The 51,136-nt window shown below is 69.1% G+C and carries 51 protein-coding genes; 27 read left to right on the top strand and 24 right to left on the bottom strand.

Features of this window, described 5'->3' with window-relative positions; all coding sequences use genetic code 11:
- The 4 genes from eno to VLK61_RS29305 form a co-directional block, all read left to right on the top strand.
- Positions 1-1,020 (top strand): phosphopyruvate hydratase (gene eno, locus VLK61_RS29320; protein WP_325426766.1); only part of this gene is annotated, 1,020 nt, incomplete at its 5' end.
- 26 nt (positions 1,021-1,046) lie between these two features.
- The gene (ftsB, locus tag VLK61_RS29315) at positions 1,047-1,319 is read left to right on the top strand and encodes a cell division protein FtsB (protein ID WP_325426764.1); all 273 of its coding nucleotides are present in this window, start codon (positions 1,047-1,049) and stop codon (positions 1,317-1,319) included.
- Position 1,320: 1 nt separating this feature from the next.
- Entirely contained in the window at positions 1,321-1,965 is a 645-nt protein-coding gene (pnuC, locus tag VLK61_RS29310) for a nicotinamide riboside transporter PnuC (RefSeq protein WP_325426762.1), read from the top strand.
- Positions 1,966-2,038: 73 nt separating this feature from the next.
- Positions 2,039-2,731: an ATP-binding protein gene (locus tag VLK61_RS29305; protein WP_325426760.1), complete on the top strand. Its 693-nt coding sequence runs from the start codon at positions 2,039-2,041 to the stop codon at positions 2,729-2,731.
- Between the two features lie 7 nt (positions 2,732-2,738).
- Here the strand turns inward: VLK61_RS29305 and VLK61_RS29300 are convergent, their stop codons facing one another.
- Together VLK61_RS29300 and VLK61_RS29295 are read right to left on the bottom strand one after the other, a co-directional pair.
- Complete coding sequence (locus VLK61_RS29300; protein WP_325426758.1) at positions 2,739-3,719, bottom strand: Hsp33 family molecular chaperone HslO; 981 nt, start codon at positions 3,717-3,719, stop codon at positions 2,739-2,741.
- Positions 3,720-3,732: 13 nt separating this feature from the next.
- Entirely contained in the window at positions 3,733-4,257 is a 525-nt protein-coding gene (locus VLK61_RS29295; RefSeq protein ID WP_325426756.1) for a gamma carbonic anhydrase family protein, read from the bottom strand.
- Between the two features lie 34 nt (positions 4,258-4,291).
- Between VLK61_RS29295 and VLK61_RS29290 the strand changes: the two genes are divergently transcribed.
- Complete coding sequence (locus VLK61_RS29290; RefSeq protein ID WP_325426754.1) at positions 4,292-5,089, top strand: ferritin-like domain-containing protein; 798 nt, start codon at positions 4,292-4,294, stop codon at positions 5,087-5,089.
- Here the strand turns inward: VLK61_RS29290 and VLK61_RS29285 are convergent.
- The 5 genes from VLK61_RS29285 to xerD form a co-directional block, all read right to left on the bottom strand.
- On the bottom strand, positions 5,077-7,425 hold the full coding sequence (locus VLK61_RS29285; protein ID WP_325426752.1) for a TonB-dependent receptor: 2,349 nt from the start codon (positions 7,423-7,425) through the stop codon (positions 5,077-5,079). The two genes, VLK61_RS29290 and VLK61_RS29285, sit on opposite strands and share 13 nt — an antisense overlap.
- A gap of 90 nt (positions 7,426-7,515) precedes the next feature.
- Complete coding sequence (locus tag VLK61_RS29280) at positions 7,516-8,259, bottom strand: amino acid ABC transporter ATP-binding protein (protein ID WP_325426750.1); 744 nt, start codon at positions 8,257-8,259, stop codon at positions 7,516-7,518.
- Positions 8,256-9,041: an amino acid ABC transporter permease gene (locus tag VLK61_RS29275; protein ID WP_325426748.1), complete on the bottom strand. Its 786-nt coding sequence runs from the start codon at positions 9,039-9,041 to the stop codon at positions 8,256-8,258. The genes VLK61_RS29280 and VLK61_RS29275 overlap by 4 nt, the downstream gene beginning before the upstream one ends.
- Positions 9,042-9,069: 28 nt before the next feature.
- Positions 9,070-9,840 carry an ABC transporter substrate-binding protein gene (locus tag VLK61_RS29270; protein ID WP_325426746.1) on the bottom strand — a complete coding sequence of 257 codons (771 nt, stop codon included), beginning with the start codon at positions 9,838-9,840 and terminating at the stop codon, positions 9,070-9,072.
- Positions 9,841-9,921: 81 nt separating this feature from the next.
- Positions 9,922-10,815 carry a site-specific tyrosine recombinase XerD gene (gene xerD, locus VLK61_RS29265; protein WP_325426744.1) on the bottom strand — a complete coding sequence of 298 codons (894 nt, stop codon included), beginning with the start codon at positions 10,813-10,815 and terminating at the stop codon, positions 9,922-9,924.
- Between the two features lie 188 nt (positions 10,816-11,003).
- Between xerD and VLK61_RS29260 the strand changes: the two genes are divergently transcribed.
- The gene (locus VLK61_RS29260) at positions 11,004-12,131 is read left to right on the top strand and encodes a hypothetical protein (RefSeq protein WP_325426742.1); all 1,128 of its coding nucleotides are present in this window, start codon (positions 11,004-11,006) and stop codon (positions 12,129-12,131) included.
- Between the two features lie 19 nt (positions 12,132-12,150).
- Here VLK61_RS29260 and VLK61_RS29255 read toward each other — a convergent pair whose 3' ends face one another.
- Complete coding sequence (locus VLK61_RS29255; protein ID WP_325426740.1) at positions 12,151-13,119, bottom strand: tripartite tricarboxylate transporter substrate binding protein BugE; 969 nt, start codon at positions 13,117-13,119, stop codon at positions 12,151-12,153.
- Positions 13,120-13,218: 99 nt separating this feature from the next.
- On the opposite strand from VLK61_RS29255, the gene VLK61_RS29250 reads away from it, so the two are divergent.
- Positions 13,219-14,121 (top strand): AEC family transporter, encoded by a 903-nt coding sequence (locus VLK61_RS29250; protein WP_325426738.1) that lies wholly within the window; start codon positions 13,219-13,221, stop codon positions 14,119-14,121.
- A gap of 20 nt (positions 14,122-14,141) precedes the next feature.
- Here the strand turns inward: VLK61_RS29250 and pncA are convergent, their stop codons facing one another.
- Both pncA and VLK61_RS29240 read right to left on the bottom strand, forming a co-directional pair.
- Positions 14,142-14,849 carry a bifunctional nicotinamidase/pyrazinamidase gene (pncA, locus tag VLK61_RS29245; RefSeq protein ID WP_325426736.1) on the bottom strand — a complete coding sequence of 236 codons (708 nt, stop codon included), beginning with the start codon at positions 14,847-14,849 and terminating at the stop codon, positions 14,142-14,144.
- A gap of 29 nt (positions 14,850-14,878) precedes the next feature.
- A complete protein-coding gene (locus tag VLK61_RS29240; RefSeq protein ID WP_325426734.1) occupies positions 14,879-16,069 on the bottom strand; it encodes an ABC transporter substrate-binding protein in 1,191 nt (396 codons plus the stop codon).
- Between the two features lie 218 nt (positions 16,070-16,287).
- Between VLK61_RS29240 and VLK61_RS29235 the strand changes: the two genes are divergently transcribed.
- A complete protein-coding gene (locus tag VLK61_RS29235; RefSeq protein ID WP_325426732.1) occupies positions 16,288-17,061 on the top strand; it encodes a ferredoxin--NADP reductase in 774 nt (257 codons plus the stop codon).
- A 52-nt stretch (positions 17,062-17,113) separates the two neighbouring features.
- Here the strand turns inward: VLK61_RS29235 and queG are convergent, their stop codons facing one another.
- Positions 17,114-18,214 (bottom strand): tRNA epoxyqueuosine(34) reductase QueG, encoded by a 1,101-nt coding sequence (queG, locus tag VLK61_RS29230; protein WP_325426731.1) that lies wholly within the window; start codon positions 18,212-18,214, stop codon positions 17,114-17,116.
- A 24-nt stretch (positions 18,215-18,238) separates the two neighbouring features.
- Between queG and tsaE the strand changes: the two genes are divergently transcribed.
- Positions 18,239-18,682 carry a tRNA (adenosine(37)-N6)-threonylcarbamoyltransferase complex ATPase subunit type 1 TsaE gene (gene tsaE, locus VLK61_RS29225; protein WP_325426771.1) on the top strand — a complete coding sequence of 148 codons (444 nt, stop codon included), beginning with the start codon at positions 18,239-18,241 and terminating at the stop codon, positions 18,680-18,682.
- Positions 18,679-20,127: an N-acetylmuramoyl-L-alanine amidase gene (locus VLK61_RS29220; RefSeq protein ID WP_325426729.1), complete on the top strand. Its 1,449-nt coding sequence runs from the start codon at positions 18,679-18,681 to the stop codon at positions 20,125-20,127. Before tsaE ends, VLK61_RS29220 begins: the two co-directional genes overlap by 4 nt.
- Before the next feature lie 19 nt (positions 20,128-20,146).
- Here the strand turns inward: VLK61_RS29220 and VLK61_RS29215 are convergent, their stop codons facing one another.
- The 8 genes from VLK61_RS29215 to VLK61_RS29180 form a co-directional block, all read right to left on the bottom strand.
- Entirely contained in the window at positions 20,147-20,461 is a 315-nt protein-coding gene (locus VLK61_RS29215) for a copper-binding protein (protein WP_325426727.1), read from the bottom strand.
- 11 nt (positions 20,462-20,472) lie between these two features.
- Positions 20,473-20,973, bottom strand: a complete 501-nt coding sequence (locus VLK61_RS29210) for a cupredoxin domain-containing protein (RefSeq protein WP_325426725.1) — start codon at positions 20,971-20,973, stop codon at positions 20,473-20,475.
- 30 nt (positions 20,974-21,003) lie between these two features.
- On the bottom strand, positions 21,004-22,374 hold the full coding sequence (locus tag VLK61_RS29205) for a multicopper oxidase family protein (protein WP_325426723.1): 1,371 nt from the start codon (positions 22,372-22,374) through the stop codon (positions 21,004-21,006).
- An 11-nt stretch (positions 22,375-22,385) separates the two neighbouring features.
- Entirely contained in the window at positions 22,386-23,801 is a 1,416-nt protein-coding gene (locus VLK61_RS29200) for a TolC family protein (RefSeq protein WP_325426721.1), read from the bottom strand.
- 106 nt (positions 23,802-23,907) lie between these two features.
- On the bottom strand, positions 23,908-24,354 hold the full coding sequence (locus VLK61_RS29195; protein ID WP_325426719.1) for a hypothetical protein: 447 nt from the start codon (positions 24,352-24,354) through the stop codon (positions 23,908-23,910).
- On the bottom strand, positions 24,351-24,749 hold the full coding sequence (cueR, locus tag VLK61_RS29190; RefSeq protein ID WP_325426768.1) for a Cu(I)-responsive transcriptional regulator: 399 nt from the start codon (positions 24,747-24,749) through the stop codon (positions 24,351-24,353). The genes VLK61_RS29195 and cueR overlap by 4 nt, the downstream gene beginning before the upstream one ends.
- 5 nt (positions 24,750-24,754) lie before the next feature.
- Positions 24,755-27,004, bottom strand: a complete 2,250-nt coding sequence (locus tag VLK61_RS29185; RefSeq protein ID WP_325426717.1) for a heavy metal translocating P-type ATPase — start codon at positions 27,002-27,004, stop codon at positions 24,755-24,757.
- Between the two features lie 133 nt (positions 27,005-27,137).
- Positions 27,138-27,803, bottom strand: a complete 666-nt coding sequence (locus VLK61_RS29180) for a DedA family protein (RefSeq protein ID WP_325426715.1) — start codon at positions 27,801-27,803, stop codon at positions 27,138-27,140.
- A gap of 73 nt (positions 27,804-27,876) precedes the next feature.
- Between VLK61_RS29180 and VLK61_RS29175 the strand changes: the two genes are divergently transcribed.
- From VLK61_RS29175 to VLK61_RS29135, 9 genes are all read left to right on the top strand, one after another.
- Positions 27,877-29,010 carry an ABC transporter substrate-binding protein gene (locus VLK61_RS29175; protein WP_325426713.1) on the top strand — a complete coding sequence of 378 codons (1,134 nt, stop codon included), beginning with the start codon at positions 27,877-27,879 and terminating at the stop codon, positions 29,008-29,010.
- A gap of 37 nt (positions 29,011-29,047) precedes the next feature.
- Positions 29,048-30,928 (top strand): DNA mismatch repair endonuclease MutL, encoded by a 1,881-nt coding sequence (mutL, locus tag VLK61_RS29170; RefSeq protein WP_325426711.1) that lies wholly within the window; start codon positions 29,048-29,050, stop codon positions 30,926-30,928.
- Between the two features lies 1 nt (position 30,929).
- Positions 30,930-31,715: a pseudouridine synthase gene (locus VLK61_RS29165; protein WP_325426709.1), complete on the top strand. Its 786-nt coding sequence runs from the start codon at positions 30,930-30,932 to the stop codon at positions 31,713-31,715.
- Positions 31,715-32,950, top strand: coding sequence for a Bcr/CflA family efflux MFS transporter (locus VLK61_RS29160; protein ID WP_325426707.1), 1,236 nt, complete (start codon positions 31,715-31,717; stop codon positions 32,948-32,950). Before VLK61_RS29165 ends, VLK61_RS29160 begins: the two co-directional genes overlap by 1 nt.
- 10 nt (positions 32,951-32,960) lie before the next feature.
- Positions 32,961-33,893, top strand: a complete 933-nt coding sequence (gene miaA, locus VLK61_RS29155; protein WP_325426704.1) for a tRNA (adenosine(37)-N6)-dimethylallyltransferase MiaA — start codon at positions 32,961-32,963, stop codon at positions 33,891-33,893.
- 186 nt (positions 33,894-34,079) lie between these two features.
- The gene (locus VLK61_RS29150; RefSeq protein ID WP_325426702.1) at positions 34,080-34,673 is read left to right on the top strand and encodes a PEP-CTERM sorting domain-containing protein; all 594 of its coding nucleotides are present in this window, start codon (positions 34,080-34,082) and stop codon (positions 34,671-34,673) included.
- Positions 34,674-34,793: 120 nt separating this feature from the next.
- Entirely contained in the window at positions 34,794-35,438 is a 645-nt protein-coding gene (locus VLK61_RS29145; RefSeq protein WP_325426700.1) for an ABC transporter ATP-binding protein, read from the top strand.
- A gap of 9 nt (positions 35,439-35,447) precedes the next feature.
- Complete coding sequence (locus VLK61_RS29140; RefSeq protein ID WP_325426698.1) at positions 35,448-37,958, top strand: FtsX-like permease family protein; 2,511 nt, start codon at positions 35,448-35,450, stop codon at positions 37,956-37,958.
- Positions 37,955-39,133: a carotenoid 1,2-hydratase gene (locus VLK61_RS29135; protein WP_325426696.1), complete on the top strand. Its 1,179-nt coding sequence runs from the start codon at positions 37,955-37,957 to the stop codon at positions 39,131-39,133. Before VLK61_RS29140 ends, VLK61_RS29135 begins: the two co-directional genes overlap by 4 nt.
- A 42-nt stretch (positions 39,134-39,175) precedes the next feature.
- On the opposite strand, the gene VLK61_RS29130 is transcribed toward VLK61_RS29135, so the two are convergent.
- From VLK61_RS29130 to VLK61_RS29110, 5 genes are all read right to left on the bottom strand, one after another.
- Entirely contained in the window at positions 39,176-39,979 is an 804-nt protein-coding gene (locus VLK61_RS29130) for a GGDEF domain-containing protein (protein ID WP_325426694.1), read from the bottom strand.
- A gap of 190 nt (positions 39,980-40,169) precedes the next feature.
- Positions 40,170-41,741 (bottom strand): DHA2 family efflux MFS transporter permease subunit, encoded by a 1,572-nt coding sequence (locus VLK61_RS29125; protein ID WP_325426692.1) that lies wholly within the window; start codon positions 41,739-41,741, stop codon positions 40,170-40,172.
- The gene (locus tag VLK61_RS29120; protein ID WP_325426690.1) at positions 41,741-42,985 is read right to left on the bottom strand and encodes an HlyD family efflux transporter periplasmic adaptor subunit; all 1,245 of its coding nucleotides are present in this window, start codon (positions 42,983-42,985) and stop codon (positions 41,741-41,743) included. The genes VLK61_RS29125 and VLK61_RS29120 overlap by 1 nt, the downstream gene beginning before the upstream one ends.
- Complete coding sequence (locus VLK61_RS29115; RefSeq protein ID WP_325426688.1) at positions 42,982-44,451, bottom strand: efflux transporter outer membrane subunit; 1,470 nt, start codon at positions 44,449-44,451, stop codon at positions 42,982-42,984. The genes VLK61_RS29120 and VLK61_RS29115 overlap by 4 nt, the downstream gene beginning before the upstream one ends.
- A complete protein-coding gene (locus VLK61_RS29110) occupies positions 44,451-44,942 on the bottom strand; it encodes a MarR family winged helix-turn-helix transcriptional regulator (protein WP_325426686.1) in 492 nt (163 codons plus the stop codon). Before VLK61_RS29110 ends, VLK61_RS29115 begins: the two co-directional genes overlap by 1 nt.
- 100 nt (positions 44,943-45,042) lie before the next feature.
- On the opposite strand from VLK61_RS29110, the gene VLK61_RS29105 reads away from it, so the two are divergent.
- The 8 genes from VLK61_RS29105 to VLK61_RS29070 all read left to right on the top strand — a co-directional run bounded on the left by VLK61_RS29105 (position 45,043) and on the right by VLK61_RS29070 (position 51,123).
- Entirely contained in the window at positions 45,043-46,896 is a 1,854-nt protein-coding gene (locus VLK61_RS29105; protein ID WP_325426683.1) for an ABC transporter transmembrane domain-containing protein, read from the top strand.
- Between the two features lie 29 nt (positions 46,897-46,925).
- On the top strand, positions 46,926-47,177 hold the full coding sequence (locus VLK61_RS29100) for a type II toxin-antitoxin system CcdA family antitoxin (protein ID WP_325426681.1): 252 nt from the start codon (positions 46,926-46,928) through the stop codon (positions 47,175-47,177).
- A gap of 3 nt (positions 47,178-47,180) precedes the next feature.
- The gene (locus VLK61_RS29095; RefSeq protein ID WP_325426679.1) at positions 47,181-47,495 is read left to right on the top strand and encodes a CcdB family protein; all 315 of its coding nucleotides are present in this window, start codon (positions 47,181-47,183) and stop codon (positions 47,493-47,495) included.
- Positions 47,492-48,304, top strand: a complete 813-nt coding sequence (locus VLK61_RS29090) for a thymidylate synthase (RefSeq protein WP_325426677.1) — start codon at positions 47,492-47,494, stop codon at positions 48,302-48,304. Before VLK61_RS29095 ends, VLK61_RS29090 begins: the two co-directional genes overlap by 4 nt.
- Positions 48,301-48,798: a dihydrofolate reductase gene (locus tag VLK61_RS29085; protein WP_325426675.1), complete on the top strand. Its 498-nt coding sequence runs from the start codon at positions 48,301-48,303 to the stop codon at positions 48,796-48,798. Before VLK61_RS29090 ends, VLK61_RS29085 begins: the two co-directional genes overlap by 4 nt.
- Before the next feature lie 6 nt (positions 48,799-48,804).
- Positions 48,805-49,200, top strand: coding sequence for a VOC family protein (locus VLK61_RS29080; RefSeq protein WP_325426672.1), 396 nt, complete (start codon positions 48,805-48,807; stop codon positions 49,198-49,200).
- An 82-nt stretch (positions 49,201-49,282) separates the two neighbouring features.
- Positions 49,283-50,086: an MlaE family ABC transporter permease gene (locus VLK61_RS29075; RefSeq protein WP_325426670.1), complete on the top strand. Its 804-nt coding sequence runs from the start codon at positions 49,283-49,285 to the stop codon at positions 50,084-50,086.
- Between the two features lie 11 nt (positions 50,087-50,097).
- Entirely contained in the window at positions 50,098-51,123 is a 1,026-nt protein-coding gene (locus VLK61_RS29070) for an MlaD family protein (protein WP_325426668.1), read from the top strand.
- Positions 51,124-51,136 lie beyond the last annotated feature (13 nt).

Below are 51,136 nucleotides of genomic sequence, written 5' to 3'. Positions count from 1 at the left end.
CTCGACAAGACGCTGATCGACCTGGACGGCACCGACAACAAGGCCCGGCTGGGCGCCAACGCCACGCTGGCGGTGAGCATGGCCGTCGCGCGCGCCGCGGCTGAAGAGTCCGGCCTGCCGCTGTACCGCTACCTCGGCGGCGCGGGCGGCATGCAGATGCCGGTGCCGATGATGAACCTGATCAACGGCGGCGCACATGCCAACAACAACCTCGACCTGCAGGAGATGATGATCATCCCGGTCGGCGCGCCCAGCTTCCGTGAAGCGGTGCGTTACGGCGCCGAAGTCTTCCATGCGCTGAAGAAGATCATCGACGCCCGGGGCATGAGCACCGCCGTCGGCGATGAAGGCGGCTTCGCGCCCAGCGTCGCGAACCATGAAGCGGCGATCCAGATGCTGCTCGAGGCCATCGACAAAGCGGGTTATTCGGCCGGCTCGCAGATCGCCATCGGCCTGGATTGCGCGGCCAGCGAGTTCTACAAGAACGGCGAATACGTGCTCGAAGGCGAAGGCGGCCTGAAGCTCAGCGCCGCGGCCTGGACCGACATGCTGGCCACCTGGGTCGACAAGTACCCGATCATCAGCATCGAAGACGGGATGGCCGAAAACGACTGGGACGGCTGGAAGCACATCACCGAACGCCTGGGCTCCAAGGTGCAGCTGGTCGGCGACGACCTGTTCGTCACCAACACCAAGATCCTGAAGGAAGGCATCGACAAGCGCATCGCGAACTCGATCCTGATCAAGATCAACCAGATCGGCACCTTGACCGAGACCTTCGCCGCCATCGAGATGGCCAAGCGCGCCGGCTACACCGCGGTGATCAGCCACCGCTCCGGCGAGACCGAGGACTCGACCATCGCCGACATCGCCGTGGGCACCAATGCCGGCCAGATCAAGACCGGCAGCTTGAGCCGCTCGGACCGCATGGCCAAGTACAACCAGCTGCTGCGCATCGAAGAAGACCTGGGCGACATTGCGTTCTACCCGGGCCGCTCGGCTTTCTACAACCTGCGCTGACCGCGCGGGCCGCCTGATCCAACCCGATGCGCTTCATCACCCTTGCACTGCTGGTGCTGCTGGGGCTGGTGCATGGCTCGCTGTGGTTCGGTGATGGCGGCATGCCCTACACGCAGCGGCTGCAAAGCCAGCTCGATGCGCAGCTGAAGCAGAACGAGGCCCAGCGCCAGCGCAATGTGCGCCTGGTGGCCGAGGTCGAAGATCTGCGGCAAGGGCTGGAGATGGTCGAGGACCGCGCACGCAGCGAACTGGGCATGATCAAGCCGGACGAGATCTTCGTCCAGATAACGCGGCATTGACGTGGGCCAAGCCTGGCTCGATGCCGCGCAGCGGCTGCTCGGCGTCGCGCTGACCGAGGCCTTCGTGCTGTGGGGCAGCGCGATCACCTGGCTGGAGATCGTCGCCTGCGTGCTGTCGGTGTGGATGGTGGTCTGCAACATGCGCGTGAACCCGCTGGCCTGGCCACTGGCGATGCTGGCTTCGCTGCTGTATGGGCTGCTGTTCGCCAACAGCCGGCTGTATGGCGAAGCTTCGCTGCAGCTGCTGTTCATCGTGGTTGCCGGCTGGGGCTGGTGGCAGTGGCTGCGTGGCACCGGCGCCGCGGGTGAGCCGCTGCGCGTGCACACGCTCCGTGCCGCGCAGCGCTGGCAGGCGCTGGCCTTGACGCTGGCGGCCTGGCCGCTGCTGGGCCTGCTGCTGGCACGCGTCACCGACACCGATGTGCCCTACCTCGACGCGCTGCCCACCGTCGGCAGCATCACCGGGCAGTTCCTGCTGGGCCGCAAGCTGGTCGAGAACTGGCCGGTGTGGGTGATCGTGAACCTGGTCAGCATCGGCCTGTTCGCCTACAAGGGTTTGTGGCTCACCGTGCTGCTCTACGCCGTGTTCACCGTGATGGCCGTGGCCGGTTGGCGCGCCTGGTTGCGCTTGACAATCGCGCGATGAGCAGCGCCGCGGAAATGATCGCCGCCTCGGCCTGGGGCCAGGACCTGCGCGCCTTCGCCGGCGTGGCAATGGCATGAACGAGTCCCTGATCATCGCCATCGTCGGCGCCGAGAGCACCGGCAAGACCCAGCTCGCGCGCAGCGCATGCGAGCGTCTGGCCCAGGCCACCGGCCTGCGCTGCACCTGGGTGCCCGAACTGCTGCGCGACTGGTGCGCCCAGCGCGGCCGCACGCCGCTGCAGCACGAACAGGTGGGCATCGCCGCCGAGCAGGCCCGCCGGATCGACGCCGCGGCCTTGCAGCACGAGCTGGTGCTGTGCGACACCACGCCGCTGATGACCAGCGTCTACAGCGAGATGGTGTTCGGCGACACCTCGCTGTACCCGGCCGCGCTGGCCTGGCAGCAGCGCTGCGCACTGACGCTGCTGACCGCGCTGGACCTGCCCTGGGTGGCCGACGGCCTGCAGCGCGACGGCCCGCATGTGCGTGAACCGGTGGATGCGCTGCTGCGCCAGCACTTGATCGGCCAGGGGCTGCGCTGGTCGCTGGTGGCCGGCCTCGGCGAGGCCCGCGTCGAAGCCGCAATCGACGCCATCGCGCCGCTGCTGCGCCAGCGGGCTATGCCGCGCGACGGCCTGTTCACCCGCCTGGCCGCGCGCGACGCCGCGCAGCCTGCATGGCTCTGGGCCTGCGAGCAGTGCGATTCGCCGGAGTGCGAACATGCGACGCAGCGCCTGGCGCGCGCCGCGGCGCAGGGCCTGGAATGAGCTGGCCTTACTGAACCACGCCGCTGCCCGGCGGCTGGTCGCGACCCGGCGTGAACAGCTCGCCGACATCGACCGGATCAAAGCGGTACTGCGCACCACAGAAGTCGCAGCCGATCTCGACCTGGCCTTGCTCGGCGACGATCGAATCGATCTCGTCACGGCCCAGGCCACGCAGCATCGACACCACCCGGTCACGCGAGCAACTGCAGGCAAAACGCGGCGTCTGCGGCGCAAAGCGCACCAGGTGCTCCTGCCAGAACAGCCGGTGCAGCACCACGTCGGGGTCCAGCGTCAGCAGCTCTTCGGGCGTCAGCGTGCCGGCCAGCAGCGCAATGCGGTTGAAGTCCTCGTTGTGGCCGATCTGGTCTTCATCGCGCTGCACCGCAGCGCCGCCCGCCAGGTTGGCCCCGCCGCTCATCGGCAGGCGCTGGATCAGCAGGCCGGCCGCCACCTCGTCGTTACCGGCCAGCACCAGCTTGGTGTCCAGCTGCTCGGACTGCAGCATGTAGTGCTCCAGCACCGCGCTCAGGTCTTGCAGCGGTTCGCGCCGGTCGCCGTGCAAGGGCACCACGCCCTGGTAGGGCTGCTGGCCCGGCAACCGGTCTCGCGGGTCCAGCGTGATCGCGCAGCGGCCCTTGCCATGCACATTGAGCATGGCCTCCACCCGCGCATCGGCCGGCACCGGGCCCACCACCTTGGCGGTGGCGCGGAAGCCCAGATCCGGGTGGATTTCGGCCACCGCCAGCTTCACTGGCCCGTCGCCATACACCTGCAGGATCAATGCGCCGTTGAATTTCAGGTTGGCCTGCATCAGGCAGCCGGCCGCCGTCATCTCGCCCAGCAGCGCCCGCACCGGCGCCGGGAAGGCATGGCCGCCGTCGTCGCGGCTGGCCCGGCGGGACAGCAACTCGCGCCAGCCGGTGTCCAGCCGCACCAGCATGCCGCGCACCGCCAGGCCTTCGAACAGGAACTTGTGAAGCTGGTCCATCGGCGCCAATCGGTCAATCGATGCGCTTGAGCAGCGTGCGGTGCCGCTGCGCCTGCTCGATGTAGTGCAGCGCAATGCCTTGCAGGCGGGCGATCTGCTCCGGCGTCAGCTCGCGCGCCACCTTGGCCGGCGAGCCGACGATCAGCACGCCATCCGGAAACTCCTTGCCCTCGGTCACCAGCGCACCGGCGCCCACGATGCAGTTGCGGCCGATGCGCGCACCGTTGAGCACCACGCTCTGGATGCCGACCAGCGTGCCGTCGCCGATGGTGCAGCCGTGCAGCATGACCTGGTGGCCGACCGTGACATGGCTGCCCAGCGTCAGCGGGATGCCGGCATCGGTGTGCAGCACGCTGCCGTCCTGCACGTTGCTGGCGCGGCCGACGGTGATCTGGTCGTTGTCGCCGCGCAGCACCGCGCCGTACCAGATGCTCGCGTCCTGCTCCAGCGTGACGCGGCCGATGACCTGGGCCCCGTCGGCCACCCAGGCGCCGGTGGCAATGCGGGGCACGTGCTCCCCCAACTGGTAGATCGCCATCCTGGCCTCCGCTATCAAACGTATCATTTTAAGGATGGAGATGCGTGCCCGCGCCCTCGAGGTGCTTTTGATTGCCGATCCGCCCACCAAGGCGGCCGCCGCACGGGCGCTGCTGGACCTGGGCCAGGCCGGTGGCCTGGCCCTGGATGTCCAGGCGTCGCTGACCGAGCCTGCAGTCCTACCCGGCCGGCCGGCCCTGCCCCGTCTGGTGCCGGCCGACCAGGTGCCGCGCCGCTCACCCTTCACGCTGGCCGGCCGCGCGGCGCTGCTGCATGCCATCGCCCACATCGAGTTCAACGCGATCAACCTGGCGCTGGACGCGATCTGGCGCTTTGCCGGCATGCCGGAGAAGTTCTATGTCGACTGGCTGCAGGTGGCCGGCGAAGAAGCGCTGCACTTCACGCTGCTGCACGAGCACCTGAAGACGCTGAACCACGACTACGGCGACTTCGACGCGCACAACGGCCTGTGGTCCATGACCGAGAGCACCAAGCACGACATCGTCGCCCGCATGGCGCTGGTGCCGCGTACTTTGGAGGCCAGGGGCCTGGACGCCACGCCGCCGATCCAGGCCAAGCTGGCCAAGGCCGGCGATTCACGCGCGGTCGAGATCCTCGACATCATCCTGCGCGACGAGATCGGCCATGTCGCGATCGGCAACCACTGGTACCGCTGGCTGTGCGAGCGGGACGGCATCGACCCGGTCGCGCATTACCCGCTGCTGCTGAAGCGCCACGCGGCACCGCGGCTGAAGCCGCCGTACAACCTGGCGGCCCGCCGCAGCGCCGGCTTCAGCGAAGCCGAGCTGGACTACCTGGGTCAGAACTCGTAGTTCGCGGTCACGCCGATGGTGCGCGGCCGCAGGTGGTAGACCGTGTCCACGCCCTGGATGTTGGGCTGCTGGATGACCTTGTCGTTGTTGGTCAGGTTCTTGACGAAGGCGATGACTTCAAGCTTGTCGAAGGTCACGCCGACGCTGGCATCGGCCGTCATGTAGCCCGGGCGCACGAAGTCGGGGTCGCTGCGCACGAAGCTGCCTTTGCTGGAGCCCACCCAGTCCGCGCTGGCGCGCACGAAGGCACTGTTGCCCATGGCCGGGAAGCGGTATTCGAAGCCAAGCTTGGCGTTGTACTTCGGCACGCCCTGGATGCGGTCGCCCTTGCGCACGTTGAGCCCGTCATCGCTGCTGCCCAGCGCCGGCATGTCCTCCGAGAAGGTGGCGTGCGTCGTGCTGCCGGAGGCATTGATCGTCAGGTCACTGGTCACGCGCCAGCGCGCGTCCACCTCGAAGCCATAGCTGGCCGCCTTGCCGACGTTGGTTTCGAAGTCAAAACCGGCATTGGGCAGCCGCACGTTCTGCTGGATGTCCTTCCACTTGATGTAGTAGAGCGCCACGTTGAGTGACAGGCCATTGGCCAGACGCATCTTGCTGCCCACCTCGTAGTTCCACAGCTCATCGGACTGGTAGGAGCCAGGAATGGTCTGCGGGAGCCCCATCTCGGCCAGGTCGCGCTTGACGATCTCGGTCAACGGCACCGGTCGGTTGGCCGAGCCAAGGCGGAAGCCCTTGGTGGCGTTCGCGTAGTGGCTGACCTCCTTGCTCATGTCCCAGCTGATCGCCAGACGCGGCGTGGTGGCACTTTCGGAAAAGTCGAACACCGCCGTGGTCGGGCCGCCGGCATAGTAGAAATCGCCCTCGCGTGTGAAGTGCTGCTTGGCACGCAGCGCCCGCAGCCCGACGGTGGCACGCAGGCTCGGGCTGGCGTGGTAGGTCAGCTGGCCGAAGACCGCACTCTGCCGGTCGTTGTAATGGCGCGCGCTGTAATACGAGCTGTCACCCGCGAACGCCCCGGAGAAGGTGTCGAGCAGGTGGGCCGGGTTGTTGATGTCGTAGCCGGCCGTCCTGAAGGCCTCGGTGATGCCGAAGACCGGCTCGTTGTCGAACACCTCGGTCTTGAGGCGCTCCGAGTACAGCCCGCCGAGCCAGGTGAATGGGCTGCCGCCCGCCTCGTAGTCCTTGCTGGCCAGGCGCAGTTCCACCGCGGTCTGCTTGACCCGGTTGTTCAGGTCCACCGCCGACGGCAGGTACTGGATGATGTTGTTGCCGAGGTCACGGTCGGTCGTCACCTCGCCGATGTAGACCGAGTTGATGTACGTGCCGTCCTGCCGCCGATCGAAGCGGCGCTTGTAGCCGCTGACGATGCCGGTGACATCGGCAAAGCCCAGGTCGCCGGCGACCGTGACGCTGGGCACCGTCAGCGTGTCGGAGCCAGGCTCTCGCACGATCTTGCTGGTCTGGAACTGCGGCAGCACCACGCCGGCGTTGGCGCTCTGGTAGTCGCCCACCGCGCGGTAGGCGGCGTCGATGTCGTCGCTCTTGTAGCGCTGGTAGAACAGCGCCGGCGTCACCGACCAGTCCTTGTTGATCTGCGCCTTCAGGCCCAGCTTCACGACGTCCCAGCGGGCCTCGTTGATGTTCTTCTCGATCACCTTCAGCGAGTTCACGTCCACTTGATCGATGTAGCCGCTCTCCTTGCCCGATTGCACGCCGATGCGCAGGGCCATCACGTCCTTGGACAGTGGAATGTTCAGCACGCCTTGCAGCATGCCGTTGAGGCCGCCGCTCTTGGTGCTGGAGATCTCGGCGCTTGCCCCGCCCTCCAGCGAACGCAGGTTCGGCTGCTTGCTGATGAACTTCAAGGTGCCGCCCATCGCGCTGCCGCCGTACAACGTGCCCTGCGGGCCGTACAGCACCTCGAGCCGCTCGATGTCGAAGAACTTGGGCTCGGTCGTTCCCTGGCTGTACAGGTTGCGCGTCGTCAGCGAGATGTCGTCGAGGTAGATCGCCACCGTGGCCGAGCCCGCCTGCGAGCTGATGCCGCGCAACTGCAGCGTCGACAGGCCGGCACCGGCCTGCGACGAAAACGACAGGTTCGGCACCGAGCGGGCCAAGTCGGAAAAGTTGACGATCTGGCCGTCCTTCATCGCGTCGCCGCCCAGCACGGTGATCGCCAGCGGCACCTGCTTGACGTCCTCCTTGCGCTTCTGCGAGGTGACGATCACGGTCTGCGTGTCGGTCGCAGCGCCGCTGGCCTGCGCCCACACCGGCGCGGCCATGCCGCCGCCCACACATACGGCGACGGCGGTCGCCAAGGCAGTCTTCTTCATCTGGCCCTCCTGCGGGAATTTTCGGTGCCGGGCAGTATCAGCCAAGCACAGCGGCGGCGGCCAGGGGCCTCCAGGGGCTGTTGCGCGCCGTCAACGCCCGATCTGGCCGATGAAGGCGCGGATGCGCTCGTTCTCCTGGGCACCGAAGAACTGCGCCGGCGGCGCGTCCTGCGCGATGCAGCCCTTGTCGAAGAACAGGATGCGGTGGCCGACGTCGCGGGCGAAACCCATCTCGTGGGTGACGACGATCATCGTCATGCCACCGCTGGCCAGCTGCTTCATCACATCCAGCACTTCCTTGACCATCTCCGGGTCCAGCGCCGAGGTCGGTTCGTCGAACAGCATCACGCGCGGTTGCATCGCCAGCGCGCGGGCGATCGCCACGCGCTGCTGCTGGCCGCCGGAGAGCTGGAACGGGTGCTTGGCGGCATGGGCCTTGAGCCCGACGCGGTCGAGCAACTCGATGGCCCGTGCCTGCGCGTCGGCGCGCGTGAGCTTGCGCACGCGACGCGGCGCCAGCGCCACGTTGTCCAGCACCGTCAGGTGCGGGAACAGGTTGAACTGCTGGAACACCATGCCGACCTCGGCCCGCAGCGCGTCCAGGTGGCGCGGGTTGTCGTCGACCTCGATGCCATCGACGACGATGCGACCGGCATCGTGCTTCTCCAGCCTGTTCAGCGTGCGCAGCAAGGTGCTCTTGCCCGAGCCCGAGGCGCCGACGATCACCGCCACCTCGCCGGCGTTGAAATGCGTGGTCACTTCTTTGAGCACGGTGACCGCGCCAAAACGCTTGCTGACCTTGTCAACGACGATGAGAGGCTCCGCGGCACTCATCCGAGTCGCTGCTCCACATCGAAGCGCCGCTCGATCGCATCCGACATCAGCGTCAGCAGCGTCGTCAGCAGCAGGTAGATCAGCGCGGTGGTCACCAGCGTCGGCGTGGCCTGGAAAGTGGCGGCCTGGATGCGGTTGCCGATGGTGGTGAGCTCGACCACGCCGATGGTGTAGGCCAGCGACGAATCCTTCAGCAGCGCCACCAGGTTGTTGACCAGCGGCGGCAGCGCAATCTTGATGGCCTGCGGAAAGCTGATGTCGATGAAGGTGTGCCAGCGGTTCAGCCCCAGCGCACGCGCCGCCTCCACCTGGCCGCGCGGCACGGCCAGCAGCCCGGCGCGGATGGCCTCGGCGTTGTAGGCGCCGACGTTGAACGACAGCGCCACGCAGGCCGCGCTGAACTCGCTCATGTTCAGCGCCGGCACCAGTTGCGGCAGCGCGAAGTACGCGAACAGCACCTGCACCAGCAGCGGCGTGCCGCGCATCACCCAGATGTAGCCGCCGGCCAGCCAGCGCAGGGGCATCAAACGCGACAGCTTGCCCAAAGCGGCCAGCATGCCCAGCACCACACCACAGCCGCCGGACACCAAGGTCAGCAGCATCGTGATGCGGCTGGCCTCGGCAAACTGCTGGGCATTGCTGCCGATGGGCTCCGGCGCCCAGGCCAGCGGGATGCCCAGCCCCCACAGCGCGATGATCAGCAGCAGCGCACCGGTGGCCAGTGCCGCGCTGCTGCGCTGGGGGCGGCTCCAGTGCGCCGGCCACAGGCGCATCAGGTCCATGCGGCTCCCGTCATCGTGGCGAAGCGCATCACTTGCAGCGGATGTCTTCCTTGAACCACTTCGTCGAGATCTTGGCGTAGCTGCCGTCGGCCATGATCGCCGCCAGCGCCTTGTTGACCTCGCCGATCAGCCCGGTATTGCCCTTGGACACTGCCGGCGCGATGCGCTCGACAAACAGGAATTCACCGAGCTTGAAGCCGTACTTGACGTCTTCCTTGGCGGCCGTCAAGGCCAGGAACTTGTCGGTGACCCAGGCGTCGACCTTGCCGGTCTGCAGCGCCGCGCGGGACTGCGTGTCCTGCGGGAAGGTCTTCACTTCCTTGACGCCGGCGACCTTCTTGACGTTCTCGAGGTAAGTGGTGCCCACCTGCACCGCGATGACCTTGCCGGCCAGGTCTTTCGCGGTCTTGATCGCCGGGTCCTTCGCCACGATCACGCCGCCCGAGCAGTAGTGCGGCTCGCCGAAGGTCACCGCCTTCGCGCGTTCGTCGGTGATGCCGTGCGAGGCGATCACCATGTCCCAGCGGTCGTTCTGCAGGCCGGTGAGCAAGGCGTCGAAGCCGATGGTCTTCCACTCGACCTTCAGGCCCATCTTGGCGGCGATCGCTTCGGCCACATCCACTTCGAAGCCGGTGAGTTTCGAGCCCTGGAAGAAGTTGAACGGCGAGAACTGGCCTTCGGTCGCGACGATCAGCTTGCCGTCCTTCTTGATCTGTTCGATCGGGCGGGCCTGGACGGCGGCCGTGGTTCCAAGCGCTGCGGCCAGAACCAGCAGCATCGACTTCAACAACTTGCTCATGGTGGCAGTGTCCCCAGGGTAGCGGCCTCGGGCCGAGATGCGCGGGAGTATCGCCTGAGTCCCATGGGCCCGCGGCGGGGCTCAGCCTCTTGGATGGTGTTGCGCATGCAACTGCCGCAGCCGCTCGCGCGCCACATGCGTGTAGATCGTCGTCGTCGAGATGTCGGCATGGCCCAGCAGCATCTGCACCGCGCGCAGGTCGGCACCGTGGTTCAGCAGGTGCGTGGCGAAGGCATGGCGCAGCGTGTGCGGCGACAGCGGTGCATGGATGCCGGCGGTCAGCGCGTGCCGCTTGACCAGGCTCCAGAACATCTGCCGCGTCATCGCGCCGCCGCGGCTGGTGACGAACAACGCGTCGCTTTGCTGGCCGCGCAGGATGGCAGCGCGGCCCTCGGCCAGGTAGCGCTCGATCCAGGCCTGGGCTTCGGCGCCGAAGGGCAGCATGCGCTCCTTGCTGCCCTTGCCGACGACGCTCAGCACGCCTTCGCGCAGGCCCACGCGCACGGTGCTCAGTGCCACCAGTTCGCTCACCCGCAGGCCGGCGGCGTACATCAGTTCCAGCATCGCGCGGTCGCGCAGGCCCAGCGGTTCATGCACGTCGGGCGCGCCGAGCAGGGCCTCGACCTGCGCTTCGCTCAAGGTCTTGGGCACCCGCATCGGCTGGCGCGCACCGTCCAGACGCAAAGTCGGGTCGCTGTGAATCAGGTGCTCGCGCACGGCCCAGCGGAAGAAGCGCTTGAACACCGTGAGCCGGCGGTTGGCCGTCGTGGCCCGGCTCTGGCCATGGCGCGCGGCCATGTAGCCCAGCAGGTCGGGCTCGGTGCTGGCATCGATGGCACGGCCGTTCTCGGCGGCCAGCCAGGTGGCGTAGAGCTGCAGGTCGCGGCGGTAGGCTTCCAGCGTCAGGCGCGCCAAGCCGTCCTCGATCCACAGTGCATCGACGAAACGGTCGATCACCCCGCGGCTGGGAGCCAAGGCTGCGGGCGGATCAGGGACCGCCCGCGAAACGGCGAAGGATGTACTTGGCACAATGAGTCCGGCAGGAGGCGCGTCGCGCGAGTCTACCGACACGCCTCCCCAAGATGGCACAAGATTCTTTACCTGACCCACGCTCACAATTGACGCTCACAGTCCACTGTCGGCAAACAAAATCGCCTGACTCCATGAAGACGCGCAAACATCATCCACGCCCTGGGGCGGTCCTCGTCGGCTTCGGCCTGTACGCGATGACGGCAGCCGCGATGGCCCAGGCCAGCTTCGACATTCCATCGCAGGTGCTGAGGGTGCCGACGATCGATGTCGGCGGGCAGACCTACCGCAATCTCGAGGCACGGCTCGATCCCGACGGGCGGCTGACCATCTTGAGTCTCACGGGACCGCAGGTTGTCGACAATGCCGCGCGCATCTCGGCGGCCACGGCCACCGCGCAGAGCAGCAGCAATACCTGCTCCGGGGTGCGCCCTTTCTACTGGGAAATCGGCGACAAGACCCAGCGGCTGGCCGGCGGTTCGGTGAACGCCAGCGGCAGTTCGACGGTCTACGATGCCGGCACGACGATCGAGATCGCCTCCGCGTCGAAGTGGCTGTACGGCGCCTACGTGGCCGAGGTTCGCGGCGGCGCGCTGACGGCCGAGGACATCCGCTTCCTGAACTTCCGCAGCGGCTACACCAACTTCGGATTTCTCGGTTGCGACCAGACCGACACCGTGGCCTCCTGCGTGGCGCGCAACAACAACGGCGTGCTGTCGCCCGAGAACATCGACCGCTTCTACTACAGCGGTGGCCACATGGAAAAACATGCCAGCCTGCCTGCGCCGGGCATGAACCTGGGCCCGCTGGCCAATGGCGCGCTGGGCGCCGAGATCCGCCGTGTGCTGGGCACCGACATCAACCTGAGCTATAGCCAGCCGCAGCTGGCCGGCGGCGCGCGCACCAGCGCACGCGACTACGCGACCTTCCTGCGCAAGCTGCTGAACCAGCAGCTGAAGATGGCCGCACTGCTCGGCAGCTATCCGGTGTGCACGAACCCGAAGACCTGCCCGACCGCCGCATCGGCCCCGACGCCTTCCGACTTGAGCTGGCATTACTCCATCGCGCACTGGGTCGAAGACGACCCGGTCAGCGGTGACAGTGCCTACAGCAGCCTCGGTGCCTTCGGCTTCTACCCCTGGATCGATGCCACCAAGACCTGGTATGGCGTCGTCTCGCGGGCATCCCTGATCGGCGCCGCCGATTCGGCCAACTGCGGCGCGCTGGTGCGCAAGGCCTGGGTCACCGGCGTGGTGCAGTGACCCCGGGCCGGCGTGCCGCTCACTCCAGCTTCAGCTTCTGCATCTCCACGACCTTCTTGTAGACCGCCAGCTCGGCCTTGATCTGCTCGCCGAACTCGGCCGGCGTGTTGGCGACGATCAGCGAACCGGTTTCCTCGATGCGCTTCTTCACGTCGGGCAGCGCCACGGTCGTCTTGACCGCGCTGCTGATCTTGTCGACGACCTCCTTGGGCAGCGCCTTGGGGCCGTAGATGCCGTAGTAGGCCATGCGGTTGACGGCCGGCAGCTTGACCTCGATGAAGGTCGGCACATTCGGCAGCACGGCCAGGCGCGTGGGTGCCGCAACAACGATGGGCACCAGCCGGCCATCCTTGATGAAGGGCAGCGCCGAGGGCAGGTTGTCGAAGACGATCGGCACCTGGCCGGCCACCGTGTCGTTCAGCGCCGGGCCGGCGCCGCGGTACGGGATGTGCGTGACGAAGGTGTTCGACAAGCTCTTGAACAACTCCATCTGCAGGTGGCCGATGCCGCCGGTGCCTGAGCTGGCATAGCTGTACTTGCCGGGGTTCTTCTTCAACTCGGCGATGAAACCGGCGTAGTCCTTGGCCGGGAACGAGGGATGCACGGCAATCACGTTCGGCGTCGCGGCGATGTTGATGATCGGCGTGAAGTCGTTGATCGGGTCATACGGCACCTTGGGGTTGATCGCCGGGTTCGCCGCCGTGGTGGACACGGTGGCCATGCCCAGCGAATAACCGTCCGGCGCGGCCCTGGCCGTGTCGTTGGCGCCGACGATGCCGCCGCCGCCGGCCTTGTTCTCGACGATCAGCACCTGGCCCAGCGCGGGCTGGATCTTGTCGGCCAGCACGCGGGCGATGATGTCGGTCGTGCCCCCGGCGGCGAACGGCACCACCAGTTTGACCGGCTTGTTCGGGTAGCCCTGGGCAAAAGCCACCAGGGGAGCGGCCGCCACGGCCAAGACTGCGAACTTGCTGAACAGCTGTTTCATGCCTTATCGACTCCTGGAATGGGGTGCGGCCCCGATTGAAGCCGCATTCTGCGCCGCGCGCCCTACGTAGGAACACGAACCCACTGCCACACTACCCCCATGCCCGACGTGCTCTTGCTGCTGCCCGACTTCGCCTTGATCGTCTGCGGCTACCTGATCTGCCGCTACACCGCGCTGGACCGGCCGGTGTGGGACGCCACCGAACGCCTGGTCTACTACCTGCTGTTCCCGGCGCTGCTGTTCAACGCGATCGTGCGCAACCCGCTGAGCCTGGGCACCGCGTTCAGTTTCGGTGGGGCCGGCCTGCTGGTGGTGTGCTGCGGCGTGGTGCTGGCCTATGCGCTGCGCTACGTGCCGGGCGTCGACGAGCGGCTGCATGCCTCGGGCGCGCAGACGGCCTTCCGCTTCAACTCCTATGTCGGCCTGGCGCTGGCCGAACGCCTGGCCGGCGCGCCGGGATTGGCCTCGCAGGCGCTGCTGCTCTCGCTGTGCGTGCCGGTGTGCAACATCGCCGCGGTCTGGCCGTTGGCGCGCCAAGGCGGCCACGGCTACTTGCGCGAACTGGCGCGCAACCCGCTGATCGTTGCCACGCTGGCCGGCCTGGTGGCCAACCTGGCCGGGCTGAAGTTGCCGGAGCTGGCATCGATCACCTTGTCGCGCATGGGCGCGGCCGCGCTGCCGCTGGGCTTGATGGCCGTCGGCGCCGGCCTGCGCTTCGGCGCGCTGCGCGAAGGGCCGGGCCTGGCCGCCGCGCTGATGCTGATCCGCCACCTGCTGCTGCCGGCGCTGGCCCTCCTGCTGGCCATCGGCCTGCAGCTGCCGCCGGCGCAGCAGGCCGTGCTGGTGGCCTTCTCGGCCCTGCCCACCGCCAGCAGTGCCTATGTGCTGGCCACCCGCATGGGCGGCCATGGCAGCTACGTGGCCGGGCTGGTCACGGTGTCGACGCTGATCGGCATGGTCGGCCTGCCGAGCGCGCTGGCAATGCTGGCCTGGCTGCGCTGAGGCCGCCAGGCGCGTCGCATTCAGGCCATCTCGATGTCGGCGGACTGGATGCGCTTGACGCCTTTGGCCGCCATCGCCTTCCAGGCCGCGGCCAGCGAACCATTCAAGTCGATGCCGCGGCAGGCGTCTTCGATCACGGAGACCTCGAAGCCCAGCTTGCGTGCGTCCATCGCGGTCCAGGCGACGCAGAAGTCGGTGGCCAGGCCGGTGACGAACACGGTCTTGATGCCGCGCGCCTTCAGGTAGCCGGCCAAGCCGGTGGCGGTCTTGTGATCGGCTTCCTCGAAGGCCGAGTAGCTGTCCATCGCCTTGCGGTAACCCTTGCGGATGATCAGCTGCGCGCTCGGCAGCTTCAAGTCCTTGTGCAGCGCCGCGTCGTCGGTGCCTTGCACGCAGTGGTCCGGCCACAGCACCTGGTTGCCGTAGCTGAGCTTGGTCGCCTCGAAGGGCTTCTTGCCGGCGTAGCTGCTGGCGAACGAGGCGTGTCCTGCCGTGTGCCAGTCCTGCGTGACGACGATGTTCTCGAAGGCCGCGGCCAGCTTGTTGATCACCGGCACCACTTCTTCGCCCTTGGCCACCGGCAGCGTGCCGCCGGTGACGAAGCAGTTCTGCACATCGACGACGATCAGCGCGCTGTTGGCGCCAGGCTTGATCTTGCCGGCGGCGAATGCCGGCAGCGCGACAGCGGACAAGGCACCGAGAAAGACACGACGGTCAACGGTTTGCATGAAAGTCCTCCGGAAGGTTGTGGCAAGGGTCAGTTCGCCGGGCGCAGCTTCTTCACTTCCTCGTTGGTGGGCTGGTACTTCGCACCATCGAGGTAGCGGTAGTCCACCATCGTGCCCTTGCCCTTGTCGTTCAGGGTCTTGCCGACAAAGGCGCCCATCGTCGATTGATGGTCCTCGGCGCGGTACATCGACTTGCCGAAAGGCGTGTCGAAGACCAGGCCGCTGAAGGCGGTGATCAGCTTCTCGGTCTCAGTGCTCTTGGCCTTGGTGATGCCGGCGGCCAGCGACTTGATCGTCGTGTAGCCGACGACAGAACCCAGCCGCGGATAGTCGTTGTACTTGCGGTGGTAGGCCAGGAAGAAGGCCTTGTGCTCGGGCGTCTGGATGCCGTACCAGGGGTAGCCGGTGACGATCCAGCCATTGGGCGTTTCATCTTTCAGCGGGTCCAGGTACTCGGGCTCGCCGGTCAGCATGCTGACGACCTCGCGGCCCTGGAACAGCCCGCGCGTATTGCCCTCACGCACGAACTTCGACAGGTCGGCGCCGAACAGCACGTTGAAGATGGCATCCGGCTTGGCGTCGGCCAGCGCCTGCACCACGCTGCCGGCGTCCAGCTTGCCCAGCGGCGGCGCCTGCTCGGCGACGAACTCCACGTCCGGCTGCTGCGCCTTCAGCAAGGCCTTGAAAGTGGCCACCGCCGACTGGCCGTATTCATAGTTCGGATAGACCACCGCCCAGCGCTTCTTCTTCAGCTTGGCCGCCTCGGGCGCCAGCATGGCCGACTGCATGTAGGTCGACGGCCGCAGCCGGAAGGTGTAGCGGTTGCCGCTGCCCCAGACGATCTTGTCGGTCAGCGGCTCGGAGGCCAGGTAGAAGAATTTCTTCTGCTTTGCGAAGTCGGCCAGCGCCAGGCCGATGTTCGACAGAAAACCGCCGGCCAGCACATCCACCTGCTCACGCGAGATCAGCTCTTCGGCGGCGCGCACCGCATCGCCCGGGTTGCCGTTGTCGTCGCGCGTGATCAGCTGGATCTTCTTGCCGTTGACGCCGCCGGCGGCATTGATCTCCTCGACCGCGAGGTCCATGCCCTTCTTGTACGGTTCCAGGAAGGCCGGCTGCACCTTGTAGCTGTTGACCTCGCCGATCTTGATCGTGCCCTGTGCGGCGGCCAGCGAGCTCAAGCCCGCCAGGAATACGGTGGCGAACCAATGTCGGGTCATGCGGAAGTCCTCCAGGTTGAAAACAGGGTGGCCGTGTGCGGCCATTCAAGACGGCGAGCCAGGGTGAACCCTTGGTTACGGGCAGAATAACGCATTTGGCGGTGCACGCAACTTTCATGTAGCCTTCACTACATGAAAATCGGGATCCACCCGATGTCACCGTCGAGACGGCTGTGCCTGCCGCCGCATCGCATGATCCTCAAAACCCGAGCTAGACCATGAGCGCCTTCAACGAAGAACGTGTGCTGAGCGTCCACCACTGGACCGACCGGCTGTTCACCTTCACGACCACGCGCGACACCTCGCTGCGTTTCTCGAACGGCCATTTCACGATGATCGGCCTGCGCGTCAACAACAAGCCCTTGTTGCGTGCCTATTCGATCGTCAGCGCCAATTACGAGGAACACCTGGAGTTCCTCAGCATCAAGGTGCCGGATGGCCCGCTGACCTCGCGGCTGCAGCACATCCAGGTCGGCGACACGATCATCGTCGGCCGCAAGCCCACCGGCACGCTGGTCATCGACTACTTGCTGCCGGCCAAGCGCCTGTACCTGATGTCCACGGGCACCGGCCTGGCACCCTTCATGAGCATCATCCGCGACCCCGAAACCTACGAGCGCTTCGAGCAGGTCGTCCTGGTGCACGGCGTGCGCCAGGTCGATGAACTGGCCTACCACGACGTGCTGGTCGAGCACTTGCCGAACCACGAGTTCCTGGGCGACCTGGTGACCAGCCAGCTGCGCTACTACCCCACCGTCACCCGCGAGGCCTACAAGAACATGGGCCGCGTGACCGAGCTGATCGAGACCGGCAAGCTCTTCACCGACCTCGGCGTGCCCGAGATGAACCCGACCGACGACCGCGTGATGATCTGCGGCAGCCCGGGCATGTTGCGCGACCTGAAGCACCTGCTCGAAGCGCGCGGCTTCAAGGAAGGCAATACCTCGACGCCTGGCGATTTCGTCATCGAGCGCGCTTTCGCCGAACAGTAGCCCGGTCCCTCCGAAGGCCGGCAGTGCGCCGTTCGGCCGCCTCTTTTGAGCGCTAGGCGCGCTGTTCCAATGCCCAGCTGATGTGCTCGCGCAGCAGTGGCGTGCTGCCTGCGAGCGCCGCCGCCAGCGCATCGGCAATCGCCGGATCGCCGGTGTCGCGCCAGGCATTGCCCAGTGCCACCGCGAGGTTGCGGCGCCAGCGCTGGATGCCGATGCGGCGGATGGCGCTGCCTTCGGTGTGCTTCAGGAACGCGGCTTCGTCCCACTGCCACAGCGCCAGCAGCGTCGGTGCCTGCAGCGGCTCGCGCGCATCGAAGTCCGGCAGCGTGCTGCGCCCGGCGAACTTGTTCCACGGGCAGGCCAGCTGGCAATCGTCGCAGCCGTAGATGCGGTTGCCGATGGCGGCACGGAACTCGACCGGGATCGGCCCGTCGTCCTCGATCGTCAGGTACGAGATACACCGCCGCGCGTCCAGCCGGTACGGCGCGACGATGGCACCGGTCGGGCAGGCCGTGATGCAGGCCTCGCACTGGCCACAATGCGCGCTGACGGCGTCCGTCACCGGCAGCGCCAGGTCAACGTAAATCTCGCCGAGGAAGAACATCGAGCCCGCCTCGCGCGACAGCACCAGCGTGTGCTTGCCGCGCCAGCCGATGCCGCTGCGCTGCGCCAGTTCCACCTCCAGCACCGGGGCCGAATCGGTGAACACGCGGTGGCCGAAGGGGCCGATCTCCGCCTGCAGCCGATCGGCCAGCTTCTGCAGCCGTGCGCGCAGCACCTTGTGGTAGTCCCTCCCCTGGGCGTAGAGCGAGATCACCGCCTGCTGCGGCTGCTGCAAGCGGTCGAATCCGATCGCCTGCCAGCCCTCCGGCACGCTGCCGGGCAGGTAGTCCAGCCGCGCGGTGATCACGCGCACAGTGCCCGGCACCAGTTCGGCCGGCCGCGCACGCTTCAGGCCATGCGCCTGCATGTAGCCCATGCTGCCGTGAAAGCCCGCGGCCAGCCAGGCCAGCAGCCCCGGCTCGGCGGCGGCCAGGTCCACGTCGGCGACACCGATCTGGGAGAATCCCAACTCACGCGCCCAGCCCTGCAGGCGCGCCAGCCATTCGGCCGCATCCGGCTGTTCCTGCCCTGTGTCGTGACGCTCCTGCATCCACCGATTCTAGAAACTCACTTGCTGCACTGGCCCGACGAGGCGGCCTGCGAAGCTTTCGCCCGCTCGCTGGCAACCCGGCCCGGCATTGCCGACGCCAGCATCGAGTTGCGCGGCAGCCTCGGCGCCGGCAAGACCACCTTCGTGCGCCACCTGTTGCGTGCGCTGGGCGTCAGCGGCCGCATCAAGAGCCCGACCTATGCGGTGATGGAGCCTTACCAATTGCCCGGCGGCGGCTCGGCCGCTCACTTTGACTTCTATCGCTTCAACGATCCGCGGGAATGGCTGGATGCCGGCTTCCGCGATGTGTTCTCGGCCCCCGGCCTGAAGCTGTCGGAATGGCCGGACAAGGCCGGCGAGCTGCTGCCGCTGCCGGACTTGCGGCTGGACATCGACACGCTGGATGACGACTCGCGCGCCGTGCGCATCGCCGCGCTGACGCCGCGTGGCGTGGGGCTGCTCGCATGACGCCGGCCCTGCCTTCTGCGTCCCGCCGCAGCGCCTTGCGCCGCATGGGCACGCTGGCGCTGCTGCTGGCGGGCCGCGACCTGGCTTTCGGCGCGGCGATCGTCGCGGTGCGCGTCTGGCCGGCATCGGACTACAGCCGCGTGACGATCGAGTCCGACCAGGCACTGGCGGCGCGACACTTCCTCACCGACAACCCGCCGCGCTTGGTGGTCGACATCGACCAGCTCGAACTCAGCCCGGCGCTGCGCGAACTGGTCGGCAAGGTGCAGGCCGACGACCCCTACATCGCCGGCGTGCGTGTCGGGCAATACCTGCCCCGCGTGGTGCGCCTGGTGGTCGACCTGAAGCAGGCGGTGGCGCCGCAGCAGTTCACGCTGGCGCCGGTGGCGGCCTACCGTCATCGCCTGGTGTTCGACCTGCACCCCGCGCAGGAGCGCGACCCGCTGCTCGCGCTGATCCTCGACCGCGAGCGCGCCGAGTCGCAAGCCGCCAAGAGCGTGCAGGACGCGCTGGGCGAGTTCATCGGCAGCATCGACAAACCCGGCGCCAAGCCGGGCGACAAGCCGGTGCAGCCGATTCACCCCCCGGCGCCGGCCGCCTCCGGACCGCTGATCGTCGAGCGCTCGACGATCCCCGCGCCCGGCGCCTCGGTGCCGCCGATGATGACGCCGGCACCCGAGCGCGTGCCCGAGCGCCCGCCGGTGATTCCGCCGGAAGAGCAGCGCCGCATCGACCGCCTGGTGATCGTCGCGATCGACCCCGGCCACGGCGGCGAAGACCCCGGCGCCATCGGCCCCAGCGGCCTGCGCGAGAAGGACGTGGTGCTGGCCGTGGCCCTGAAGCTGCGCGACCGCCTGAACAGCGTGCCCGGCATGCGCGCGATGCTGACCCGCGATGCCGATTTCTTCGTGCCGCTGCACGAGCGCGTTCGCAAGGCCCGCCGCGTGCAGGCCGACCTGTTCGTGTCGATCCATGCCGATGCCTTTTTCACGCCGGCGGCCAAGGGCGCCTCGGTGTTCGCGCTGTCGGAGACCGGCGCCACCAGTTCGGCCGCGCGCTGGATGGCGAACAAGGAAAACGCCGCCGACCTGGTGGGCGGCGCCAACACGATGGGCGTGAAGGACGCGCAGGTGCTGCGCGCAATGCTCGACATGAGCACCACCGCGCAGATCAAGGACAGCCTGAAGATCGGCCGCGAGGTGCTGGAGCGCATCGGCAAGGTCGGCGCGCTGCACAAGCGCCAGGTCGAACAGGCCGGTTTCGCAGTGCTGAAGGCGCCGGACATCCCGAGCATCCTGGTCGAGACGGCCTTCATCTCGAACCCCGAGGAAGAAGCGCGGCTGCGCGACGAGGGCTACCAAGACCGCCTGGTCGAGGCGCTGTTCACCGGCATCCGGCGCTACTTCGCGCGCAATCCACCCCTGGCGCGTCAGCGGGTTTTGTAGGTCAGCGCAGGCCCGCGGACTACTTCTCCAGCTCGATATGCGTCACGGTGAACGCGCCGTTCACGCGCTCAACGGCAAAGCGCAGCTTGTCGCCTTCCTTCAGCTTGTCCAGCATCGCCGGCTGCGCGACGCGGAAGACCATCGTCATCGCCGGCATGTCCAGGTTCTGGATCGGGCCATGGCGCAAGGTCAGCTTGCCGGCGTCCTTGTCGACCTTGCGCACTTCACCGCTGGCCAGGGGGGTGGCCGCGGCCGATGCCGCGGGTGCAGCGGGCTGGGCGGGGCTGCCGGCATGGGCAGCGACCGCCGCGGCGAGGCACGCCGCGCGAAGCATGGTCTTGATCCTCATTTGACAATCACCTTGCCGACCATGCCGGCTTCGAAATGCCCCGGGAGCAGGCAGGCGAACTGGTACTCGCCCGGCTGGGTGAACTGCCACACGATGTCGCCCCGCGCACCCGGCTTGACATGGGCCATGTGGGCTTCTTCGTGCTCCATCTCCGGGAACTTCTTCATCAGCGCCGCATGCGCCTGCAAGTCCTGGGTCGTGCCCAGCACCATTTCGTGCAGCAGCTTGCCCTGGTTGCGAATGACGAAGCGCACGGTCTGCCCACGCTTCACGGTGATGGTCTCGGGCGTGAAGCGCATCGTGTCCGCCGCCATCAGCGCGATCGTGCGCACCACCTTCTTCGGATCGCCTTCACGGCCGAAGGCCTTTTCCTCCACCTTCGTCGGGTCGTAGGTCCGCGCCGGTGCGGCATGGTCCTGGTCACCGTGTGCCAGGGCAGTGGCACAGGCCAGCAGCAGCGCGGTGGCCGCAACGGAGCGTCTGAAATCAGTGTTCATGAGGGGTCCTTTCAGCTTGTCGGAATCGGATCAGTGGTGGCCCTTGTGGCCGCCGGGCTTGCGCGCCGTGCCGGTGCCGGCATCGGCCTTCGGCGACGGGCTGCGCACCGGCGGCGCCGGTTCGCCGCTGAACTCGTAGGCGCCGGTGCCGGGCGGCTGCTTGAACCAGCCGGGATCGCGGTAGTCGCCAGGTTTCACGTCGTCGCGCACCTTCAGCACGCTGAACATGCCGCCCATGCCCACGGCACCGAAAGGCCCGGTGCCAGTCATCATCGGCAGCGTGTTGTCGGGCAGCGGCATCTCCATCTCGGCCATCTCGTGCATGCCCTTGTCGCCCATGTGCATGTAGTCCGGCACCAGCTTCGTGATCTTGTCGATCACGCCACGTGCATCGACGCCGATCATCGTCGGCACGTCGTGCCCCATCGCATTCATCGTGTGGTGTGACTTGTGGCAGTGGAAGGCCCAGTCGCCGGCCACCGCATCGAACTCGAAGGCCCGCATCTGACCCACCGCCACGTCGGTCGTCACTTCGGGCCAGCGCGCTGATTTCGGCACCCAGCCGCCGTCGGTGCCGGTCACTTCGAAGGTGTGGCCGTGCAGGTGCATCGGGTGGTTGGTCATCGTCAGGTTGCCGACGCGGATGCGCACCCGGTCGCCGGTGCGCGCCACCAGCGGGTCGATGCCGGGGTAGACGCGGCTGTTCCAGCTCCACAGGTTGAAGTCGAGCATGGTGTTGACCTGGGGCGTGGCCGAGCCGGGCTCGATGTCGTAGGCGGCGAGCAGGAAAGCGAAGTCGCGGTCGACCTTGTGCTGCCGCACATCCTTGGGGTGCACGATGAACAGGCCCATCATGCCCATCGCCATCTGCAGCATCTCGTCGGCATGCGGGTGGTACATGTGCGTGCCGGACTTGCTCAGCACGAACTCGTACACGTAGGTCTTGCCCGGCGCTATTGGCCCTTGCGTCAGCCCCGTGACGCCGTCCATGCCCGAGGGCAGCAGGATGCCGTGCCAGTGCACGCTGGTCGGCTCGGGCAGCCGGTTGGTGACGAAGATGCGCACGCGGTCGCCCTCCACCGCCTCGATCGTCGGCCCCGGGCTGCTGCCGTTGTAGCCCCACAGCCGGGCCTTCATGCCGGGCGCGAACTCACGCACCACCGGCTCGGCGACGAGGTGGAACTCCTTGACGCCCTGGTTCATGCGCCAGGGCAAGGACCAGCCGTTGAGCGTGACCACCGGGTTGAACGGCCGGCCGCTGGGCGGTGCTGCGGGCGGCTGCGTGGCCGGCGAGGCCTGGCTCGCGGCTTCGGGCAACGCGGCCAGCGCCCCCCGGCTGACGGCCGCGGCGCCGAGCGCGGTGGCGCCCGCGTTGCGAAGAAAGTTTCTGCGTGGGTTCATGGCCAGGGCTTTCAGTGCGCGGCGTCGCCGGCGGCGTCCAGCCGGCGCGAGGAAGAGGAAGGCGACAACGACAGTCCGCCGGCCGGCGAGCGTCCGGTCAAGGCGGTCTGCAGCTGGGTTTCGGCGATCCAGTGCTCACGCAGCGCCTCGATGGCACCGGTGACGCTGGCCACCTGCTCGCGCGCATCGGCCAGCAGTTCGAACACGCCGATCAGCATGCCGTTGTAGCGCAGCAGGTTTTCGTCGGCAATGCGCTGCTTCAAGGGCACGATCTGGTCGCGGTAGTGGCGCGCCAGCTGATAGGCCGTGAGGTAAGCGGCATGCGATTCGCGCACTTCGGACGCTGCGGTGATCGCCACGTCGGCGGCGCGCTGCACCGATTGCATGTACACCGCTTCGGCACGCGCCGAGCGGGCCTGGCCGAAGTCGAACAGCGGCAGCTCCAGCTCGATCTCGACGCCGCGCTGCCGCGCTTCACCGGTCTGGCGCTTGTCGGTCACACCGGCATGCAGGATGTTGACGAGCCGCGTGGCGCGCGTCAGCCCCAGCGCCTGCGCGGTGGCTTCGGTGTCGCGCTTGGCCATCAGCACGTCCAGCCGCTTGTGCATCGCCGTCTGCTCCGCGCCTTGCAGCGCCAGCGGCTCGGCCGGCAGGTCGGGCAAGCGTTCAGGCAACATGAAGCGCAGCTGCTCGCCCGACAGGCCCAGCAGGCGAACCAGCCGCTCACGTTCGGCCAGCACCTGGTGCTGCGCGCGGGCCAGTTGCACCGTGGCATCGGCATCGAAGGCCTGCTGGCGCATCTGCGCCAGCTTGTTGAAGTTGCCGGCCTGCAGCATGCGCCGGGCCAGTTCGCTGGTGGCTTCGGCAGCATGCTTGACCTGTGCGTGGTAGCGCAGCAGGTCCTGCGCCGCAACGGCGGAGAAAAACGCGCGCCGCACCTCGTTGGCCAGCCCCACGGCGTCGAAGGCGGCCTGCAGTTGCGCCTGCGCGAAGCGCTGCTGCGCCACCTGCCTGGCGGCGGGCAGCGTCAACAAGCCCAGCAGATTGACCATGATCGAGCGATCGATCTCGGTGACGCCGCCGCCGCTCAGGCGGCCGAAGCTGAAGCTCGGATTGGCCAGGCGGCCGGCGCGCACCAGGTCGGCTTCGGCAATGCCGAGCGCGAAGAACTGCGCCTGCAGGCCGCGGTTGTTCAGCAGCGCCACTTCCACCGCACGGTCAGCGCTGAGCGGCGCGGCCAGCAGCTCGGCCACGCGCGCCTGGGCGGTCTGGGTTTGTGCGGCGTCGCGCTGCCAGGCCACCGCCTGGCCGCTGCGTTCGCGTGTCATGTCGGCCACCGGGCCGAAGCCGCCATCCGGCGAGAACGAGGCGCAGCTGCCGAGCAGCAGCATCCCGGCGGTCGCCGAGGCTGTGAGGGTATTCTTCATGGATCCTAGCCATCTGATTCACCGGCCGGAGGCGAGCCCCCGCCGGCCATTCCCGTGCGTTGCACGCACGAGCGCTGGCAGGCCTGCGCGTGCAGGCCTCGCGGGGTCAGCGGCTTCGGGGTGGCCGCTCCTGGCCGTCCGAGATGAAACTCGGCGGCGGTGCGGACCAGGCTGGGAAAACTGCCGCGCACAGGCCCGGCGGCACTGCCATCACCGGCGGGCTGCCGAGTATCGGCGTGAGCGAGCAGAACGCCGCGCAGACGTTGCACTTGTCATGCGCCGCCAAGGCGGCCGCGTCCGCCTGAAAGCCAGCGCCGGCATGCGCCTGGTGGCCAGCGTCGGCATGCACCTGGTGGCCGGCATCAACATGCGCCTGCGCATGATGTCGGGCGTGCTCATGGCTGGACGCCGCCTGGCCCACGCTCGCCGGCGAGCACAGCATGGCCGCGGCCACCGCGCCCCGGAAGGGCAGCAGCAAGGCCAGCAGGATCAGCAGGATCGGGCGGATGTGTTTCACGACGGTCCAGATTAGCACGCTGACGATGCGGCTCAAGCGCCCTGGACCTGCGCCAGCGTGTCGAGGATCGGGCAGTCCGGCCGGTCGTCGCCATGACAGCAATGCACCAGGTGGCTCAGCGTCGACTTCATCGCCTGCAGCGCCTGCACCTTCTGCTCCAGTTCGTCGATGTGCGCCTGCGCCAGCGCCTTCACCTGGCGGCTGGAGCGGCGGCGGTCCTGCCACAGGCCCAGCAGTTCGCGGATCTGCTCGATCGAAAAACCCAGGTCGCGTGCATGACGGATGAAGCGCAGCGTGTTGAGCGCCTTGTCGCCGTACTGGCGGTAGCCGGCCTCCGTGCGCTGGGCTTCGGGAAACAGGCCCACGCTTTCATAGTGGCGGATCATCTTGGCCGACACGCCCGAGGCCTGGGCGGCCTGGCCGATGTTCATCACGTTCATCGTTCGCTCTCACCTGGGATGGACTGCCGCGCCGACGCACGCCAGCGCCGCAGCAGCAAGGCATTGCTGACGACGCTGACGCTGCTGAAGGCCATCGCCGCGCCGGCGATCACCGGGTTCAGCCAGCCCATCGCCGCCAGCGGAATGCCCAGCACGTTGTAGGCGAAGGCCCAGAACAGCCCCTGCCGGATCTTGGCCACGGTGCGGCGCGACACATCCAGCGCATCGGCCACCAGCCGCGGGTCGCCGCGCATCAGCGTGATGCCGGCGGTTTCCATCGCCACATCGGTGCCGGTGGCCATCGCGATGCCGACATCGGCCGCGGCCAGCGCCGGCGCATCGTTGATGCCGTCGCCGACCATCGCCACCACTTCGCCGGCAGCGCGCAGCGCCTGCACGGCGGCCGCCTTGTCGGCCGGCAGCACATCGGCGCGGACCTCGTCGATGCCCAGCTCCTGCGCCACCGCCTGTGCGGCGCCGTGGTTGTCGCCGGTCAGCATCACCGTCCTGACGCCCAATTGATGCAGGCGCTGCACCGCCGCGCGCGCCGAGGGCTTGATGCTGTCGCCGAAGGCCAGCAGGCCCAGCAGACGCGTCCTTTGTCCGTCAGCATCTCCGGGGTGGATCAACCACGAGATCGTGCGGCCCTGGCCCTGCAGCCGTTCGGCCGTCTCGGCCAGCGCCCCGGCCGCAACCGCCAATTCCTGCAGCAGCCGTGCGCTGCCCAGCACCAGCCGCTCGCCCTGCACGATGGCCTCCAGGCCACGGCCCGGCAGGGCCCGGGCCTCGTGCGCCTCGGGCACGGCCAGGCCTTCGGCCTGCACGGCCGCCATCACCGCCCGCGCCAGCGGATGGTCGCTGGCCTGCTGCAGCGCGGCGGCCTGGCTCAGCAGCGCGTCGCGCCTGGTGCCGTCGGCCGGCTCGGCGGCCACCAGCGACGGGCGCCCCAGCGTCAGCGTGCCGGTCTTGTCGAAGGCCACGACGGTCACCGCATGCGCCACTTCCAGCGCTTCGGCATCCTTGATCAGGATGCCCTGCCGCGCCGCGACACCGGTGCCGGCCATGATGGCCGTGGGTGTGGCCAGGCCCAGCGCGCAGGGGCAGGCGATGACCAGCACCGCCACCGCATTGACCAGCGCCTGCTCCCAGTCGCCGTTGGCCACCATCCAGCCCATGAAGGTGAGCAGCGCCACGCCCATGACCACCGGCACGAACACCGCGCTGACCCGGTCGACGATGCGCTGGATCGGCGCCTTGGCCGCCTGCGCCGATTCGACCATGCGGATGATGCGTGCCAGCGTGGTCTCGGCGCCGATGGCCAGCGTGCGCACGGTGAGTGCACCCTCGCCGTTGACCGAGCCGCCGGTGACCTTGTCGCCCACCGCCTTGGCCACCGGCAGGCTCTCGCCGGTGATCAGCGATTCATCGACATGGCTGCGGCCTTCGGTGATGTCGCCGTCCACCGGCACGCGTTCGCCGGGCCGCACCAGCACCAGGTCGCCGACCACCACCTGCGCCACCGGCAGTTCGAGCTCGGCCCCGTCGCGGCGCACCCTCGCGGTGGCCGGCCGCAGCGCGTTCAGCGCGCGGATCGCGTCCACCGTCTGCCGCTTGGCCCGGCCCTCCAGCCACTTGCCCAGCAGCACCAGCGTGATCACCGCCGCCGAAGCCTCGAAGTACAAGTGCGGCATGCCGTGCCCGGCGTGCCGCAGCAGCAGGTACACCGACAAGCCATAGGCCGCCGAGGTGCCGATGGCCACCAGCAGATCCATGTTGCCGCTGCCGGCGCGCAGCGCCTTCCAGCCGGCGATGTAGAAGCGGCCGCCCAGGATGAACTGCACCGGCGTGGCCAGCACCAGCTGCCACAGGCCGCCGAGCATCCAGTCCAGGCCGAACAGCTGCAGCAGCATCGGCGCCACCAGCGGCAGGGTCAGCAGCGCGCTGAGCACCACCGGCCACCAGGTCTGCGCTGGCCGGCCCTCGTTCACCGGCACCGCCGGCACATCGCTCGCGGTGTAGCCGGCGCGCTCGACGGCGGCCTTCAGCGCGGGCAGCGTCACGCTCGGCAGGCCCTGCACGGTGGCTTGCTCGGTGGCCAGGTTGACCGTGGCCTGCGAGACACCCGGCACCTTCTTCAGCGCCTTCTCCACCCGCATCACGCAGGAGGCACAGGTCATGCCGGAGATCTGCAGCGTGATCGCCTGGGGCTGGCCGAGTGCGGCGTGAGCGGCAAGGGCGGAGTTCATGTCGGTCCCGGTGGTGCTTGAAAGCGTCATGACGCGATGATCAAGCTTCCCATCATGGCAAGGTCAAGACCGAGCCCGAAAAGAAACCAACGATGGCGGGGTCTTCAGCGCGCTGAGGCCTATCGCTTGTGGCCTATCGGCTGTTGGCCGGCAGGCCAGCGCGCTGGGTGTAGCGTGCGCGCAGCGCACCGATCAGCACGATCAGCCCGGGCACCATGATCATGGCCCAGATGATGATGTTGAGGTTCTTCACCACCCACGGGATGTTGCCGAACAGGTAGCCCGCCGTGACGATGCTGACCACCCACAGCGTGCCGCCCGTCACGTCGTAGAACGTGAACTTGCGCCGTGTCATCTGCGCGACACCCGCGACAAACGGTGCGAAAGTGCGCACGAAAGGCATGAAGCGCGCCAACACAATCGTGATCCCGCCGTACCGCTCGTAGAACGCATGCGCCTGGTCAAAAGCCCGCTTGTTGAACCAGCGTGACTGTTCCCACCGGAACACCCGCGGCCCGATCTTGCGGCCGATGGCGTAGTTGGTCTGGTTGCCCAGCACCGCGGCGGCCACCAGCAGCGCCATCACCAGCGGATAGTTCATCAGCCCCACCCCGGCCAGCGCGCCGACCACGAACAGCAGCGAATCGCCAGGCAGGAAGGGCATCACCACCAGCCCGGTCTCGACGAAGATGATCAGAAACAGCAAGGCATAGACCCAGCCACCATAGTGCTCGACGAACACCCGCAGGTGCCGGTCGACGTGGAGGATGAAGTCGATGAGGTAAAGAACGGCGTCCATCGTGCCGATTATCAGGGGGCCATACCGGGTCGATACCGGGCTGATGCCGGGCCCCACGCAAGGAGACACATTCATGAACAAGCGCCGCCAGCTGCTGCTGGCTTCCCTGGCCGGCTCGGCCTCCTCGATCTTTGCGGCTGAATCGGGCGTTGGCGACAGCGAAATCCTGCTCGGCCAGAGCGCCGTGCTGAGCGGCCCGCTGGGGGTGTCGCTGCAGGGCTTCAACGCCGGCGCGAAGCTGGCCTTCGACGACACCAACGACAAGGGCGGCATCGCCGGCCGCAAGCTGCGGCTGATCTCGCTGGACGACGAACTGAAGCCCGAGCGTGCCGTCGCCAACTACAAGGCCTTGCTGGCCGAGCACAAGGTGTTCGCCTTCTTCGGCGGCGTGGGCTCGGGCCCCATTGCCGCGGCCGCGCCGATCCTGAAGGAAAGCAACGCGCCGCTGATCGGCAACTTCGCGCTGTCCGATGCGGTGCGCGACAAGGCCAAGGGCGCCGCCTACTTCGTGCGCGCCACCTATGGCCGCGAGGCCACCAAGCTGGTGAAGCACCTGGGCGCCATCGGCATCAGCCGCATCGCCGTGGCCCACCTGGACAACCCCGGCGGCCAGGAAGTGCTGGCGCTGGTGAAGGCCGCCGTGCTGGCCGAGGGCAAGGCCAAGGACCTGGCCGGTGCCGCCGCGGTGAAGAACGATGGCAGCAACGCGGTGGAGGCCGGCAAGGCACTGGCCGCGGCGAATGCCCAGGCCATCGTGATGTTCATCGCCGGACCGCCGGTAGCGCAGCTGATGGCGACGGTCGGTGAAGCCGGCGCATCGCCGTCGTTCTACGGCATGTCGGTGGTGGCCGGCGACCAGGTCGCCAAGGCCATGGGTGCCAAGCTGCGCGGACTGGCCACCTCGCAGGTGGTGCCCTACCCGTGGAGCGAATCGGACGCCACCGCGCTGGCCTTCCGCAAGCAGTGCGAGGCCGCCAAGGTGCCGGTGGCCTACCACGTCTACGAGGGCTACCTGAACGCGCTGGTGCTCACCGAAGGCCTGCGCCGCGCCGGGCGCAACCTGACGCGCGCCACGCTGCATGCGGCCATGCGCAGCTTGAAGGCGCGCATCGGCGGCGTCGACATCGACTACACCGGCGGCGACGCCACCGGCTCGCGTTTTGTCGAGCTGGTGCATGTGAGTTCCGAGGGCCGTTTCCGACGCTAGCCTGGCCATCGGGCCGGGGCCGGGATAATCCGGCCCCATGAGTTCCGCCCACCGCCCCATCCGCGAGCTGCCCGACGAGCTGGTCAGCCAGATCGCCGCCGGCGAAGTGGTCGAGCGCCCGGCCTCCGTGGTGCGCGAGCTGGTCGACAACGCGCTGGATGCCGGCGCCACGCAGGTCACCGTGCGCCTGTCGGCTGGCGGCGTGCGCAGCATCGTGGTCGAAGACGATGGCCAGGGCATCCCGCCCGAGCAACTGCCGCTGGCGCTGAAGCGCCACGCCACCAGCAAGATCGCCTCCTTGAGCGACCTGGAAGCCGTGGCGACCATGGGCTTCCGCGGCGAGGCGCTGGCCGCCATTGCCTCGGTGGCCGAACTGGCCATCGCCAGCCGCACCGCCGACGCCGTCCATGCCAGCCGCATCGACGCCCGCAGCGGCGAATTGCAGGCCGCCGCCCGCGCCCAGGGCACCAGCGTCGAAGTTCGGGAGCTGTTCTTCGCCACGCCGGCGCGCCGCAAGTTCCTGAAGACCGATGCCACCGAACTGGCGCATTGCCTGGATGCCGTGCGCCGCCATGCGCTGGTGCGGCCGGAGGTCGGCTTCACCGTCTGGCATGAAGGCAAGCTGATCGAGCAGTGGCGCGGCGCCACGCCCGAGCAACGCATTGCCGATGTGCTGGGCGACGAGTTCATCGTGCAGAGCCGGCCGGTCGAAGGCCGCGGCGGCGCCGTGCGCATCAGCGGCCGCGTCGGCCTGCCCGATGCCGCGCGAGCGCGCGCCGACCAGCAGTACGCCTATGTCAACGGCCGCTACGTGCGCGACCGGCTGATCGGCCATGGCGCGCGCAGTGCGTATGAAGACGTGCTGCACGGCAACCGCCAGCCCAGCTACGTGTTGTTCATCGATATCGAGCCGCAGCGCGTCGATGTCAACGTGCACCCGACCAAGATCGAGGTGCGCTTCCGCGACAGCCGCGAGGTGCACCAGGCCGTGCGCCATGCGGTGGAAGCGGCGCTGGCGCAGTCGAGGGCGCCGGTGCTGGCTGAGGCCGGGGCCGTGGCGGGTCTGCCGGAACCGCCTAACGCATTTTTGCCACGGCCATCATTCTCCGCGCCGGCATGGCAACCCAGCGTGGCCGGCGCGCAAAGCTCGCTGGGCCTGCAGGACCTGGCGGTGCTGTATGCGCAGGAGCCTGCACCGCGCTGGAATGCAGGCCCTGCCAATGGCACCGCCTTCGTGGCGCCTGCAGCGCCCGCGCCGGCCACCGAAGCCGATGGCTGGTCCATGCCAGCCTCCGAGGCCGGTGGCCTGTCCACACCGGCCTCCGCGCCCGGTACGTGGCCGCTGGGCCGTGCGCTGGCCCAGCTCGGCGGCGCCTACGTCCTGGCCGAGAACCAGCAAGGCCTGGTGATCGTCGACATGCACGCGGCCCACGAGCGCATCGTCTACGAGCGTCTGAAGGCCGCGCAGGGCGAGGCCACGATGGCCGCGCAGCCGCTGCTGATCCCGGCCACCTTTGCCGCCACGCCGGCCGAAGTGGCCACCGCCGAAGCGCAGGCCGAGGCCTTGTCGGCGCTGGGCCTGGATGTCGCGCCGCTGTCGCCCGGCGTGCTGGCGGTGCGCTCACGCCCGGCCGCGCTGCCCGATGCCGACCCGGTGGCGCTGGCCCGCGCGGTGCTGGCCGAGCTGGCCGAGGTCGAGGCCTCACGCGTCGTGCAGCGCGCCCGCGACGAACTGTTGGCCACCATGGCCTGCCACGGTGCCGTGCGCGCCAACCGGATGCTGACGATCACCGAGATGAATGCGTTGCTGCGCGACATGGAACGCACCGAGCGCGCCGACCAGTGCAACCACGGCCGCCCCACCTGGCGACAAGTCACGCTGAAAGAACTGGACACGCTGTTCCTGCGTGGAAGATGACATGAACTCCCCAGAAAAACCTAGCGCCGATGGTGTGCGTCTATCGAAAGTGTTGGCCGAACGTGGCCTGGCCTCCCGCCGCGAGGCCGACGAATGGATAGAAGCCGGCTGGGTGCGCGTCAACGGCGTGCCGGCGGTGCTGGGCCAGCGCGTGCTGCCGGACGTCAGGATCGACATCGACCCGCTGGCCCACAAGCAGCAGGCGCAACGGGTCACCGTGCTGCTGCACAAGCCCATGGGCTATGTCTCCGGCCAGGCCGAAGACGGCTACGAACCGGCCAGCGTGCTGTTCACCGCCGCCAACCGCTGGAAGGAAGACAACGCGCCGACCCAGTTCCACCCGGGCCACCAGCGCGGCCTGGCCCCTGCCGGCCGGCTGGACATCGATTCCACCGGCCTGCTGGTGCTGACGCAGGATGGCCGCATCGCGAAGATCCTGATCGGCGAGGACAGCCGCGTCGAGAAGGAATACCTGGTGCGCGTGCAGCCGATGAACCCGGCCACCGTGGAGCCCGGCCAGCCGATGCTGCCGCCGCAGCAGATGGCGCTGCTGCAGCAAGGCCTGGCGCTGGACGGCAAGCCGCTGCGCCCGGCGCGGGTGAGCTGGGCCAACGAGGACCAGCTGCGCTTCGTGCTGCGTGAAGGCCGCAAGCGCCAGATCCGCCGCATGTGTGAACTGGTCGGCCTGAAGGTGACCGGGCTCAAGCGTGTGCGCATCGGCAGCGTGGTGCTGGGCAAGCTGCCGGCCGGCCAATGGCGTTATCTGCGACCCGAAGAACGCTTCTGATGCCGGCGACTGCTTCGGCGCCGCGGCCGTCCCCGCTGCTGGCCGCGTTTGTCCTGGCGCTGCTGCTGGGCATGCAACCGGTGTCCACCGACCTGATGCTGCCCGCCCTGCCCTTGCTGGCCGCCGACCTGAACGCAGGCATGGCCCCGGCGCAGCTGACGATGTCGGCGCTGATCCTGGCCTTCGGCATCGCGCAGCTGGTGTGGGGCCCGCTGGCCGACCGCTTCGGCCGCCGGCCCATCCTGCTGAGCGGCCTGGCGTTGTATGGGCTGGCCAGTGTCGGTGCGGCGCTGGCGGGTGACGTGATGCAGGTGGTCGGCTGGCGCATCGTGCAGGGCGCCGCCTTGTCGGTGCCGGTGGTCTGCGCGCGGGCGATGGTGCGCGACCTGTACGAGCCGCATGAAGGCGCGCTGGTGATGGCCAAGGCGCTGTCCGGCCTGGGGCTGATCGCCATCGGCTCGCCACTGCTCGGCGGTGTGCTCGCCGCGGCCTTCGGTTGGCGCGCGGTGCTGGCGGCGATGGCGCTGGCCGGGGCGCTGATGGGTGGCTTCCTGTTCCTGCGCTGGCCCGAGACGATCCGCCAGCGCCGGCCCGATGCCACGCGGCTGAAACCGCTGCTGGCGCAGACCGCGCAGGTGCTGCGGCACCCGGGCTTTCGCGCCTGGGCGCTGCTGGTCACCTGCACCTATGGCGGGCTGTTCGTGTTCCTGGCCGGCGCGGGCTTCGTGCTGATCCGCGTGCTGGGCCTGACGCCGCTGCATGCTGGTGCGGTGATGAGCACCACCTCGATCGCCTACATCGCCGGCACCTTCGTCTGCCGGCACTGGCTGCCGCGCCATGGCCTTGCCGGCACGGCAGTGCGCGGCGCCGGCTTCACGCTGGTGGCCTGCGTGCTGATGTCGGCACTGGCCATCACCGACGCCCGATCGGTCTGGGCGGTGATGTTGCCGACCTGGGTGTACTCACTCGGCCATGGCGTGCACCAGCCCTGTGGCCAGGCCGGTGCAGTGGGCCCCTTCCCGCATGCGGCGGGCCAGGCCTCGGCGCTCGCCGGGTTCGTGCTGGCTGTCGGTGCATTCGCTGTCGGGCTGTGGCTGGGCCATGCCCTGGACGGCACGGTGCGGCCGCTGGCCAGCGGCATGGCGGTGGCCGCCGCGCTGACCGTGCTGGTGGCCTGGACGCTGGTGCGGCGCGACGGCGAACCGGTGCGCAAGCCATCGTTGAAGCCGGCGTGAGGGTGGCGTGATGCAGGCCCTCGGCATCGCCGGCCCCACCGCCTCGGGCAAGAGCGCACTGGCGCTGGCCATCGCAGCCAGCTTGGCACCGCGCTGGCCGGTGGAGATCATCAGCGTCGATTCAGCGCAGGTCTACCGCGGCATGGACATCGGCACCGCCAAGCCCGATGCCGGCGAGCGTGCCGCATGGCCGCATCATTTGATCGATATCCTCGAACCGACCGAAACCTATTCGGCCGCTCAGTTCGCCGCCGATGCACGCCGGCTGATCGGCGAGATCAACGCGCGCGGCCGCCTGGCGCTGCTGGTCGGTGGCACGATGCTGTACTTCAAGGCGCTGATCGATGGCCTGGATGCGATGCCGCCGGCCGACGCTGCGGTGCGTGCGGCGATCGATGCCCGGGCCGCCGCCGCCGGCTGGCCCGCGCTGCATGCCGAGCTGAAGCAGGTGGACCCCGTCACCGCGGCGCGGCTGGCGCCCAACGATGCGCAGCGCGTCCAGCGCGCGCTGGAGGTCTGGCAGCTCAGCGGCGAGCCGCTGTCCAGCCACCATGGTCGCTCGCGCTCGCCCGGGCTCGCGCTGCCGCTGCTGTCGCTGGAGCCGGCCTCGCGTGCCTGGCTGCACCAGCGCATCGCCCAGCGCTTCGATGCGATGCTCGCCGCCGGACTCGTCGACGAAGTGCGCGGCCTGCGTGCGCGGGGCGACCTGCAACCGGACTTGCCGTCCATGCGCTGCGTGGGTTATCGCCAGGCCTGGACTGCGCTGGACGCCAACGACCTCAGCGGGCTGCGCGAACAAGGCCTGGCCGCGACACGCCAGTTGGCCAAGCGCCAGCTGACCTGGCTGCGATCGATGCCGCGGCAGGCCCTAACCTGCGAAGCACCGGACCTGCAGGCACAGGCCCTGGAATGGATCGCAAGGCAGCTGTCGGCACCGGGCTGACACGCCCTTCATCCCCCCGCAAGCACGGGGGTGGCGGGCCAAAGCGGCCGAATCCGGCTCCGAAACGTGAAATCTGCATCCCCGCAAGCGCGGGACGCGCGCAGCCCTGCACGCCCGCTGCATGCCGACTTTCGCTATCCTCGACCGCACTCACCGTTACCACAACGCCAAGTTGGGAAAAACACCATGAAGCTTTCGTACATCGGCGCAGCCTTGCTCGCGCTGGCTGCAGCAAGCGGCGCCAGTGCCACGCCGGTGGTCAGCGGCCTCGGCGCCGGCCAGTCGTTCCAGCAATACAGCGGCACGGCCCCGGTCGGCAACGGCCACGTCAACACCGACAACGTGCTGTGGTTCGTCGACGAGCTTGCCGTCAACAGCCTGAAGTCCTGGTTCATCTTCTTCGATCCGAGCAGCAGCCAGGCCATCAGCGCGACGCTGGTCTTCGACAGCCCGATCGTCGATGTCATCATCGACCGCGCCGGCCTCTTCCAATCGCACGGTGTCTACGGCGTGGACATCGATCAGGATGGCAACTTCAACGACTACCAGCATGCGGCCCGCACCGGCCTGGAAGGCGTGCAGGATGGGGTGGTCTGGACCCCCGGCAGCCAGACCTTGCAGCTGCGCTGGACCGCCGAGAACCCCGGCGACCACATCCGCGTGCTGACCGGAGCGAGCTCCTTGACCGCGCTCAACGTGCCGGAACCCGCGAGCTGGGGCCTGGCCGGCGTGGCACTGGCTGCGCTGGTGGGCGCGCGGCTGCGCCGCCGCAAGTCCTGAACCCGGCCGCCTGGGGGCGGCTGGCCTTTGCCAAACAAGCCGCCTGCGGGCGGCTCGTCATTGCCAAACAAGCCGCCTGCGGGCGGCTTGCGTGCTTCCGCGCTGGGGCATCATCGGCCCATGCTGCGCATCGAGGCCCTGAGCAAGTCCTATGACCGCACGCCGGTGTTCCACGATGTCTCTCTGGTGCTGGCGCCGGGCGAATTCGTCGCGATGCTCGGTGAATCGGGGGTCGGCAAGTCGACGCTGCTGAACTGCATCGCCGGGCTGGACGAGGCCGACAGCGGCAGCGTGCAGCTCGACGGCCAGCGCGTGCTGTCGCTCAGCGAGCCCGAGCGGGCGCGGCTTCGGCGCGAAAAACTCGGCTTCGTGTTCCAGGCCTTCCATCTGCTGCCGCAGCTGACGGTGGCGCAGAACATCGAGCTGCCGCTGCGTTTGCTGGGTAAGCCGGATGCACAACGCACGAACGAGCTGCTGGCCGCCGTCGGCCTCGCCGGCCTGGGCGCGCGCAGCCCGGCGCAGCTGTCGGGCGGGCAGCTGCAACGCGTCGCGCTGGCCCGCGCGCTGGTGCACCGGCCCAGGCTGATCCTGGCCGACGAACCCACCGGCAACCTCGACCCGGCCACCGCCGAGCGCATGCTCGACCTGCTGCAGGCCCAGGTGAAAGCCGAGGGCGCGGCCTGCCTGCTGGTGACGCATTCGGCCGCGGCGGCCGCGCGCGCCGATCGGCGTGTGCAGCTCACCGCTGGCGGCATCGTCGGCTGAAACCACAGCATGTGGCGCCACCTGCTGCCGCTGACGCTGGCCGAATGGCGGCACCACCCCTGGCGCCATGCGGTGGCGCTGCTGGCGGTGGCGCTCGGCGTGGCGCTGGCCAGCTCGGTGCAGCTGATCAACCATTCGGCGCTGGCCGAGTTCTCGCAGGCCGTGCGCGCGGCCAACGGCGAGCCCGATGTGACGCTGGCTGCCACGCAGCGCGAAGGCTTCGACGATGCGCTGTTCGCCACGCTGGCGCGCGATGAACAGGTCGCCGTCGCCAGCCCGGTGCTGGAGATCGACAGCCACGCACGGCGCGGCGACGCCGAACCGCGCGTGGCGCTGCGCATCACTGGCATCGATGCACTGCGCGTCGCGGCGATCGCGCCGGCGCTGCTGCCGCAATCGCCACCCGGCAGCGGGCCGACCGCGCTGATCGAGCCCGACAGCGTCTGGCTCAACCCGGCCGCGCAGGCGCGCCTGCAGGTCGAGCCGGGCCAGACGCTATGGCTGCAATCGGCCCAGGGCTGGCAGGCGCTGCGCGTGGCCGGGCGCGTGGCCACCGGTGGCGCGCCGCTGGCGGTGCTGGACATCGCCAGCGCGCAGGCCCACTTCGGCCGCGCCGGCCGGCTGTCGCGCATCGATGTGCGGCTGGTCACCGGCGTCGACCGCGAGGCCTGGCTGCGCCGGTTGGTGCTATCTCCTGATGTACGCGTCAGCCAGGCCGATGAAGCGGCGCAGCGCATCTCCAACCTGTCGCTGGCCTACCGCGTGAACCTGGGCGTGCTGGCGCTGGTGGCGCTGCTGGTCGGCGGCTTCTTGGTGTATTCGGTGCTGGCGCTGTCGGTGGCGCAGCGCACGCCGGCCTTTGCGCTGCTGGGCGTGCTGGGCCTGCCGGCGCGCGAGCGGCGCGCGCTGGTGCTGGTGGAGACCGCCGTGCTCGGCCTCGTCGGCAGCGCGCTCGGGCTGGTGCTCGGCGCGGCCATGGCCTGGGCCGCGCTGCGGGTGCTGGGCGGTGACCTGGGCGGCGGCTACTTCCCCGGCGTGGCGCCGGTGCTGCGCTGGCCCTGGGGCCTGCTGGCGGCTTGCGGGCTGCTGGGCATGTTCGCGGCGGTCGCCGGGGCCTGGTGGCCGGCTCGTGCCGCCGAGCGGCTGGCCCCGGCGCTGGCGCTGAAGGGCCTGGGCAGCGGCAGCAGTGCATCGCCGCCGGCCTGGCCCGGCCTGGCGGCGCTGGCCGGCGGCGGCTTGCTGGCACTGCTGCCGCCGATCGGCGGCCTGCCGCTGGCCGCCTATGGTGCGGTGGCGCTGCTGCTGGCCGGCGGCGTCGCGCTGGTGCCGGCGGCTGTGCAGGCGCTGCTGCAAACCGCCGGCACGCCCCGCGGTGCGCTGCCGCTGCTGGCCTTGCGCCGCGCCCACCATGCGCGGCAGACCGCCAGTGCCACGGTGGCCGGCGTCGTCGCCAGCCTGGCGCTGTCGGTCGCGCTGACGGTGATGGTGGCGAGCTTCCGCGACGCCGTGGCCTCCTGGCTGGACAGCGTGCTGCCCGCCGACCTCTATGTGCGCAGCAGCCTCAGCAGCGGGGCCAGCGACCAGGCCGTGCTGCCGCAGGGTTTTGCCGCGTCGGCTGCCGCGCTGCCCGGCATCGCGCGAGTGCAGGCCACGCGGCAGCGGCCGCTGCAGTTCGATGCCCGGCAGCCTGCGGTGGCGCTGGTGGCCCGGCCCTTGTCCGACCCCGCCGCGATGCTGCCCCTGCTGGGCCCGCTGCTGCCGGCAAGGCCCGGTGAGTTGTCGGTCTACATCAGTGAGCCGGCGGCCGCGCTGTACCACTGGAAGCCAGGGGACATGATCGAGCTGCCCTTGCTTCCCAACTCACAAAAAGCACGCGTGCGCGGCATCTGGCGTGACTACGCCCGCCAGTTCGGCAGCATCGCGATCGACGCTGCCGACTACCAGCGCCTGAGCGGCGACACCGCGCAGAACGACCTGGCGCTGTGGCTGGCGCCAGGCGCTGCGCCGGCCGACGTGGCGACGGCACTGAAGCAGCTGGCCGGCGATGCCACGCCGATCGAGACCATCGGCACCAGCGAACTGCGCCGCCTGTCGCTGGCGATCTTCGACCGCAGCTTCGCGGTCACGCGCTACCTGCAGGCCGTGGCCATCACGGTGGGGCTGATCGGCGTGGCGGCCAGCCTGTCGGCGCAAGTGCTGTCGCGGCGCAAGGAGTTCGGCCTGCTGGCCCACCTGGGGCTGACGCGCCGACAGGTGATGGGCCTGGTCACGCTGGAAACGCTGGCCTGGCTGGGCGCCGGCTGCGCCGTGGGCCTGGCGCTGGGGCTGGCGATCGCGGCGGTGCTGGTGTTCGTGGTCAACCCGCAGAGCTTTCACTGGACCATGCCGCTGCAGTTGCCGGGCTGGCCGCTGGCGCTGCTCACGCTGGCTGTGCTCGTGGCGGGTGCCGCCACCGCGGCCTTCAGCGCGCGGCAGGCAGCCTCGCGCCATGCGGTGCTGGCGGTGAAGGAGGACTGGTGAGCCCGCGCCGTCGGGCGCTGCTGGCCGCACTGAGCGGGCCACTGAGCGGGCCGCTGACCGGGCCGCTCGGGCTGACGATGCCGGCGCGTGCGCAGATGCCATCGGCCCCGGCCGCTTCGCGCGGCACGCCGCCCATGGCCGACGAGGACAGCATCCGCCCCGAGCGCCACCTGCAGTTCCCGCGCGACCACGGCGCCCATTCCGGCGCGCGCATCGAATGGTGGTACGCCACCGGCTGGCTGCAGCCGCCGGGCCAGGCGGCGCCGATCGGCTGGCAGCTGACCTTCTTCCGCAGCCGCACGGGGCTGGCGGCCACGCTGCCCGGCCGCTTCGCGCCGCGCCAGCTGCTGTTCGCGCATGCCGCCATCAGCGACATCGCCGCCGGCCGCCACAGCCATGCGCAGCGCCTGTCGCGCTGGTCCGGCGACGAGCGATGGCCCGAAGCCCATGCGCAGCGCGCCGACACCGGCGTGGTGCTGGGCCCCTGGCAGCTGCGGCGCGACGCCGCCAGCGGCCGCTACCAGGCCCGGCTGCCGGCGCCCGAGGCCGGCTTTGCGCTGGACCTGGCGCTGCAGCCCACGCAGCCCGTGCTGCTGCAAGGCCAGGCCGGTTTCTCGCGCAAGGGGCCGCTGCCGGCGCAGGCCAGCCACTACTACTCGCTGCCGCATCTGGCGGTGACGGCGCAGCTGCTGCGCGGCAGCCGCCGCCAAACACTCACCGGCAGCGGCTGGCTGGACCATGAGTGGAGCGACGAACTGATGCCGGCCGACGCGGCAGGCTGGGACTGGATCGGCATCAACCTGCACGACGGCGGCGCCTTGACCGCCTTTGTGCTGCGCCGCCGCGATGGGAGCGTGGTCTGGGCCGGCGGCAGCCACCGGCCGGCCGGCGGCGCGGTGCGCGCCTTCCCTGCCGGCGAGGTGAGTTTCACGCCGCAGCGCGAATGGACCAGCCCGAAGTCCGGCGCGCGCTATCCCGTGAAGTGGGCCATCGTCACGCCGGTGGGCGCGTTCCAGCTGGAGGCCTTGCTCGACAACCAGGAACTGGACAGCAGCGCCAGCACCGGCGCGGTGTACTGGGAAGGCCTGGCCGCGCTGCAGGACAGCGGCGGTCGGCGCGTCGGCCTGGGTTACCTGGAGATGACCGGCCGCGTGGCGCCGCTGCGGCTGGGGTGACAGTGAGGCACAGGCTGCCCGCAGGGACAGCCTGTGTCCGACTCAGGCTTTTCCGGCTGCGCGGTGCCCGCCGACCGACGAGCCCGCCGCCGGCGCGCGCCGCGGCTGCACCGGCGCCGCGCGCACGCAGTTGCGGCCAGCCGCCTTGGCCTCGCGCAAGGCCGTGCCGGCATCGGCAATCACTGCATCGAGCGCGGCATGGTCCGGGCCGATCGAGGCCACGCCGATGCTGACGGTGGCGCCCACCGGCTGGCCGTTCCAGTTCAGGCGGAAACTGGCCACGCGCTCGCGCACACGTTCGGCCACGTCCAGCGCGCCGATCGGGTCGGTGTGCGGCAGGTAGACCACCAGCACGCCGCCGCCGAAGCGCGCCATCAGGTCGTACTGGCGCAAGGTGGCCGACGCCTGGCGGGTGATTTCGACCAGCACCGCGTCGCCGCAGGCCTGGCCATGTTTGTCGTTCAGTTCGCGGAACTGGTCGGCATCGACCATCAGCAGCGCGGCGTCTTCACCGTGGCGGCGGATGCGGGCCCATTCCCGATCTGCCGCGGCAACGAAGTGGCGCTGCGTGAAGGCGCCGGTGAGCTGGTCTCGGGTGGCGGCCACATCGGTGGCCGTTGCCGCCGGCGCGGCCTCTCGCGGCAGCAGCCGCCAGGCCAGCCAGGCGGTCAGCGGGGTCACCGCTGCGGCCACGGCCGCACCGGCAAGTGCACCGGCGCCGCGCAGGCCGCCGCCCATCACCAGCGACACGCCTTCACCGATCGCCGCGCCCAGCAGCACGGGCAGCGGCAGCAGCCCGGCCAGCCGCCAGGCCGGGCCGAGGCGCCGCCCTGCACTGACCGGCATGGCGGTGTCGACTGGGGCACCGACAACAGCACCGGAGGCGGCGCCGGATTGAACAGAATCGGCGGGGCGAGGGTCGGTCTTCATGGCCTGTTCATTCGACCACAAACCGCCCCGGCTTGAGCGTGAAAATCGCATCGGCCCGTCACATGGCCGTGGACCCGCCAGGCGACGTCTTGCCCGGCACCGCGACTCAGTGGGCCGCTCCCGCGTCGGCCAGCGCACCACCCCCGGCTTGCGGGGGCCGGCGCAGCGGCCACAACAGAGCGAGCAGGCCCAGGAAGATCAGCGAAGAGGCCAGGAAGATATCGTCTGCCGCGCGGGTGAAGGCCTGCTGGTCGATGAGGTGATTGACCTGCATCAGGATCTGCTCCGGCGTCAGACCGGCCTGCGCCAGCTGCGCGCTGACGGCCGCCATCGGCGAACTGCCGATGCCCAGCTGTTCGACCAGGTGCGCGTGGTGCAGTGCAGCACGGTCCTCCCACAACGTGGTGACGATCGAGGTCCCCATCGCGCCCGCGGTGATGCGCACGAAGTTCGACAGCCCCGAGGCCGAGGCCATGCGCTCGGGCGGGATGCCGGCCAGGGTCAGCGTGGTCAGCGGGATGAAGAAGAACGCCATCGCCGCGCCCTGCAGCAGCGTGGGCAGCAGGATGTGCCAGAGGTCGGTCTGCGTCGTGAAGCCGGCGCGCAGCCACAGCACCAGCGCAAAGACGACAAACGCGCCGCCGGCCATCCAGCGCGGGTCCCATACATTCACCTTGCGGCCGACCAGCGGCGTCAGCAGGATGGCCAGCAGGCCTACTGGCGCCAGCGCCATGCCGGCGGCCGTGGCGGTGTAACCCATGTGCTGCTGCAGCCACAGCGGCAGCAGCACCACGTTGCCGAAGAACAGCCCGTAGGCCACCGACATGGCCAGCGCACCGAAGGCGAAATTGCGCCCCCCGAACAGCCGCAGGTCGATCACCGGGTGCGCATCGGTCAGCTCCCAGATCACCAGCACCGTGAGCCCGATGCCGGCCACCAGCGCCAGCACGACGATCTGCGTCGACGCGAACCAGTCCAGCTCCTTGCCCTTGTCCAGCATCAGCTGCAGTGCGCCGACGCCCAGCACCAGCAGGGCCAGGCCGATGCGGTCGATCGGGAGCTTGCGCTTGGCCGTCTCACGCTTGGCGTAGACGCCCCAGGTCGCCAGCGCCGCCAGCAGGCCCACCGGCACGTTGATGTAGAAAATCCACGGCCAGCTGATGTTGTCGGTGATCCAGCCGCCGAGCAGCGGCCCGGCCACCGGCGCGACGAGTGTCGTCACGCCCCACAGCGCCAGCGCCGTGCCGGCTTTCTCCTTCGGGTAGCTCGACAGCAGCAGCGTCTGCGACAGCGGGATCATCGGCCCGGCGACCAGGCCCTGCAGCACGCGGAAGGCCACCAGCCATTCCAGCGACGGCGCAAAGCCGCACAGCCAGGAGGTGATGACGAACAGGATCACGCTGGTGGTGAACAGCTTCACCGCGCCGAAGCGCTGCGTCAGCCAGCCGGTCAGCGGCACCGAGATCGCGTTGGCCACGCCGAAACTGGTGATGACCCAGGTGCCCTGCGCCGGGCTGACGCCCAGGTCGCCGGCGATGGCCGGGATCGACACGTTGGCGATCGACGAGTCGAGCACGTTCATGAACGTGGCCAGCGACAGCGCCACGGTGCCCAGCACCAGCTGCGCGCCGGTCAGCGGCGGCGGTGGTGCCGGCACGGCCGGAACAGCGGCGGACATCAGCTTCTCGCGCGCAGCCGGCCGCCGAGGTTGGCTTTCACGATGCGCGCCACTTCGGCATCGGCCTCACGGGCCAGCGCATCGAAAACCGTCGTCTGCGCCACCGGTTGCGTGCGCGCCGTTGCCGTCAAGGGTGGCCCCTTCGCATCGCTGACATCGACCGTCACGTCCATCGACAGGCCCACCCGCAACGGATGCGCGGCCAGCTCCTTCGGGTCGAGCTGGATGCGCACCGGCACGCGCTGCACGATCTTGATCCAGTTGCCGGTGGCGTTCTGCGCCGGCAGCAGCGCAAAGGCCGCGCCGGTGCCGGCGCCGAGGCCGGCGACGCGGCCGTGGTACTCGACCTTGCGGCCATAGACATCGGCCACCAGCTTCGCGGACTGGCCGATGTGCATGCGCTGCAGCTGGCCTTCCTTGAAGTTGGCATCGACCCACAGCTTGTCCAGCGCCACCACCGTCATCAGCGGCGCGCCGGCGGCCACGCGCTGGCCGATCTGCACGCTGCGCCGCGCCACCACACCGTCCAGCGGCGCCAGCAGGTCGGCGCGCTTGAGCGCCAGGTAGGCTTCACGCACCTGGCTGGCCGCGCGCTGCACGCTGGGGTGCTGGTCGACCGGCGTGCCCTCGGTCATCGACTGGTTCGAACTCAGCTGCTCTTGCGCCGCGACAACGGACGATTGCGCCGCCACCACCGCGCTGCGCGAAGCCGACAGCTGCGCCGTGGCATGCGAGAACTCTTCCTGGCCGACGGCGCCGCTGGCCACCAGCGGCTTGCGCCGCGCCACGTCGTCCTGCGCGCGGGCCAGGTCGGCCTGGGCGCGGGCCACCTCGGCCTCACGCAGCGAAATCTGGGCCTTCAGCGTCGAGTTGTTGGCGTACAGCGTGCGCACTTCGCGCACCGTCTGGCCGAGCTGGGCCTGGGCCTGGTCGAGCGCCAGCTGGGCATCGGCCGGGTCCAGCCTCACCAGCGGCTGGCCGGCCTTCACGACATCGGTGTCGTCGACGTTGATCGAGACCACCGTGCCGGCCACCTGCGGCGTGATCTGCACCACGTTGCCCTGCACGTAGGCGTTGTCGGTGGATTCGACGCGACTGAGCGCCAGCATGTGCCAGACGCCCCAGGCCAGACCACCAACGGCGAGCACGCCGCCAACGATCAGCAGCGCCTTGCGCCGCGTAGCGGGTGCGGGTACCGGTGCGGGTACCGGTGCGGCCGCCGGAGATTGAGCTGCGGAATTCATTCTGATTTTCCTTCGTTCGGTTCTGCCCAGCCGCCGCCCAGCGAGCGCATCAGCGCGATGCGGCTGTCCAGCGCGCGGGCCTTCAGGTCCACGCCGAGCCGGCGTTGCGCCAGCACGCTGCTTTCGGCGCTGAGCACGGTGAGAAAAGTGCCGAGGCCGGCACGGTAGCGCTGCTGCGCAAAGTCGTAGGCGCTCTCGGCAGCGGCCTGGGCCTGGGCCTGCTGCGCCTGCTGGCGGTCCAGCGATTGCAACGAGGCGCCGGCATCGGCCACTTCGCGCAGCGCATCGAGCAAGGCGCCGTTGTAGCTGGCGATCGCCGCATCGAGATCGGCGCCGCGGCCCCGCAGCTGCGCGCGCAGACGGCCGCCGTCGAAGATCGGCAGGCGCAGCGCGGGGCCGACGCCGAGGTTGCGGCTGCCCAGGTCCAGCAGCCGGTCCAGGCCCAGCGAGGACAGGCCGACGAAGCCGACCAGGTTGATGTCCGGGTAGAACTGCGTGCGGGCCAGCGCCACGTCCTGCGTCGCGGCCTCGACACGCCAGCGGGCCGCCACCACATCCGGCCGGCGGCCGAGCAGGTCGGCGCCCAGGCGTTCGGGTAAAGGGCCGGCCTGCAGCGGCTGCAGGCTGGGCTTCAGCGTCGCCAGTACACCAGGCGCCTGGCCGCTGAGCGTCGCGAGCTGGTGCCGCGTCAGCGTGATCTGTTCGTCCAGCGCTTCGATCTGCTGACGCGCCTCGGGCACCGCGCTCTCGGCCTGGCGCAATTCCACCTGGGTGTCGAAGCCGGCCTGCACACGCTGGCGCGTCAGCGCCAGCATGGCCTCACGCTGCGCAAGGGTGCGTTCAGCCACCTCGCGCTGGCCGAACAGGCGCGACAGGCCGACATAGGCCTGCGCCACGCGGCCGGCCAGCAGCACGCGGGCGGCAGCCAAGTCAGCCTGCGCGGCGCGCTGCTGGCCCAGTGCAGCCTGCAGCGCCGCGGCATGGCGTCCGAAGAAATCCAACTCCACCGAACCGTTGGCCTGCAGCGTAGCGCTGGTGCGCTGGCTGCCGGCAATCGGCGGCGGGTAGAGGCCGTTCTCGGAATAACGCTGCCGCGTCACGTCCAGGCCCAGGCCAAGCTGCGGGCCCTGCGCCGCTCTCAGGCCCTGCAGCCCGGCGTCGGCTCGGGACAGGCGCGCCGCCGCCACCTGCAGGCTGGGCTGCTCCTTCAGCGCCTGCTCGACCAGGGCATCGAGCTTCGCATCGCCAAGGCTGTGCCACCAGTCGGCAGCCACCGTGGGCGTCACCGCGTCGGCGGCCAGGCCCAGCGATGCCGGGCTGGATGGCTTCAATGCCTCCCGCGCCGGCCCAGGGCTGGCGCAGCCGGCCAGCACGAGTGCCGCGGACAGCACGGCGGCCAGCGCCGTCAGGGTGGTCAGGTTTGATACGCCAGGCCCATCGGGCCAGCGCAGTCGTGGCCGCTTCATCATTCGGCCTCCTTTGTTTCACGCAGCGCATCGCCATTGGCGACCAGGCGCTGCAACAGATCGATCAAGGTGGTCCACTCGGCGCGGCTGAAGCCGGCCAGGTGCGCGTTGTAGACCTCGGCCAGCACATCGGGCACCAGCTTCGAGACCTCCAGGCCTTCTTCGGTGAGTTCGAGGTCGATGACCCGGCGGTCCTCCTTCGACCGCACCCGCCGCAACAGGCCCTTGGCCTCCAGCCGGTCCAGCGCGCGGGTCATCGAACCGGGGTCCAGACTCACCTCGCGAGCCAGCGAGGCCATCGTCGTGCATTCGCCCCGGGCCAGCTTGAACAGCGGCACCCACTGCGCATGCGTCAGGTCGTGCGGCGCCAGGCGGCGGTCGACCATCAGGGTGATGGACTGCATTGCGCGCTTGGTCAGCAAGCCGATGCTGTCTTCCGAGTGCAATGCGTCCGGCCGGTAGAACGTGGCGGGTTTGACCGATGGCTTCATGCGCCAAACTATATTTGCCTAGACAATCATTGTCTTGTCAGTATTTGTTTAGACCATCATGAGCCTGGGGGCATTTCAGACCGGCCCCTACACTGGCGCCATGACCACTGTCAACGATCGTCCCGCTGCCGCTTCACCCCGTTCGCTGTCCGGGCTGCTGCCCTTTCTGCGGCCCTACCGCGGCCGCATCCTGCTGGCGCTGCTGTTCCTGGTGGGCGCGGCGATCAGCACGCTGGCGCTGCCGGCGGCGATGGGCTCGCTGATCGACCGCGGCGTGATCGCGCGCGACCCCGGCGCGCGGGTGATGGCATTGCGCGAACACTTCGCCGTGCTGTTCGCGGTGGGCGCCGCGCTGGGCATGTTCTCGGCACTGCGCTTCTACATGGTCACCTGGCTGGGCGAACGCATCACCGCCGACCTGCGCAATGCCGTGTACGCGCATGTGGTGCAGCAGAGCCCGGAGTTCTACGAAACCACCGCCTCGGGCGAGGTGCTGAGCCGCCTGACCACCGACACCACGCTGGTACAGACCGTCGTCGGCTCCAGCCTCAGCATGGGCCTGCGCAACACCGTGACCGGCATCGGCGCGATGCTGATGCTGATCATCACCAACCCTTACGTGATGACGCAGGTGCTGGGCATCCTGGTGCTGGTGGTGCTGCCCAGCCTGTATTTCGGCCGCCGCGTGCGCAAGCTCAGCCGGGCCAGCCAGGACCGGGTGGCCGACTCGAGTGCCATCGCCGCCGAGGTGCTGAATGCGGTGACCGTGGTGCAGAGCTATGTGCAGGAAAAGCGCGAGGCCCGGCGTTTCGCCGCCGCCACCGAAGCCGCCTTCGACACCGCGCTGCGCCGCACGCGCGTGCGCTCGTTCCTGGTGGCCTTCATCATCACCGCCACCTTCGGCGCGCTGCTGTGGGGCCTGTACCAGGGCACGCAGGCGGTGCTGGGCGGACGCATCAGCGCCGGCCACCTGGGCCAGACCGTCGTCTACGTGATCCTGCTGGTGTCCAGCGTGGCCGTGCTGTCCGAGGTCTATGGCGACCTGCTGCGCGCCGCCGGCGCCACCGAACGGCTGATGGAGTTGCTGGTGGCCCGCTCGCCGGTGGCCGAGCCGGCCTCGCCGCGGCCGCTGCCGCCGGCTCGCGGCGGCTCGGCGGTGGTCTTGTCGGACGTCGTCTTCCACTATCCGTCGCGGCCGGCACAGGCCGCGCTGCAGCATGTCAGCCTGAGCGTCGCGCCCGGCGAAACCGTGGCGCTGGTCGGCCCCAGCGGCGCCGGCAAGAGCACGGTGCTGCAGCTGCTGCTGCGCTACTACGACGCGCAATCCGGCACCGTCAGCATCGACGGCGTGCCGGTGCAGCAACTGGCGCTGGCCGACCTGCGCGCCCGCGTCGGCATCGTGCCGCAGGATTCGACGATCTTCTCGACCAGCGCGCTGGAGAACATCCGCTACGGCCGGCCAGACGCATCGAACGAGGACGTGATCGCCGCTGCCCGGGCGGCGTTTGCGCATGACTTCATCTGCGCCTTGCCCGAGGGCTACGACACCTTCCTCGGCGAGCGCGGCGTGCGCCTGTCCGGCGGCCAGCGCCAGCGCATCAGCATTGCCCGCGCGATGCTGAAGAACCCGCCGCTGCTGCTGCTGGACGAAGCCACCAGCGCGCTCGACGCCGAGAGCGAACGCATGGTGCAGGCGGCGTTGGAATCGGCGATGGCCGACCGCACCACGCTGGTGATCGCGCACCGGCTGGCCACGGTGCTGAAGGCCGACCGCATCGTCGTGCTGGAACATGGCCACATCGTCGACATCGGCACGCACGACCAACTGGTGGCGCGCGGCGGCCTGTATGCGCGACTGGCCTCGATGCAGTTCGGCCTGGAGCCAGCCGAGGGTGTACCGGCGCCCGCGCCGACAAAGCCCGCGCAGCCGGAAGTGCAGAAGTTACGCGCATAATTCATGCGCATGTTCGATGGAGTTCCCCCATGCCGCATTTTGAAGACAGCCCCAAGCGCGCCACCAACCTGAGCTTGAACGCCAAGGTGCTGGACCTGGCCCGCGAGCTGGGCATGAACCTGTCGCAAACCGTCGACGCGCTGCTGGCCGAAGAGGTGCGCAAACGCTACTGGGCGCGCTGGAACGAGGACAACAAGGAGGCGATCGCGGCCTACAACGCGCGCATCGAGCAGGAAGGCCTGCCGCTGGCTTCCTTCCGCAGCTTCATGAAGGACCGCTGACGCATGGCCCGCTACGACGTGCATGCCAACCCGACCCCCGCGGAGCGCAAGCACACACCCTACCTGCTGGATGTGCAGAACGACTATATCGACGGCCTGCTCACCCGCGTGGTGATCCCGCTGCGGCGCGAAGCGGTGTTCGGCCCACGCGCCCGCAACCTGCATCCGATGTTCCAGGTCAAGGCCGACAACGTGGTGCTGGACACCACCGCGCTCGGTGCCGTTCCCGCCGCGGCGCTGCGCGCCCCCGTGGCCAACCTGCACGCGCACCGCGCCGAGGTGCAGGAAGCCTTGGATACCTTGTTCGGAGCCTTTTGATGACCCGCCCCGTCCGCTCGCAATACGAAGACTTCATGCGCCACGTGTTCAGCCATGGCGTGGCCAAGGGCGACCGCACCGGCACCGGCACGCGCAGCGTGTTCGGCCACCAGATGCGCTTCGACCTGGCCGAAGGCTTTCCGCTGATCACCACCAAGAAGGTGCACGTCAAGAGCATCATCCTCGAGCTGCTGTGGTTCCTGCGCGGCGGCAGCAATGTGAAGTGGCTGCAGGAACGCGGCTGCTCGATCTGGGACGAATGGGCGCGTGACGACGGCGACCTGGGCCCCGTGTACGGCGTGCAATGGCGCAGCTGGCCGACACCCGGCGGCGGCCACATCGACCAGATCAGCGATGTCGTGAAACAGCTCAAGACCAACCCCGATTCGCGCCGCATCATCGTCAGCGCCTGGAACGTGGCCGAGCTGTCGAAGATGGCGCTGATGCCGTGCCACGCGCTGTTCCAGTTCTATGTCGCCGACGGCAAATTGAGCTGCCAGCTCTACCAGCGCAGCGCCGACATCTTCCTCGGCGTGCCCTTCAACATTGCGAGTTATGCGCTGCTGACGCACATGCTGGCGCAGCAGTGCGATCTGGCGGTCGGCGACTTCATCTGGACCGGCGGTGACTGCCACATCTACGACAACCATGTCGAGCAGGTGCAGACGCAGCTGGCCCGTGCGCCGCACCCGTACCCGGTGCTGACCATCAAGCGCCGGCCGGCGTCGATCTTCGACTACGAACTCGAAGACTTCGAATTCGGCGACTACCAGCACCACGCGGCGATCAAGGCGCCTGTCGCGGTATGACGCAGGTCGCGCTGATCGTCGCGGTCGCCCGCAACGGCACGATCGGCCACGGCAATGCGCTGCTGTGGCATCTGCCCGAGGATGCGCGCTACTTCCGCGCGCAGACCATGGGTTGCCCGGTGATCATGGGCCGGAAAACCTGGGACTCGCTGCCCGCCCGTTTCCGGCCGCTGCCGGGGCGACAGAACATCGTGGTCACGCGGCAGCCCGGCTGGGCGGCAGCCGGAGCCACCGTCGCGCACAGCCTGGACCAGGCCCTGCTCGCTGCGGGCGACGCGGCACGTGTCTTCGTGATCGGCGGCGCCGCGCTGTATGCCGCCGCTCTGCCCCGGGTCGATGAACTGCTGCTGACGGAACTGCACGCCGATTTCGACGGCGACACGCGCTTTCCGCCATGGGACCGCAACGCCTTCGTCGAGCAACATCGCGAGGTTCACCATGCCGCAGCACCGAACGACTTTGACTTTTCCTTCGTTCGCTACCGCCGTCGCTGAGCGGCCATGACCCGCAGCCTTGCCACCGTCAGCCTGCTGGTGCGGGACTACGACGAAGCCATCGCCTGGTTCACTGGCGTGCTGGGATTCCAACTGCTCGAGGACACGCCGATGGGGCCTGGCAAGCGCTGGGTCATCGTCGCGCCGGGCGATGGCCTTGGGGCCGCGCTGCTGCTGGCCCGCGCCGCCACGTCGGAACAACAAGCCTGCATAGGCCGCCAGGCCGGCGGCCGCGTGTTCCTGTTCCTGGAAACCAGCGACTTCCACGCGGACTACCAGGGCATGAAGTCCCGCGGTGTGCATTTCGTCGAAGAGCCGCGCCACGAAGCCTACGGATGGGTGGTGGTGTTCGAGGACCTCTGCGGCAACCGCTGGGACCTGCTGGAACGCCGGTCGGCCTGAGCGCGCCAGCGCATCTGCGGGAGGACGCATGACGCGACGTGCGCACCCATGCGCCTTGCAGCCGGCCCCCTATGATGCCGGCATGACCAGCAGCGGCCCTTCCCCGCGCCACACCACCGCTCGCGCCCGCGCCTTGTTGTCCCGCAGCCTCGGCCAGTGGTGGCGCATGCTGCATTTCGGCGCCGAGATGCTCACGCTGGCCGGCCGCCACAGCAGTTACCGCGGCGATCAATGGCCGCTGCTGGCGCGGCAGATCGTGCAGGCCACGCTGCCGAACCTGTGGTGGTTCATCCTGCTGGCGGCGCTGGCCAGCCTGGTGATCACGCGCATCGTCGTGGTCACGGCGCTGAGCTACGGGCTGTCGCGCTATGCGCTGGAAATGGTCATCCGGGTGCTGGTGCTGGAGCTGATTCCGCTGGCCGCGGCCTTTTTCATCGCCATCCACTACGCGCTGCCGGCCGGTGCCGAGATCGTTGCGCTGCGCTCGCGCGGCGTGTTCGACGACCTACGGCGCCGCGGCCTGAACCCGGCGCAGCGCGAGTTGGTGCCACGCGTGCTGGCCGGCATCTTCGCGGTGCTCACGCTGGCGGCCGCCGCCGGTGTCGTGGCGCTGGTGCTGGCCTATGTGGTGGTGCACGGCTTTTCGCCTTGGGGCCTGCCCGGCTACACGCGCACCGTGGGCCATGTGTTGAGCCCGGCGGTCGCGCTGGTGTTCCTGCTGAAGACGCTGTTCTTCAGCTTGGCCGTGTCATTGGTGCCGCCGGCCTCGGCGATGACTGAAACCACGCGGCGTGCGCGCAGCGGCCCCGAACTGCAAGGCCTGTTCCGCATGCTCGCTGCGATGGTGCTGATCGAACTCGGCTCGCTGATGGTCAACTACATTTGAGCCGCCCCGCCATGGACCACCCCGACACGCCCGCGCCGCCCGCATCACCCAACCCCGCGCCCAACCCCGCGCCCACCCCGTCGCTCGCCGCGCCGCCGGACCTGCCGCCGCCGCCCGGCGCCGAAACCAAGGCCACGCTGCTGCTGGTGCTGATGCTGCTGCTGGTGGCCGGCGCCATCGTCTTCGTGCTCTATGCACGCGGCGCCTTCGAGCCCACGCAGCAGCTGGTGCTGGTGGCCGAGGACTCCGAAGGCGTGGTGGTCGGCATGGACCTCACCTTCTCCGGCTTCCCGATCGGCCGCGTGCGCCGCATCGAACTGGCACCGGACGGCAACGCCCGCATCATCATCGACGTGCCGCGCAAGGACGCGCACTGGCTGCGCATGTCCAGCGTGTTCACGCTCGTGCGCGGGCTGGTCGGCAACACCAGCATCCGCGCCTACAGCGGCATCCTGACCGACCCGCCGCTGCCCGCCGGCGCCGAGCGCAAGGTGCTGCCGGGCGATGCCACCGCCGAGATTCCGCAGCTGGTGTCCTCGATGAAGGACCTGGTGCAGAACCTCACGCGCATGACCGCCGCCGATTCGGCACTGGCCACGACGCTGGACAACGTGCAGGGCCTGACGCTGAAGCTCAATGGCCCGCAGGGACCGCTGGGTGCCTTGATGGGCGGCGAAGCCGAGGCGAAGAAGATCAGCCTGCTGCTGGACCGCAGCAACGCGCTGCTGGCCCGGCTGGATGGGCTGACGGCCAAGGCCGACAGCCAGGTCTTCGGGCAGGAAGGCCTGATGCAGGACACGCAGGCCACCGTGAAGCAGCTGAACACCCTGCTCGGCGAAGCCCGCACCAGCCTGAAGAAGGTCGACGGCGTGCTCGCCGAAGCCCAGGTCGTGGCCGCCAATGCCCGTGTGGCCAGCACCGACCTGGGCGCGCTGCGCGCCGAGGTCGAAGCCAGCTTGCGCAAGGTGGAGCAACTGGTCAATGAAGTGAACCGGCGCTGGCCCTTCGCGCGTGACACCGAGCTGAAGCTGCCATGAGCCGATGCCGCCT

Source organism: Aquabacterium sp., assembly GCF_035476535.1.
Classification (GTDB): Bacteria; Pseudomonadota; Gammaproteobacteria; order Burkholderiales; family Burkholderiaceae_C; genus Pseudaquabacterium.
The sequence above is the reverse complement of the archived record's forward strand: the minus strand, read 5'-3'. Positions and strand labels throughout refer to the sequence as shown.

What these genes read in the sequence shown, in the direction of transcription:
- ftsB (WP_325426764.1), top strand. Translation starts at nt 1,047, where the DNA reads ATGCGCTTCATCACCCTTGCACTGCTGGTGCTGCTGGGGCTGGTGCAT.
- VLK61_RS29305 (WP_325426760.1), top strand. Translation starts at nt 2,039, where the DNA reads ATGAACGAGTCCCTGATCATCGCCATCGTCGGCGCCGAGAGCACCGGC.
- VLK61_RS29300 (WP_325426758.1), bottom strand. Translation starts at nt 3,719, where the DNA reads ATGGACCAGCTTCACAAGTTCCTGTTCGAAGGCCTGGCGGTGCGCGGC.
- VLK61_RS29295 (WP_325426756.1), bottom strand. Translation starts at nt 4,257, where the DNA reads ATGGCGATCTACCAGTTGGGGGAGCACGTGCCCCGCATTGCCACCGGC.
- VLK61_RS29290 (WP_325426754.1), top strand. Translation starts at nt 4,292, where the DNA reads ATGGAGATGCGTGCCCGCGCCCTCGAGGTGCTTTTGATTGCCGATCCG.
- VLK61_RS29285 (WP_325426752.1), bottom strand. Translation starts at nt 7,425, where the DNA reads ATGAAGAAGACTGCCTTGGCGACCGCCGTCGCCGTATGTGTGGGCGGC.
- VLK61_RS29280 (WP_325426750.1), bottom strand. Translation starts at nt 8,259, where the DNA reads ATGAGTGCCGCGGAGCCTCTCATCGTCGTTGACAAGGTCAGCAAGCGT.
- VLK61_RS29275 (WP_325426748.1), bottom strand. Translation starts at nt 9,041, where the DNA reads ATGGACCTGATGCGCCTGTGGCCGGCGCACTGGAGCCGCCCCCAGCGC.
- VLK61_RS29270 (WP_325426746.1), bottom strand. Translation starts at nt 9,840, where the DNA reads ATGAGCAAGTTGTTGAAGTCGATGCTGCTGGTTCTGGCCGCAGCGCTT.
- VLK61_RS29260 (WP_325426742.1), top strand. Translation starts at nt 11,004, where the DNA reads ATGAAGACGCGCAAACATCATCCACGCCCTGGGGCGGTCCTCGTCGGC.
- VLK61_RS29255 (WP_325426740.1), bottom strand. Translation starts at nt 13,119, where the DNA reads ATGAAACAGCTGTTCAGCAAGTTCGCAGTCTTGGCCGTGGCGGCCGCT.
- VLK61_RS29250 (WP_325426738.1), top strand. Translation starts at nt 13,219, where the DNA reads ATGCCCGACGTGCTCTTGCTGCTGCCCGACTTCGCCTTGATCGTCTGC.
- pncA (WP_325426736.1), bottom strand. Translation starts at nt 14,849, where the DNA reads ATGCAAACCGTTGACCGTCGTGTCTTTCTCGGTGCCTTGTCCGCTGTC.
- VLK61_RS29240 (WP_325426734.1), bottom strand. Translation starts at nt 16,069, where the DNA reads ATGACCCGACATTGGTTCGCCACCGTATTCCTGGCGGGCTTGAGCTCG.
- VLK61_RS29235 (WP_325426732.1), top strand. Translation starts at nt 16,288, where the DNA reads ATGAGCGCCTTCAACGAAGAACGTGTGCTGAGCGTCCACCACTGGACC.
- queG (WP_325426731.1), bottom strand. Translation starts at nt 18,214, where the DNA reads ATGCAGGAGCGTCACGACACAGGGCAGGAACAGCCGGATGCGGCCGAA.
- VLK61_RS29220 (WP_325426729.1), top strand. Translation starts at nt 18,679, where the DNA reads ATGACGCCGGCCCTGCCTTCTGCGTCCCGCCGCAGCGCCTTGCGCCGC.
- VLK61_RS29215 (WP_325426727.1), bottom strand. Translation starts at nt 20,461, where the DNA reads ATGCTTCGCGCGGCGTGCCTCGCCGCGGCGGTCGCTGCCCATGCCGGC.
- VLK61_RS29210 (WP_325426725.1), bottom strand. Translation starts at nt 20,973, where the DNA reads ATGAACACTGATTTCAGACGCTCCGTTGCGGCCACCGCGCTGCTGCTG.
- VLK61_RS29205 (WP_325426723.1), bottom strand. Translation starts at nt 22,374, where the DNA reads ATGAACCCACGCAGAAACTTTCTTCGCAACGCGGGCGCCACCGCGCTC.
- VLK61_RS29200 (WP_325426721.1), bottom strand. Translation starts at nt 23,801, where the DNA reads ATGAAGAATACCCTCACAGCCTCGGCGACCGCCGGGATGCTGCTGCTC.
- cueR (WP_325426768.1), bottom strand. Translation starts at nt 24,749, where the DNA reads ATGAACATCGGCCAGGCCGCCCAGGCCTCGGGCGTGTCGGCCAAGATG.
- VLK61_RS29185 (WP_325426717.1), bottom strand. Translation starts at nt 27,004, where the DNA reads ATGAACTCCGCCCTTGCCGCTCACGCCGCACTCGGCCAGCCCCAGGCG.
- VLK61_RS29180 (WP_325426715.1), bottom strand. Translation starts at nt 27,803, where the DNA reads ATGGACGCCGTTCTTTACCTCATCGACTTCATCCTCCACGTCGACCGG.
- VLK61_RS29175 (WP_325426713.1), top strand. Translation starts at nt 27,877, where the DNA reads ATGAACAAGCGCCGCCAGCTGCTGCTGGCTTCCCTGGCCGGCTCGGCC.
- mutL (WP_325426711.1), top strand. Translation starts at nt 29,048, where the DNA reads ATGAGTTCCGCCCACCGCCCCATCCGCGAGCTGCCCGACGAGCTGGTC.
- VLK61_RS29165 (WP_325426709.1), top strand. Translation starts at nt 30,930, where the DNA reads ATGAACTCCCCAGAAAAACCTAGCGCCGATGGTGTGCGTCTATCGAAA.
- VLK61_RS29160 (WP_325426707.1), top strand. Translation starts at nt 31,715, where the DNA reads ATGCCGGCGACTGCTTCGGCGCCGCGGCCGTCCCCGCTGCTGGCCGCG.
- miaA (WP_325426704.1), top strand. Translation starts at nt 32,961, where the DNA reads ATGCAGGCCCTCGGCATCGCCGGCCCCACCGCCTCGGGCAAGAGCGCA.
- VLK61_RS29150 (WP_325426702.1), top strand. Translation starts at nt 34,080, where the DNA reads ATGAAGCTTTCGTACATCGGCGCAGCCTTGCTCGCGCTGGCTGCAGCA.
- VLK61_RS29145 (WP_325426700.1), top strand. Translation starts at nt 34,794, where the DNA reads ATGCTGCGCATCGAGGCCCTGAGCAAGTCCTATGACCGCACGCCGGTG.
- VLK61_RS29140 (WP_325426698.1), top strand. Translation starts at nt 35,448, where the DNA reads ATGTGGCGCCACCTGCTGCCGCTGACGCTGGCCGAATGGCGGCACCAC.
- VLK61_RS29130 (WP_325426694.1), bottom strand. Translation starts at nt 39,979, where the DNA reads ATGCCGGTCAGTGCAGGGCGGCGCCTCGGCCCGGCCTGGCGGCTGGCC.
- VLK61_RS29125 (WP_325426692.1), bottom strand. Translation starts at nt 41,741, where the DNA reads ATGTCCGCCGCTGTTCCGGCCGTGCCGGCACCACCGCCGCCGCTGACC.
- VLK61_RS29120 (WP_325426690.1), bottom strand. Translation starts at nt 42,985, where the DNA reads ATGAATTCCGCAGCTCAATCTCCGGCGGCCGCACCGGTACCCGCACCG.
- VLK61_RS29115 (WP_325426688.1), bottom strand. Translation starts at nt 44,451, where the DNA reads ATGAAGCGGCCACGACTGCGCTGGCCCGATGGGCCTGGCGTATCAAAC.
- VLK61_RS29110 (WP_325426686.1), bottom strand. Translation starts at nt 44,942, where the DNA reads ATGAAGCCATCGGTCAAACCCGCCACGTTCTACCGGCCGGACGCATTG.
- VLK61_RS29105 (WP_325426683.1), top strand. Translation starts at nt 45,043, where the DNA reads ATGACCACTGTCAACGATCGTCCCGCTGCCGCTTCACCCCGTTCGCTG.
- VLK61_RS29100 (WP_325426681.1), top strand. Translation starts at nt 46,926, where the DNA reads ATGCCGCATTTTGAAGACAGCCCCAAGCGCGCCACCAACCTGAGCTTG.
- VLK61_RS29095 (WP_325426679.1), top strand. Translation starts at nt 47,181, where the DNA reads ATGGCCCGCTACGACGTGCATGCCAACCCGACCCCCGCGGAGCGCAAG.
- VLK61_RS29085 (WP_325426675.1), top strand. Translation starts at nt 48,301, where the DNA reads ATGACGCAGGTCGCGCTGATCGTCGCGGTCGCCCGCAACGGCACGATC.
- VLK61_RS29080 (WP_325426672.1), top strand. Translation starts at nt 48,805, where the DNA reads ATGACCCGCAGCCTTGCCACCGTCAGCCTGCTGGTGCGGGACTACGAC.
- VLK61_RS29075 (WP_325426670.1), top strand. Translation starts at nt 49,283, where the DNA reads ATGACCAGCAGCGGCCCTTCCCCGCGCCACACCACCGCTCGCGCCCGC.
- VLK61_RS29070 (WP_325426668.1), top strand. Translation starts at nt 50,098, where the DNA reads ATGGACCACCCCGACACGCCCGCGCCGCCCGCATCACCCAACCCCGCG.